Here is a 51,730-nt window from a genome sequence, read left to right on the forward strand (position 1 = left end):
ACGTCAATCGCTGACAAAGTAGGCGTCATTGCGGCCCGTGTGGCCGCATTTCTATTCAGGGAGCGGCAATTTCGATGGACTTGAAACGACAGCAAATCGACGCCTTCACCGTCGCCGGCCTGCGGGTTCGTACCACCAACGCCACAGAGCACCAACCCGAGACCGCAAAAATCGGCCCGATGTGGGGCCGGTTTTTCGGCGAGGAGTTGGCCGAAACCATCCCGGGCAAGTCAGCCAATTCGCCGATTTATGGCGTGTATTCGGCTTACGAGTCAGATGCCTCGGGTGAGTTCGATGTCACTGCCGGCGTCGCCGTGAATGCCCCGACCAAAGACTTCGAGTCGGTCCTGATCGAGGCGGGCGAGTATCTGGTATTCGAAGCGCAGGGGCCGTTGCCTGACGCGGTCATCTCGACCTGGGGAAAGATCTGGAAGTTCTTTGAGGAGAATCCGCAGATCCAGCGTCGTTACGCTACCGACTTCGAGGCCTATACCGGCCCCGAGTCCGTGTCGGTCTACATCGGCGTGCGCTAAGACTGGGTTTCGCGTTCCAGCAACTGGCGCTTGCGCTCTACGCCCCAGCGATACCCCGAGAGATTGCCATCGCTGCGCACCACGCGATGGCAGGGGATTGCTACGGCCAGACGGTTGGCGCCACACGCCTGCGCCACGGCGCGCATGGAGGTCGGCGCACCAATGCGTTGAGCGATCTCGGCGTAACTGGCGGTGCGGCCCGCCGGGATTTCCCGCAGTGCCTGCCACACCCGTTCCTGAAACGCCGTACCGCGTACGTCCAGTGGCAAGTCGAGGCCCAGTGCCGGGGCTTCGATGAAACCCACCACTTTGGCGATCAACTGTTCGAATCCGGCATCGGCGCCAATCAGGTTGGCCTGACGAAACTGATCCTGCAGGTCGCAGACCAGTTGATGCGGATCATCGCCCAAGAGAATCGCGCACACGCCGCGTTCGCTTTGCGCCACCAGAATCGCCCCGAGCGAGCATTGGCCGACGGCAAAATGAATGTCGTTGTTGCGCCCGGCAGCGCGATAGTCTCCGGGCTTCATGCCCAGGACCTTGTCGGCTGATTCGTAAAAGCGACTGTTGGAGTTGAAACCAGCGTCGTACAGCGCATCCGTCACTGAGCCGCCACCCGCGAGCCGTTCCCGCACCCTGCGCGAGCGATGCGCCGCTGCGTAACCCTTGGGCGTCAGGCCGGTAGCGGCCTTGAACACCCGGTGAAAATGGAAAGGACTGAGGCCGGCAGCTTCGGCGAGCTCGCTGAGCGCGGGCGCCGTTTCGCAAGACTCGATCTGGCGGCAAGCCATCGCCACAGTCGCGGCGTGTTGGCTGGCGACGTCAGTCTGATCCTTGCTCGTGCGCTTGCTCGGCCGGTAACCCGCCGCCTCGGCGGCTTCGGCGTTGTCGAAGAATTCGACATTCTGCGGCTTGGGCAACCGCGACAGGCTGCTCGGGCGGCAATAGATGCCGGTGGTCTTCACCGCGTAGACAAACTGCCCGTCAGCCCGAGGATCCCGCGCAACGACGGCAGCCCAGCGTGGATCGGTTTCAACGTTGATGATTGGCGACAGCTTTTTCATGGCGAGTAGTCCGTTGACCTGTTTGATTCAGGTTAACCAGCGGCGATGTTCGTAACACTCCGGGCCTTGCGGTCAAACTTTTCAGGATCATCCGGCAACACGGAAAGTCAGGTTGATCCGCCGTTCGCCCAGACGCGGATGCTGGCCGGGTTTGATCGGCAGCACCCCGTGAAAACGCAGGCGATCAACGCCGCCCCAGATCACCATGTCGCCGTGCAGCAGAGGAATGCGCTGGCTCTTGTCGCTGCGGGCAAAACCACCGAACAGGAACATGGCCGGCAAGCCCAGGGACAGTGAGACGATCGGCGCGGCGTAGGCATTTTCGTCTTTGTCCTGATGCAAAGACATCTTGGCCCCGGGGATATATTGGTTGATCAGGCAGGAATCTGCGCGGAAGTCGGCAAATCCTGCACGCTGCGCCGCTGTCTGTGCCAGCTCGGACAGCACCTCAGGCATTGCTGGCCAAGGGTTGCCGGTCAGTGGATCCCGTGCGCTATAGCGATAACCGCTGCGGTCGGTGATCCAGCCCAGTGCGCCGCAACTGCTGGTGCCCACCGACATGCTGAAACCACCCGGCGTCATCATGTGACGCAACGGCGCTGCGGCGAGAACGGCATCCAGCGCCGGCAGCAGTTGATCGAGCACCGGCAGGGCGAAGCCGCGCAACACCCACGATTGCTCGCCGATCTGTTCGGTACGGGGTTGCTGCTCGGGTTCGTGGTCGGCGAACAGGTCGAAAGTGGTCGGTTGCATGCTGCTCAGGACGCGTCGTGGAAGATGATGCCTAGGGTATGCCGATTTCCACTGTGCAGGCGACTGACGCCGTGACGCATGGTCACCCGGTAGTCGCCGCGTGTGCCTCTGACCGGGCGCTGGTTCACTGCGAAAAGCACTGCATCACCCTTGTGCATATCCACGACGTGCGGACGCGACTGCATGCGCGGGCGTTGCTCGGTCAGGACGAACTCGCCGCCGGTAAAGTCTTGCCCCGGCGCTGACAGAAGAATCGCCACCTGCAGAGGGAAAACCAGTTCTCCATACAGATCCTGATGCAGGCAGTTGTAGTCCTGCGGGCCGTATTGCAACAGCAGTGGCGTCGGTCGCAACTGGCCGGCGGCGTGGCACTGCTGCAAAAACTCGGCATGGGTTGCGGGAAATCGGACGGGCAAATTCATGCGTTCGTACCAGCGATTAGCCAACGGCATCAGGCGCGGGTATAGCGCGTTGCGCAGACGCTCGAGGGTGGTCGGAAGGGGATATCGAAAGTATTTGTACTCCCCGCGACCGAAACCGTGGCGGGCCATGATGACCTGCGAGCGAAACGGTTCGGTCTGTGAATACAGGGCGCTCAAGCGCTCACAGGCTGGCGCCGACAGCAGCGAACGGATGATGGCGTAGCCGTACTGGTCCAGTTGCTGCTCCAGGCTGGACCAATCGAGCGCATCCAGCCGTGACGGGGACATTGACATGCTGACTCCTGAACACTTGGTCTAGGCTGTCAGTCTGGGCAAGTCCCTGCGGCAGAACACCCCGCCGCTTGCGGTTGAATTCGACGGACTGCGTTACAGGGCTTTGCTGACGGCGATATCGCTGATCACGTCATCGGTCTGGCCGTGGATGGCATCCAGTGCAGCCTTGGCTTCTTCCACGGTGCCGTGCTCCAGTTGCGCGAACTCGAAGCGGCGATCACCGTTGAGCTTGTATTTGATGACGTATTTGGTCGTTTGGGCCACGGTCGTACTTACCTTGTGTTAGGGCGACTCAGCTGAGTTTGGTGCTGGAGCGGCGGATGATCTTGATCGAGTGGGTCAGGTTCGGTTTGCGCGTGACGCTGATGGCGCGACGGCTGACGGTGTCGATGGTGATATTCCAGAAACCGGTGCTCGGCGCGGTGATGCGCGCAGGAAACTTGTCGAAAGCGCCGCCGTGGTAGGTGTGGCGTCCGCCATTCTTGAACGCGCGGAAGTTGGCGTCGTTCATCAATCGGATGTTGCAGGTTTGCGAGCATTGGATGACGACAATGTCGTCTTCGTTGAGGTGCTCGCGCTGGTGAATGAATTTCATGGGCGCCTCCAGAAGGGCTTTTTCTACTAAATCAAAACGATAGCATGTGCGATTGGCGCAGTTTATCAGCCCGAACAGGTTATTATCCCGCCGTCGAGCGCTGCTTTGACAATTAAAAACAGTTATTCGCGATTCGATGCGGGTTTAATGGAGTAAGCCTCGGAGAAAAATGGCATTACTGCTGTCCGAGGGTCTTTATGGGAGGTATTTGTATGAAGTGGGGTGTGGTGTGTCTGCCGTTGATGTTGGTCATGGGTGGTTGCGCGAGTGTTTCCGAGATCAATGAAACCTTGCCGACCATGAGCGTGATTTCCGGCAAGAAACCCCATGAGTATGCTCAGTGCCTTGCGGACAAGCTGGCCAGCAGCCGTGGCGCGCTGCAGATGCAGCCGCACAAGGATGGCGTGCGAGTGATTGTCCCCGGGAAATTTTCCACTGGCGCGGCAGCGGTGTTTGACATCGACGACCGCTCCGGCGGCAGCAGCATCAAGCTGCATGAGCGCATGTCCAATGTGCCGATTCGCCCTCGTGACGTGCAAAACGCCGCCAATGCCTGTATTTCCGGCTGATAGAATAGCGGCCATCAGCACCGATGCCGTCACAGTCATGCTGTGACGGCATTTTCATTTCTGGAGTCGCGCATGAAGCGAGAGCAAGTACGGGAACGGCATGCAGAGGGCCTTATCTCTGCCACGCATGTCATTCAAAATCCGGCGAACCCGGGTGAGTGGATCGTTTTTTTCAAGAAGAGCGCCGGTCGCAGCTATTTCCTGGTGGACGATAACGACGAAGTCGAATCCTTTGCCCGGCTCGACGACTTGATCGAGATCGTGCGTGGGCTCGGGATCAAATTCGCCGAGATTCACATGTAGGGTCTATTTGCAGACCACCACCACGCTACGGTTTTTGTAGTTGCCGACATCGACCCCCAAAGTCTTGTCGCTTTCTTTGGGGGCCGGCGTGCCATCGGTCCCGACAATGCGATAACCGGTGCCGGCACAGGAGGCATCGGCTTTCTCATAGCAGGTGGCCCAGGAGTTGGCCTCGCCCGAGCAATCGATGGTCAGGCCCTGTTCGCCGTTGTTCAGGTAGGTGGTTTGCGAGGTGGCACAGCCACCCAGGGCCAATACCGCGATCAGCGGCAGCAATCTTTTCATGTTCATAAGTGTGTCGTCTTCAGCGAGGGAGGGGCTAAACGCTCTGACAGCGCCGGAGTGAAAAGGTTATAGCGATTGGCCACTTGTTTGCGCTGGTGTGCCCGGCAGTCACAAAAAGCCCTGCACAAGGGCAGGGCTCGGGATGTGTCGCTACAGATCAGTCCTGATCTTTGCCACGGCGTTTGGACGACGCCGGTGTGTCGGTGAACACTGACGCCACATCCGTCGCCAACTGCTCGCTGTCGAAAGGCCCGGCGATGTGTTCGCCATTGGTAGTGGTCAGCGTCCACTTGCCGTCTTTCTTGTCGATCACATACCCGTTGATGATTTTTACCGCGGCCATCTATTTGTCTCGTTCGCTGGTTCAAAGGCGCCATGATACCGACAAATCCTCACATTGGGGGACGATGAGCGTATGGTGATGCAGCGCATTTGCGTGTTTGAGCTACTCTGTTTTCGCGTGTCTAAGACGCCAACGGAACTATCGGAGAGAATATTTCTCTATGTTGGCATCGGTTAGCCAGTGCGGGGCATTGTAAGGTGCACGCCGCCTGATTAGACTGCGCCGAAACTCGTACACACAGCCCTTTCAAGGACTTATATGATCAAGAAATGCTTGTTCCCAGCAGCCGGTTACGGTACTCGCTTCCTGCCAGCGACTAAAGCCATGCCCAAAGAAATGCTGCCGGTGGTAAACAAGCCACTGATCCAGTACGGCGTTGAAGAAGCTCTGGATGCTGGCCTGACTGAAATCTCGATCGTGACCGGTCGTGGCAAGCGTGCTCTGGAAGACCACTTCGACATCAGCTATGAGCTGGAAAACCAGATCAAAGGTACCGACAAGGAAAAATACCTGGTCGGCATCCGCAAGCTGCTCGACGAGTGCTCGTTCTCCTACACCCGTCAGACCGAAATGAAAGGCCTGGGCCACGCGATTCTGACCGGTCGCCCACTGATCGGTGACGAGCCGTTCGCCGTGGTACTGGCGGACGACCTGTGCGTCAACCTCGAAGGCGACGGCGTACTGACCCAGATGGTCAAGCTGTACAAGCAGTTCCGCTGCTCGATCATCGCCATTCAGGAAGTCGATCCACAGGAAACCAGCAAATACGGCGTGATTGCTGGCGAGATGATCCGCGACGACATCTACCGCGTACACAGCATGGTCGAGAAGCCAAAGCCGGAAGACGCTCCGTCGAACCTGGCGATCATTGGTCGTTACATCCTGACCCCGGACATCTTCGATCTGATCGAGCAGACCGAGCCAGGCAAGGGTGGCGAAATCCAGATCACCGACGCCCTGATGAAGCAGGCCCAGAACGGCTGCGTAATGGCTTACAAGTTCAAGGGCAAGCGTTTTGACTGCGGTGGCGCCGAAGGCTACATCGAAGCCACCAACTTCTGCTTCGAGAACTTCTACAAGACCGGCAAGGCTTACTGATAGCGCCGGATCTGCGCCGCCAAGGGTGTGAAAGCACCCAGGCGAATGCACCCACAAACGCCCCGACCTGTTCGGGGCGTTTGTTTTTGTGCTGGAAAACCCCTTGAGTCCAGCAGTGCGGTTCACTGGTGCTCTCTGAGCGCGCTGGCTGCTTTTTCAAGGGGAGGGCACGTTCGAGCATGCTGGCTGTGCCGATTCGCTTCAAACGGCACAGGAGAGCCCTGCACAAGCGAGCAACCTGTCCGCCCGAAACGAAAAAAGCTCCGTATCTTGCGATACGGAGCTTTTTCTTTATACGTTGCGCCGATTGCGATCTCTCGAAACCGGCGCCTTCCAGGCAGTTACTGCTGCACGACATTCGCAGCGGCAGGCTCGACCTTTTTCGGCTTCATCAGGCTGAAGTCGATCAGCGCGCGCTGCTCACGCTCGTACGGGTTGCCGATCATCAGCGGACGCGGCTTGAAGCTGTCGCTGACCAGGCTCTTGGTGCGGTCCAGCTCATCGAAACTCAAACCGGCCATGTCTGCCCAAGTGTGGATCAGGTGCGAGCTGCTGTAAGGCCGCCCCAGGTCCGCGGCGAAGTTCCAGTCATGGTTCTCGCGCCATTTCGGCGAAGCCCAGGCCATGAACGGAATGGTGTACATCGGCGCGGTCGGTTTGTTCTCGTTACGGCCAAGGGTGTTGTGGCCGGCGGAGTCGAACACGTCTTCTCCGTGGTCGGAGAGGTACAGCAGGAAACCGTTCGGATCGGACTTGGCGTAGTCCTTGATCAGGCTCGACACCACGAAATCGTTGTACAGCACGGCGTTGTCATAGCTGTTGTAGGTCGGCACCTGGTCATCACGCACACCGGCCGGCACGCCGGTACGGTCCTGGAACTTGTCGAAGGTCGGCGGATAACGGTACTGGTAGCTCATGTGAGTGCCGAGCAGATGCACGACGATCAGCTTGCGTTGAGCCGGATCAGTCAGCGCCTTGTTGAACGGCTCGATCACGTCACCGTCGTACTGCGCGGCGTTCTGATTACGGTTGTTGTTCAGGTACACCTGCTCGTCGGCCTGTTCGGAGAAGGTCGTGAGCATGGTGTTGCGCTTGGTCATGGTTTGCTGGTTGGTGATCCAGAACGTCTTGTAGCCGGCCTGTTTCATCATGCTGACCAGCGAAGGCGTCGACAGGTACAGATCAGGATTCTCTTCGTCGGCGAAGGTCAGGACCTGTTGCAGCGCTTCAATGGTGTAAGGGCGCGGAGTGATGACGTTGTCGAACACCGCGAGCTGATCCTTGAGCTTGTCCAGCTCCGGCGTGGTCTTGCGCGGATAGCCGTACAGGCTCATGCGCTGACGGTTGGTCGATTCGCCGATCACCAGCACCAGGGTCGAAGGTTTATCGGCGTCTGCAACCTTGAGGTTATGCAGCGGCGGGACCTTGCTGGTGCTGTGCAGCATCTCTTCCATGCCGGCCAGCGTATCGAGGTAGCGGTGGTAAGCCACCGCCATCTGCCAAGGCACGGCTGGCTCGATGCGGTCTTCGAACTTCTCGAAACCGCCGGCGAAACTGCCGGTGCGCTGGGTTTGTTTGATCAGCGGGTAGCCAACCACGGCAATCAGGATCGCCAACGCGGCGACGAAAGCGCGGCCACGGGGCATGTAAACCGGGCGCAGGCGGGTCCACAGGAAGTAGGCGAAAGCGGTATGGGCGAGGAATGCCGGGATCATCCACCACGCGAAGTACTGGGTCATGTACTCGCCTGCCTCAGACACGTTCGACTCGAACATGATGAAGATGACGCTTTGCGAAAATTCCTGCTGATAGATAAAGAAGTAACCCAGGCTGGCCATCGAGCAGGCCCACAGGACCACGCCGATCAACGCGGCGAGCAGCTTGGTGCGCTTGGGGAACGCCAGCATCGGGGCGAGCCAGAGCGCACTCATCACGAAGGCTTGACGGAAACCGCTGAAACCGGAGGTGCCGGTCAGCTGGATCAGCAGTTGGGTGATGCCCGAGAAATACCAGAAGAACGCGAACAGCCAGAGAACCCCGGCCCAGTCGAAACCTGTCGCAGTCGTTTTGCTGCGTTTGAACAATGCCATTCAGCACTCCAGCTCATCGTCACTAACCACCGTCGGAGCGCTACATCAAAACCGACGAACGGAAGCCGCGCGCAAACGCACGGCCAGAATGGGCCGGAGTATCACCAAGGCAGTGTGAAAACTTTGTTAGTTGCTGATCAGGGGCGGGGGGGCATCATGTCGGGAACGACAGGTGCCGTTCCCGAAGCTGGCGAGACAGGTCAGGCGTGCGGATTACGCTGGACAACCGGCAGAGGTTTGGGCTGGGCGCCCTGAGTCAGCGAGCGCAGCTGCGCCAGCTCCTGCTTCAACTGGTCGCGCTCGTCTTTCAACTGGCGCAATTCATCACGTCGGATCGTGACGTACAGGGTTTGTGGCGGCATTGCTGTGTGTACTGTGCCCATTGCTCACCTCGCAAATGGCGTGTCTCAACTGCAAATCGTCCCCGCGTCGGGGCTACTGACTTGCTATCGGCGCCAATTTTGATTTCTTTTGCACGTGAATGGAACTTTTTTATTTTTCATGGTCGGTGTGTCTTCGGCACGTTTCCCGACGTTATCAGTCTGGATCGGGCACAATGCCCGGAAACTTCCCACCCGACGCTCTGGACTAACCTCCATGGATCACGTTGGGCTATAACCTTTGACACACATTTATTTGCAGTAAGGAGCATCAGCACATGCAACTCGGGATTATTGGACTGGGCCGCATGGGCGGCAATATTGCGCGGCGCCTGATGCTCAACGGTCACACCACCGTTGTTTACGACCGCAATACCGCTTTTGTCGACACCCTGGCCGCCGAGGGCGCTACGGGCGTTGCCGACCTGCCGGCCCTGGTGGCAGGCCTGGCCAAGCCACGCGCCGTGTGGGTCATGCTGCCGGCCGGCGCACCGACCGAAGACACCATCAACACCCTGAGCGACTTGCTGGAAGCCGGTGACACCATCATCGACGGCGGCAACACCAACTATAAGGATGACATCCGCCGGGCCAAGACTCTGTCCGAGAAAGGCCTGCACTACATCGACGTCGGCACCTCCGGCGGCGTCTGGGGCCTGGAGCGCGGCTATTGCATGATGATCGGCGGCGATGCCGAGACCGTGCAGCGCCTTGACCCGCTGTTCGCTGCGCTGGCACCGGGCATGGGCGAGATTCCGCGCACCAAGGACCGCAAGTCCGATGATCACCGTGCCGAGCACGGCTACATTCACGCCGGTCCTGCCGGTGCCGGTCACTTCGTGAAGATGATCCACAATGGCATCGAGTACGGCATGATGGCCGCGTTTGCCGAAGGCTTCGACATCCTCAAGACCAAATCCAGCGAGCGTCTGCCGGAAGACCAGCGCTTTGACCTGAATGTTGCCGACATCGCCGAAGTCTGGCGTCGTGGCAGCGTGGTTTCGTCCTGGCTGCTGGACCTCACCGCCGACGCGCTGGCCAGCGACCCGAAACTCGATGGGTTCTCCGGTTCGGTGGCTGACAGCGGCGAAGGTCAATGGACCATCGAAGCGGCCATGGAACAGGCAGTGCCGGTGCCGGTGCTGTCGAACTCGTTGTTCTCGCGCTACCGCTCCCGCGGTCAGGGCACCTTTGGCGACAAGATCCTTTCGGCCCAACGCTTCGGCTTCGGCGGCCATGTGGAGACACCGAAAAAATGACCCATACGATCCGCAGGAAATCCAAGGCAGAACCCGCTCCACCGACCACGCTGTTTCTGTTCGGTGCCCACGGTGACCTGGTCAAGCGCTTGCTGATGCCGGCGCTGTACAACCTGAGTCGCGACGGCCTGCTGAATGATGGCCTGCGGATCGTCGGCGTTGACCACAACGCCATTAGCGATGAAGCCTTCGCGCAAAAACTCGAAGACTTCATCCGTACCGAAGTGGCGGCGAAGGTCGGCAAGGGCGATCAGATGCTTGATCCGGCCTTGTGGGCCAAGCTCGCCAAAGGTATCAGCTACGTCCAGGGTGACTTCCTGGACGACAGCACCTATTCAGCGCTGGCGGCGAAAATCGCCGACAGCGGCACTGGCAATGCGGTGTTCTACCTGGCCACCGCGCCACGTTTCTTCAGTGAAGTGGTGCGCCGACTCGGCGCGGCCAAACTGCTGGAGGAAACCCCCGAGGCGTTCAGAAGGGTGGTCATCGAGAAGCCGTTCGGCTCCGATCTGCAAACCGCCGAAGCCTTGAACGCCTGCCTGCTCAAGGTCATGTCCGAGAAACAGATCTATCGGATCGACCATTATCTGGGCAAGGAAACCGTGCAGAACATTCTGGTCAGCCGGTTCTCCAACAGCCTGTTCGAGGCGTTCTGGAACAACCATTACATCGACCACGTGCAGATCACCGCCGCGGAAACTGTCGGTGTTGAAACCCGTGGCAGTTTTTACGAACACACCGGCGCGTTGCGGGACATGGTGCCCAATCACCTGTTCCAGTTGCTGGCGATGGTCGCCATGGAACCACCGGCCGCGTTCGGCGCTGACGCGGTGCGTGGCGAGAAGGCCAAAGTGGTCGGCGCGATCCGCCCATGGACGGTCGAGGAGGCGCGAGCCAATTCGGTACGCGGTCAATACAGCGCCGGTGAAGTCGATGGCAAAGCGTTGAACGGTTACCGTCAGGAGCCGAACGTTTCGCCCGACAGCAGCACCGAAACCTACGTCGCGCTGAAAGTCATGATCGACAATTGGCGCTGGGTCGGTGTGCCGTTCTATTTGCGCACCGGCAAGCGCATGAGCGTACGCGACACCGAGATCGTCATCTGCTTCAAACCGGCGCCGTACGCGCAGTTCCGTGACACCGAGGTCGACGAGCTGCAGCCAACCTATCTGCGTATCCAGATCCAGCCCAATGAGGGCATGTGGTTCGACCTGCTGGCCAAACGGCCGGGGCCGGCGTTGAACATGGCCAACATCGAGCTGGGGTTCGCGTACAAGGACTTTTTCGAGATGCAGCCGTCAACCGGTTACGAAACGCTGATCTATGACTGCCTGACCGGCGATCAGACGCTGTTCCAGCGTGCCGACAACATCGAGAACGGCTGGCGTGCGGTGCAACCGTTCCTCGACGCCTGGCAGCAGGATTCCAGCGTGCAGAGCTACGCTGCCGGTGAAGATGGTCCACAAGCCGCCAATGATCTGCTGACTCGCGATGGTCGCGTCTGGCATGGTCTGGGATGAGTAACGCAACGCAACACTCCATCCGTTTTCTGCTCAGTGACATGGACGGCACACTGTTGCTGCCCGATCACAGTCTGAGCCAGCGCACCCTCGACGCGGTTCGCTCGTTGCGCGAGGCGGGCGTGTTCTTCAGCCTGGCCACCGGGCGTCCGCCCAAAGCCATGTTGCAGCAGATCGAAGCCTTGGGTATCGACGTGCCGACAGCGGCGTTCAACGGCGGCACCATCGTCAAGCCTGATGGCACGCTGCTGGCTGCGCACTATCTGCCGGTAACGGTGGCGCTGACGGCTTTGGCGACGTTCATCGATCAGCCAGGTGTTGAAATCTGGGTGTTCAGTGGCGGTGACTGGCTGCTCAAAGACCCCAACGGGCCAATGGTGCCGCGTGAACAGCACGGTCTTGGCTATCCGCCGGTGGTGGTGGAGAGTTTCGAGCCATATTTGCAAAGGATCGACAAGATCGTCGCCACCAGTCAGAACACGGATCTGCTGATTGAACTGGAAGCCCGTTTGTTGACCAAGGTTGAGGGACAGGCGCAGGTTTCACGTTCGCAACCGGTGTATCTGGACGTCACGGCGCTGGAGGCTAACAAGGGTACCGCGCTGTCGACGATTGCCGAGTACCTGAACGTGCCGCTGGAGCACACCGCCGCGATTGGCGATGGCGGTAATGACCCGGCGATGTTCCATCGTGCCGGGTTCTCGATCGCCATGGGGCAGGCGGAAGAAGCGGTGCGACGGCAGGCCGATGCAGTGACCGCGCCAAACACCGACGATGGCGTGGCGCAGGCGATCGAGAAGTACATCCTCGGTCGCTGATTCACCCGGAAACAAACTGTGGGAGCGGGCTTGCTCGCGAATGCGGTGTGTCAGTCAACACATCAAGTGCCTGATACTCCGTCTTCGCGAGCAAGCCCGCTCCCACAGTTTTAATCGCGTGTTGTCAGAGCCAGTAACTCACCGCATACCACCCCAGCAACCCCATCACCACGGTGTACGGCAACGCCATCCACACCATCCGCCCGTACGACAGACGCACCAGCGGCGCGATCGCCGAGGTCAGCAGGAACAGGAACGCCGCCTGACCATTCGGTGTTGCCACGCTCGGCAGGTTGGTGCCGGTGTTGATCGCGATCGCCAGTGTCTCGAAATGCTCGCGGCTCATGTGCCCGGACAGGAACGCCTGTTTCACTTCGGTGATGTAGATGGTGGCGACGAACACGTTGTCGCTGATCGCCGAGAGCAGGCCGTTGGCAATGAACAGCATGCCCGGTTGTTGCTCCGCCGGCAGGGCCAGCACCCACTGGATCAACGGGGCAAACAGTTGTTGATCGTGAATCACCGCGACCACGGCAAAGAACACCACCAGCAATGCAGTGAACGGCATGGCGTCTTTGAAGGCGCTGCCCAGGCGATGCTCGTCGGTGATGCCAGTGAACGCGGTGATCAACACGATCACCATCAGACCGATCAGGCCGACCTCGGCGACATGAAACGCCAGGCAACCTATCAGGATCAACGCAGCAGTGCCTTGCACCAGCAGGGCGGCACGCTGGCGCGGTGTGCGTTCGGCGTTGTCTTCGGCGGCGTAATTGGCTAGCACGGCACGCACGTTGTCCGGCAGCAGGGTGCCGTAGCTAAACCAGCGCAATTTTTCCAGCAGCATGCAGGTCAGCAGGCCCGCCACCAGTACCGGCAGCGACACCGGCGCGACCTTCAAGAAGAACTCTGCGAAGTGCCAGCCCATCTCATGGCCGATCAGCAGATTCTGCGGCTCGCCCACCAACGTACAGACCCCGCCGAGTGCGGTGCCCACCGCGCCGTGCATCAGCAGGCTGCGCAGGAATGCGCGAAACTGTTCGAGATCGTCATGGTGCAGGGCTGGCAGGTGCCGGTCGTCGCTGAATTCGCTGTCCTGGCGCGGATCGTTGCCCGAGGCTACGCGGTGGTAAACCGAATAGAAACCGACCGCCGCGCTGATGATCACCGCCGTCACGGTCAGCGCATCAAGAAACGCCGACAGAAACGCCGAGAGAAAACAGAACATCAGCGCCAGCAGCGCCTTGGAACGCACGCCCAACAGCAGGCGCGAGAACAGAAATAGCAGCAGGTCTTTCATGAAGTAGATGCCTGCGACCATGAACATCAGCAGCAGGATCACCGGAAAGTTGTGCACCAACTCATCGTACAGCGCCTGCGGCGTGGTCATCTTCAGCAGCAGGGCTTCGATCAGCAACAACCCGCCGGGCATCAACGGATAGCACTTGAGGGCCATGGCCAGGGTGAAAATGAACTCGATCACCAGCAGCCAGCCGGCGGCGACCGGGCCGACAGTGAACAGCACCACGGCGTTGAGGATCAGGAACCCGACGATGCACGCCTTGTACCAGCGGGGCGAATGCCCGAGGAAATTGTGCGCGAACGCCTGGGCCAGTGAACCGGACATCGGTTGCTCCTTGTATTAAGAAGCGCGCAAGTTGCCGCAAGTGTCTGGCAAGTTCAAGTCCGCGGGAGTTATTGATTCAGATAGCGCGCGACCATGGCGCGGTAGTTGCCGTCCAGTGAATAGCCGCCAACCAGGATGCGCCCGTCTACCTGCACGGCGAGTGAATTGGCGGTGTCCAGGCTGTGCCCCAGACGCGTGCGTAGCCAGCCGCCGTTGCCGAACTGCGCGTCGAGTCGTCCGTCGAGCAGATAGCGTGCCACGATGAAATCCGCTTCGATCCCGCCAATCGTTGCACCCACCGCGATGATTCGGCCATCAGCCATGCATTGGGCTGCGCTCCACTGGCAACCGCTGGGACCGATTTCCAGCAGATGCGGGAGGCCTGAGTTGTTGCGCAATTCCGGACGACCATTGCGGTGAAGGCTCAGCGCCAGGCAGCGGATCGGATCACGACTGCTGCCAAAGCAGTGCAGATGCTCCTGCGACTCGATGACCTGACTGACCATCGCGCTTTGGCCGTGGGCCTTGAAGGCGAGGAAACCATCCACCGCGAAACGTTCATCAAGGCGCCCGTCAGGCAAATAGCGCGCGACCAGCCCCTCTTGGGGGAAGTCAATTGAGCCAGCGATGAGGATCCGCCCATCTTCCTGCAATACAAGGCTGCTGAGCCAGGTGTTGAGCAGCAGATGGCGGATCATCACGAAGCCGCGGCCATTGAAGCTTGTATCGAGCTCGCCGTCTGGCATCAGGCGGATCAGCATGCCGGCATGGTCGGCAAGTTCGAAGTGGTGATTGGCGATCAGCAGAATGTGCCCGTCGTCTTGCACGGCGATGTCGCAGGCTTCGGCGCCTGGCACACCGGGCGGTAGCCAGGTATCGCGGGAACCGATGGACAGGTCTCCGGGCAGGCGCACTACTTTGCAGCCATTTTCGCCAAAACCCGGGTCGGGAATTCCGTCGGCGCTGAACAGGGCAAGGGCGGGCAGGGTGCGATGGGTGTTTTGATAATGCAGCCCGGCCAGCAGGATTCGCCCGTCGGGCAGCACCTGGACCTTGCCACCCGTGGCTTCAAAACCGCGTTCAAATTCACCGATCACACTGCCTTGCTGTCCAAACGCGAGGTCGGCCGAACCGTCAGCGAGTATTCGCGCCAGACCAAAACGACTGCCTTGGGCAGTGCCGATCTTGGCGGCGACCAACACGCGTCCCTGTCGGTCCAGCGCAACATCCTGGGTCATGCTGGAAACACTGCCGGCGAAATAGACTTGGGCAACGCCAGTGTTGGCAAATTGTTTGTCCAGTTGTCCGCAGGTATTGAGTAGTGCCGGGCGCGCAAAGGCGTTCTCGGAGGACATGCATGCTTCTCCTTGCAAGTTGACCAGGCCCGAATCGGGCGGGTAACTGCATGAGCGGAACATTCAATCCCTGAATACACGCAAGTTCAACTGACAGAACTAACAGGTGGAGGGTCGCACTGTGCCATAACAGTGTCTTTTTGAACCAAATGAAAGCCTGCCAAGCAGTGGCGCCTGACGCTTGAAGGAAAGTTGTACAAAAGTACTGGAGATAAACAGCAGTTTGGAACTAACGAAACACAAGGCGGATGACCTGAATGTCATCCGCATGGCCCTCTGATCAGTACGGCATCGACCACGACTGCAGCCGGTAACCTTCTTTGCTCAATTCAGCACGGGCCTGTTGCAACAGCAATTCCAGCTGCGCCGGGTCGGAGTAGGCGCTGCTTGGGATCTGCTGACGACCGATGTGCGAGTTGGTGCGATCGATGACGGTCAGGTTCAGTTCGCCGTTGCCGTCTTGTGGGGCCCAGGCCACGCACTGGAAGGGTTTGAACGCGTGGTTGGCAATCAAAAGAGCTTCGTTGATACGGAGCGGGGCGGTCATGGGGTCTTCTCTCTGTCGTGCCCAATCAAATGATCTGCCGTCGGTTGGGCTTACCGTTCGGCTGGTTACTTGTACTGATGCACGCAACCCCGTGGCAGGTCACACACGACACAAAGAAATTTTAACTTTGTTGCTGAGGCCGGACATTTCGAGCGTTTTTGAAAGCTTGCTGAAAGATAGCAAGTCGGTAGCTAACTAATAAACTCGCTTCTTATAACTCGTTAGCTTGTATACCTATAAGCAATCGATACAAGGCCCTGTCAATTTCTTGCTAATGTTACAGTCGGGTCTGCCAAATGACTGTTTTTACAATAATTTCCTTAAATTTGGCGCCAAGGAACAGTCATGATCGAAGCGCCAGCGTTACGACGTTTATTGGTAGTCGACCCCTGTGACGACTGCCACCGCCTGTTACCCGGATTGCGCGCGGTGGGCTGGGATGTTGACAGTTGTACCCTGGAAAATGCCGCCGATCGGACATGTGATGTCGGGCTGCTGCGACTGCAACCTTTTCACCTCGAACGCCCCGAAGCGGTCAAGGAACTGATCAGCCGCAGTGGCACCGAGTGGATCGCAGTGTTGAATCAGGAAGTCCTGCGATTACAGAACGTCGGTGACTTCGTCTGCGAATGGTTTTTCGATTTTCATACCTTGCCGTTCGATGTCTCACGCGTACAGGTGACCCTGGGCCGCGCATTCGGCATGGCGCGTTTGCGCGGGCAAGGCACGATTCACGTCGACCAGCCTGAACACGAGTTACTCGGCGACAGCAAGCCGATCCGTGAGCTGCGCAAGTTACTGAGCAAACTGGCGCCGACCGAATCCCCGGTATTGATCCGAGGCGAAAGCGGCACCGGTAAAGAACTGGTCGCACGCACGCTGCACCGCCAGTCCCAACGCCACAGCAAGCCGTTTGTGGCGATCAATTGCGGGGCGATTCCCGAACATTTGATTCAGTCCGAACTGTTTGGCCACGAGAAAGGTGCCTTTACCGGTGCGCATCAGCGCAAGGTCGGGCGCATCGAGGCCGCCAATGGTGGCACGCTGTTTCTCGATGAAATCGGCGATCTGCCACTTGAATTGCAGGCTAACCTGTTGCGTTTTCTCCAGGAAAAACACATCGAGCGCGTCGGCGGCAGTCAGCCGATCCCGGTCGATGTTCGTGTGCTGGCGGCCACCCACGTCGACCTGGAAGCGGCCATCGAGAAAAAGCGTTTTCGCGAAGACCTCTATTACCGTCTCAATGTGCTGCAAGTGGTGACCGCGCCATTGCGCGAACGCCACGGTGATCTGTCGATGCTGGCCAACCATTTTTCCCACTTCTACAGCCACGAGACCGGGCGCCGTCCGCGCAGCTTCAGTGAGGATGCGTTGATCGCCATGGGCAAACACGATTGGCCAGGCAACGTGCGGGAACTGGCCAACCGCGTGCGACGTGGTCTGGTGCTGGCGGAAGGAAGGCAGATCGAAGCCCGGGATCTGGGATTACTCAGTCAGCACTCGATTTCGGCGCCGATGGGGACGCTGGAAGACTACAAGACTCGCGCCGAACGCCAGGCGCTGTGCGATGTGTTGAACCGGCACAGCGACAATCTCAGTGTGGCGGCGAAGGTGCTGGGCGTGTCGCGGCCGACGTTTTATCGCCTGCTGCACAAACATCAGATCCGCTAGAGACCAAAGCTCAAAAGATCGCAGCCTGCGACAGCTCTGGATTTGGAATCCGTGGAGCTGCCGCAGGCTGCGATCTTTTGCTTTAGAAGTAGTACGGGAATTTCAGGCTGAAGGTGAAGTCCGGCGCATCCGGAGTCATCCCCAGTGACAGGTTGGGCACAATCGTCAGGTTAGGCGTGGCGGCGATGGTCATGCCGATGTTGAAGTAACCGGCGTTGGCATCACTGGAAATCACCGACTGCCAGTCCTGGCCATCAGGCTTGAGGCTGCTGCGGCGCTGAACGAGGTCAGACATCGAAAACGACATACTCATTTTCTCGTTCAGGGCAAATGCTACGCCCATGCCGACCTGGAAACTGTCGCCGATCCTGACCTTGCCCGGGGTTTTCTGATTGACCGTCGAGCTGATATCGCTGAACGACTCCTCCAGGTTGTGGGTGTAGGAGAGGGTGCCGAACAGCACTGCCGGGTCGAAGGTCTTGACCAGCGAGATACCCGGCGTAACCGACCAGACGCCGTTACCGGTCGGCAGGCTTTCAGGTACATAGAGATTGGTGTTGCTTTGCGACTGGATCAGCTTGATGCCAAACGGATCCTTGCCGGTTGGGGCCTTGACGCGCAAGGTGAATACCGCGTCCGGCAGGTTGGCCGATTCGTCGAGGAACTTGTAGGCAATCCCGGCGTTGATGTCGCCAATCGTCGGATCCTGATCAACGTCGCCCTGGGTTGTGACGTTCGCACCGCCGTTGTTGCCACCACCGGACTGGTAAGTCGAGGCGCGATAGACCACGGGCACGTTCAGGTCGAACTGCCAGCGATTGTTGTAGTTGTAGCGGCCAGTGAGATCCAGCGTGTAGGTGTCAGCCTTGATCCGGTCCAGGTTGATGTTGCCCAGAAAGATCGAGTCCAGTGCCAGGAAGCCGTTGAGTGTCAGTTGGCGAGTGTCGTAGTGGGAATACGTCAGACCGGTCTCGAAACTGAACTTGCCGCCGCCGAAGAAGCCGCTGGCCTCGTCATACAGGTTGGTCACACTTTGCGCCGGTTGCGAATCGTCTGCCAGCGACTGTCCGTAGGACGCACCACTTCCTCCCGCCGCGCCCCCCGACGCTGCGGCTGCACCCGTACCGGTCGCAGCGACCGATTGATTGCTCTTTCTCAGCTCTGCAGGGGATTTGACCAGACGCTTGGGCTGCGGGGTCGCAGGCTGGTCTTCAACCTGCCGAACCCGCTGCTCAAGTACCGCCAATGCCTTTTGCTGCGTCTCGTATCGCTGTTTAAGCTCAAGGAGCTCCTGCTTGAGTGTTTCAACATCCGGATCCGTCGCGGCCTGTAACGCTGCGGCCGGAAAAAGTGTGCTCAAACATACGACTGCGCGCAGTGATGCCGATCGATACATGAAAAAGCCGTCCCTTTAAGCCCAATGATCGAAAATCAGCGTAGTTCAATATCCTGCATTGCGTAGTCCCTTGAGTTGATTAAGATTCTGCGCGGCGCTCGCGGCCGGATTCAGGTTGTTGTTGATCACGACATTGAGCAGGGTCTGGTTGTTGACCAGATTGCTGTTACCCAGCAGGGTGGTGTTTTGCAGCAGGCCGGCCTGAGCCACTTGTTGCAGTGCCGAACCCTGGTTGTTACTGGCCTGGATGGCCATCTGCACGCCGCCGCTGATGGCCGATACGGCGACGCTGCCGGCGGCGTTGCTGGCGCCGATGGTCTGGCCACTCATCAGAGCCTGACCGGAGGCCGGAGCCATGGTCGGTGCGGTAGTCGATTGCGTCACGTTGATCGCGACGTTGTTGTTGGCACTGTTGCTGTCGCCAGCGGCGCGTACGCTTTGCGTCACGCCTTGGGTGTTGCTCAGTCCTGCGCCGCCAATCACGTTGCCGGTGCCTTGGGTATTGTTCGTGGAACCGTTGCCGAGCTGGCTGATGGTGGAGACATAGAATTGGGGTTTTACGGTGGAGGCCTGAATCTGCATCGAGCTGGTTGCCCCTATCAGGTCGCCACTGGCGTTGCGCCAGGTACTGCTCATGACGACGCCGAAGCTGATGATGCGCCCCGGCATGACAAAACGACCGCGTAGCTGGCTGAGTTCCTGGTCGTTGACTTCTATCGGTTTGAATACTTCATTGGCAAAGCTTGACGTACTTGCCGCCAGGCAAGCGGCCGCCAGCCAGTATGAGGCTTTCATCTGCTGCTCCCGGAGCATCCTGCCCCTCTTATCATTATTGGACGCTAAAAGAAGTCGCTCTGAATGAAACCGAATTCCATCAGTTCGGCGTCTCTGACAGGGGCGAACTCATCGAGTTTGTTCTTTGCTGTCAGTGGTGCCGGAGGGTCGCGTAATACGTTGGCTTTGTCGTAACCGGGGCCTACGATGGCAAATACGATGCCGTTCCAGCCGTTGACGAAGTCAGCGTGGCTGTAGCGTTTGTGGCCCAGTACGGGATCGCCGATGTACACCCAGTCCTTGTCTGCCCGCTGCAATACGACGAAGTGTTTGTAGCCGCGGATGTCCATCAGGACTACGACCGGTATCGAAACTGCATCAAGCTTTTCAGGCGGAATCTTGTAGCCCCTGGCGCGCATGCCGATGCTTTCTATGTAGCGTTTCATGTCCAGCATGGAGAAACCCTGTGTACGCACAAGATCCTGGTCTGCGTTGACCAGCATGCCTTTTATGATGTGATCCTCATCGACGTCGAGCCAATAAGCCTGGCGCAACACGGTTGCCAGTGCGGCGGCGCCGCAACTGAAATCGGTTTTTTGCTCGACAATGTCGCTGAACTTTCGCTCACGAATACTTTGTACCTGCTTGTAGACCAGGATGCCGCCAGGAAGGGCGGCTACGGGCATCTGTGCAGCTTGCGTGGCGCCGCACAGGCACAGCAGGACGGTGAGGGCAGTCATACGCATGATCGATACGCCTTGTCGGAGTGTGGAAAAGCCCCGTTGCCGGGGCTTTTGCAGACGGTCGCGATTAATGGCCGGCCGACGAGATGGAAGTTGCGTTGACCTGCATGTTGCCAACGCCTGCCGCACTGTTGAAGCCGACGTTGCCGGACGAGCCGTTCGCTACGTTGGCAACATTGGAGGTGTTGTACACCGGTGCGGCCCAGCCGGTTGGAACCAGCACTTGTTGGGTGGTGGTGCCGGCCAGTGCCAGTTCGCCTACTGCTACGAAGCCAGAAGTGCTGCTGCCACCTTTGCCGCCTTTGTCGCCCCAGCCGCCGTGGCCACCATGATCGTCGCCTTCGGTTTTTGCCACGCCGGCTGCCACGAAGCCACCGGTTGCGCTGAAGGTGCCTTTGAGGGTGTCTTTGGAGTAGGTCTGCACGCCTTGGTTTTCAACAACCAGGTTGGTGGAGGACTGGCTAGCTGCAGAGGCAGCCTGGGCTACACGGCCACCCGACGAAGCGATTGCCAGGTCGTTTTTCTGTTGGTTGAAGTTGCCGGCAGCGGAGTTGGCGTTGATGTTACCCGAGCTGCTGTTGGCGACATTGTTGAGGGTCGACGAGTTGACGGTCGACTGGTTGTTCACATAGTTATTGTTGTTGTATTGGGTGGCACTGGCGGCGGCGGTCGAGGTGCCGAAGATGAAGCTTTCGTCAGACGAAGCGATCGCTGCCAGGTTGGCTTGCTGGTTGCCATCACCGGCCGCCGAGTTACCGTTGATGTTGCCGCTGGAACTGTTCATCGCATTGGACATCGACGAATTGTTCTGGGTGCCTTCGTTGTTCACAACGTTGGTGTCGCTGTTTTGGGTATCCACCGAAACGGCGCTGGCGCCTGCACCGATCTGCAGCAGTTGTTCCAGAGTCGGGCCTTTTGGTGGAGGAGGGTTGTGGCCGTGACCGCCTTCATTGCCGCCGCCTGCTTGTGCTGCCATTGCCATCACTGCTGCCAGAGCGAAAACCAGTGGTTTGAGGGCCATTGTAGATTTCATTTTGTTTCCCCTTGCTCATGTGTTGGTTAAGTGTTGGTACTTTCTTGCACTGCAATTGGGTCAGTTAGCGACCCGGATGCTCAGGGTGTTTGAAACCTGATTCCCCACCCCGGCACTCTGGTTCACCTGAATCACTCCCCGGCTGCCGGTGAAGGCCTGGTCGCTGGTAATGACCTGGCGGCTGCCTTTCGAAGTGTCAGTTGCTCCTGAGCTGATTGACGGCGTCACGTTCTGTTGGGAAAGCACGCTGTCGTCGATACTTTGCGGCCCGGTACTGGTGCTGATCCGCACCACGTTGGCCATCTGGTTGCCGGCGCCGGCCGACTGGTTCACGCCCAGTACGCCACTGCCGTTACTGAAAGAGTTGCCGCCAATGGTGGCTGTCGCGTTCATCCGCGGATCGCTGGCCGTGTTGATGTTCTGGTTGATGGTGGTCGTCGCCGAGGCGCTGGGGCCGTTGGCAATGGCCCGGACGTTGGCCTGTTGCGATTGGTCGCCAGCCGCCTGGTTGACGCCGAAGTTGCCGTTGTATTGGGCACCGGAATCCTGGATGTTGGCGCTGTTCTGCACCGGCACACTGGAGTCGGCCATGGCGCTGGTACTGGCCAGCAGGGCAAGGAAGATCAGGGAGCGGTTCATTTCATGGCTCCGCCGAGAGCGCCCAGTGGGGCCAGGCCATTACTGACGGCGCGGTTCACGGTGTTGGAAATGGATGAGCCCATGCCTCCACCGTTGCCGCTGCCACCGCCCGCACCCGGCATACCGTTGTTGATGCCATTGAGTGTGTTGACGGCGGAGCCGCCGAACGCGTTGTTCACCGAGTTGGCAATTGAAGAACCGCTGGCGATGCCGGCGAATTCGTTATCGCTCAGTTCGGCATGCGCAGTGGCTGCATTGACGGTCACTGACGGGTTGGCGTTGACTGTGGTCGGGTAGGGGTCTTTGCCGCCATTGCGGCCAATCGGTATGGGTTGAACTTCCCGATTGAGAACGATCACGCCGTTGCCATCGGCGTGGGCGGTGAAACTGATCAGAGAGCTGGCTGCAGATCCGATCAGCAAGAGGCAGGTCAAGCCTTTATTGATATTCCCCACGGCGGCAATTCCTTCTTCAGTGGGCTGGCTCTTGTCAGCGTTGGGAAGGAGAGAGCGAAAGCTGTGCCGCTTTTGAGTTGTCCTTGACTTTCAATGGGTTAGTGCCGAGCCGTGCAGCGCTGTTACATAATCTGTCTCAGCGCTGAAACAGTCGTGCAGGCGCGTGCGGGGTCAGGGGCGGTGCAAAGCTCTGGAACAAGGGTTTGCGCTGAGGTGTTTCACGGCAGTAACAGATGTCCTGACAGAACGATGAAGGCCATTGAAATGGCTGCTTTGCGCGGGGATGGGTGTTTCAGGAATGGACACTTGAGCCCCGAAAGGAGCCCTTTGACGGTCAAGCAGCCAACAAACGCCTCACTGCATCGAAGGCCTGAGACCGCCGTTCATCCCAGTTGCCCTGAATGATCTGCAGCGGTTGCCCGTGCTGTTCCAGCCAGTCGCGGGTGGCCTGAAAGAACGCCATGCGTTCACTGAGTTGCGGCTGGCAGCGTTGGCCGTCGTCGGTCCAGTCGATCTGCTCCGGCGACAACAGCAGGTGCAGGTCGTAATGCCGCGCCAGCAGCTCGGACTCGAGCCAGTGCGGGCAGTCGCCGAACAGCGTCTGGCTCCAGAGGATGTTGCTCAGCAGGTGGGTGTCGAGAATCAGCAGTTCCGGTTGCTGCGCCCGTGCCTGATCTTCCCATTGCAACTGCCCTCGGGCGATGTCGGGGATGTCATTCAGGCAGGTGTCGCGCGGATTCTGCTCGATGAACCAGCGCACGTATTCATCCACCCGCAGGCCACCAAAGTGTTCCTGCAGGCCTGCCGCCAGCCAACTCTTGCCCGTGGATTCCGGGCCGGTCAGTACAACCACTTTCATCGCTGCAACGCCGGATCGGCGCGCCACTCACGCCAACCTTGCACGGCAATCAAGGTGAACAGGGCGTAGAGCGCCGCAGTGAGGTAAAGACCCTTGTAAACAAACAGACCGACGAAAATCACGTCCAGCACGAACCACAGCGCCCAGCATTGCAAGCGTTTCTGCGCCATCCAGAGTTGTGCGACCAGGCTGAAGGCCGTCAGCGCGGCGTCGAGCCACGGCTGCGCCGCGTCGGTCCAGTGTGCCATGGCTGCGCCGAGCAGCAGACTGCCGAGCGCTCCGACACTCAGACCGAGCAGGATCGAGCGCCGGTCCAGACGGGTGACATCGCGCCCGTCATGCATCGTCCCGGCGCGTGTCCATTGCCACCAGCCGTAGACTTGCAGCGCGGCGTAGATCACTTGCAGCAACATGTCCGAGTACAGCTTCACGTCATAGAAGATCCAGCTGTACAGCAGCACCATGACCAGGCCGATCGGCCAGCACCACGGATTCTGTTTGACCGTCAGCCAGACGGCGATCACACCGAGGGCGGCGGCAAACAGTTCAAGCCCGGACATGGGGGTTCCTTGGGGGAATTGAGGAGGGAGCGGATTGTACCCAAAAATCTGTAGGAGTGAGCCTGCTCGCGATGGCGGTGGGTCAGCCACTCTTGGTTGACTGATACGACGCTATCGCGAGCAGGCTCACTCCTACAGGGGGGCGCTGTTAGACGCGGAATTGCCGCAGAAGCTGGTTCAGCTGCTCGCTCAATTGCCCAAGCTTCACGCTTGCCGCGCTCGACTGTTCCGCCGCCAGCGCTGTGCTGTGGGACAGCCCGGCTGCCTGCGTGACATTCTGATTGATGTCCTCGACCACATGCGCCTGTTGCAGTGTGGCGCTGGCAATCGAGGCGTTCAGGCCATTGAGATTACGCAACGCCTGGCCGATGGCGTTGAGGCTGGCGCCGGCGAGGCCGGCCTGTTCGATGGTCAGTTGCGAGGCCTTGCTGCTGTCGCCAATGACCTTCACCGCCGCTTCGGAGTGATTCTGCAGGCGTTCGATCATGGTCTGGATTTCCGCCGTCGATTTTTGCGTGCGCTGCGCCAACAACCGAACTTCATCGGCCACTACCGCGAAGCCACGGCCCTGTTCACCGGCGCGGGCCGCTTCGATGGCTGCGTTGAGTGCCAGCAGGTTGGTCTGCTCGGCAATCGATCGGATCACCTCCAGCACACTGCCAATCTGTGTGCTTTCCGCCGCCAGGGTGCGAATCACCTCGACCGCCTGATCAATGGTCCCCGACAGTTTATCGATCTGTTGCAGACTGCCGTCGATGTTGATCTGGCCCTGTTGTGCCTGGGCTTCGGCATCGCGCATTTCAGCGGCAGCATGTTCGGCATTCTTCGCTACGTCCTGCACGCCGTAGGTGACTTCGTTGATCGCGGTCGCCACCAGTTCCATCTGCTGCGATTGCTGCTGGCTGCGTTGCTGGGCCTGGGTGGCATCGTTGCCCAGTTCACTTGAGGACTGGCCCAGAGCACTGGCCGAGATCTGCAAATCGCCAATCACCCGGCGCAACTTGGCGGTAAAAGCGTTGAAGTGATGAGCCAGTTGCGTGACTTCGTCCTGGCCGTGGGTGTCGAGACTGCGAGTCAGGTCGCTTTCACCGCTGGCGATGTTGGCCATGGCGTTCACGGTTTCCTGCAGCGGACGCACGATGCTGCGGGCAATCAAAATCACCAGCAGGGCCATGATCACGGCGATCACCAGGCCTATCACCGAAGCCTTGATCACCTGACCCTGGAACTCGCCCTGCACATCGTCGATGTAAACGCCGGAGCCGAGCACCCAGCCCCATGGCTCGAACAGTTTGACGTAAGAGGTTTTCGCCACCGGCTCGCTGGCGCCGGGCTTGGGCCAACGGTAATCGACCATGCCGGCGCCCTTGCTTTTGGCGATTGCGACCATTTCGTTGAACACCGCGAAACCGTCCGGATCACGGATCGCCGAGAGGTTCTGGCCTTCGAGCTTGGGGTTGGTCGGGTGCATGACCATCACAGGCGTGAGGTCGTTGATCCAAAAGTAGTCGCTCTGGTCGTAGCGCAGACCACGAATGGCGGTCAGCGCCTGTTTCTGTGCGGCGTCGCGGGTGAGGGTACCGGCAGTTTCGAGGTCGTGGTAGTAGGTCAGCAGGCCGCTGGCGGTCTGCACCACATGCTGGGTTTTCTGCGCCTTGGCGTGATACAGGTCGTCGTGGATCTGCTTGAGCATCAACACGCCCAAGGTCAACAACATGACCACTGCCACAATCAAAATGAGCCACAAGCGTCGGCTGATCGACACACTGCGCAAGCTGTTCATAACGCTGTCACTCCGATTTCTTTTTCTTGTAATAAATCAACGCCAGCATCCAACCACGTTTGGGTGATCGGGCATACGCGACCCAAGTCGAATAACGCCGCAGCACTATTAAGGCTTGTCTGTTAGGATTTCGGCCCCGCGCGTAAAAACCTGAATCCAAGTTGATATTTCACGGAATTTTGACCGTCTCGTGTGGATCCTGTGTGCGCGGAATCGGTACAGCAACCAACAGCTACGCTGAACGCAGTGAACGTAAAAAAATATTATCGGGGCATGCCGCCGTGCATCGCTCTTTGGGGGACTGATGGATCTTTGGACCGCCTTGCAGGCGCTGATTCTTGGAGTTGTAGAGGGGCTGACGGAGTTTTTGCCCATTTCCAGTACCGGACACCAGATCATTGTTGCCGACTTGCTCGACTTCGGCGGCGAACGGGCCATGGCGTTCAACATCATTATTCAGCTCGGCGCGATCCTCGCGGTGGTCTGGGAGTTTCGCCGCAAGATTCTCGACGTGGTGATCGGCTTGCCGACCCAGCCGAGTGCGCGGCGTTTCACCGCCAACCTGCTGATCGCGTTTCTGCCGGCGGTGGTGTTGGGGGTGATTTTTGCCGATTTGATTCACCAATACCTGTTCAACCCGATCACTGTTGCGACTGCGCTGGTGGTGGGTGGCGTGATCATGTTGTGGGCCGAACGCAGGCAGCATGAAGTGCACGCCGAAACCGTGGACGAGATCACCTGGAAGGACGCGCTGAAAGTCGGTTTCGCGCAATGTCTGGCGATGATTCCCGGCACTTCGCGTTCCGGCTCGACGATCATCGGTGGCCTGCTGTTTGGCCTGTCGCGCAAGACCGCGACTGAGTTCTCGTTCTTCCTGGCCATGCCGACCATGGTCGGTGCGGCGGTGTACTCCGGTTACAAGTATCGCCACCTGTTTGTGCCGGCGGATTTCCCGGTGTTTGCCATCGGCTTCATCACTGCGTTCATCTTCGCCATGATTGCCGTACGCGGTCTGCTCAAGTTCATCGCCAGCCACAGTTACGCAGCGTTTGCCTGGTACCGGATCGTTTTCGGTCTGGTGATTCTGGCGACCTGGCAGTTCGGCTGGGTCGACTGGTCGGCGGCCAAGGCATGAGTGATTCTCGCGCCCGTCGCCCCGAAGGACGTCCATCCGGTGGTGGGATTCAGAACCTCAAGTTGAAACTGATCGTTCTCCTGATCGTTTGCGCACTACCGCTGTTCGGTTCGGTGTCGATGTGGCTGCGCGGAATCTCGCTGGTGCCGCTGGCCGCCTATGGGATCGTCAGCGTGCTGGCGTTCTTTCTGTATTGGGCTGATAAACGCAAAGCTCGTGCCGACGCCTGGCGAACGCCGGAGAACGTACTGCACGCGGTGGAGCTGGCGGGTGGCTGGCCGGGTGCTCTGATTGCTCAGCAGGTGTTTCGGCACAAGACGCGCAAGGTTTCGTATCAGATTCTGTTCTGGGTGATTGTGGTGTTGCATCAGGTGTTCTGGATCGACCAGTTGTTTCTGGGTTCGAACCTGCTTTCATTGTTCTGAATCACCACAAATCCCCTGTAGGAGTGAGCCTGCTCGCGATGGCGTCGCATCAGTCAAAGAGATGTCGACTGATACACCGCTATCGCGAGCAGGCTCACTCCTACAAGGATCGGGTTTAGAGCAGTAATCCGATTTGTGTTTTCTTCGGCAACTTGCTCACCACCAACTGATGTGAACGCTGCAGCAAGCCCTGCAGTTCCTCGGCACCCAGCGGGTAGGGCGGGTGCATGATGATCCACTGCGCCCGCGCCAGATAAGGCGCCGGATGAATGCCCGGGCGGTCGCAATGGCCGAGAAACAGATCCTTGTCGACCTTGAACGCCAATGAGTCCCCACGCAGCCCTTGCAGGGCGAACATCTTGTTGCCGGCGATCGCAAACACCCGCACGCCGCCCCATTTGTAGTCTTCCCGCGCGCCCGGCAAGGCCAGGCAGAAGGCGGCGACGTCCGCTTCGTTCATCTTTCCCTGTTTCATAACAAACGCTCCCCGCACGCATTGAACGAATCGACCAGGTGATCGATCCACGCCCGCACCGCCGGCATCACGCCACGCCGATGCGGATACACCGCCTGCAACCAGCCGCCGGGCAACGACCACTCGGGCAACAGTTGCACCAGCGCGCCGCTCTCGAGGTCAGCTTCGCAATACATCATTGGCAGCAGGGTGAAGCCCTGGCCGGCGAGCACACAGGCCTTGCGCACGATGAAGTCATCAATGCCCAGTCGCGCCTCCATGTTCAGCTCGACGCTGTTGCCTTGCTGGTCCAGCAGGCGCACATGCACCATGCGATCGGCTTCCAGTGCGCCAAGCACCGGCAGATGCTTCAGATCCAGCGGGTGGGCGATGGTTTTGCCCTCGACGAATGCCGGGCTGGCCACCACGACCATTTGCGCCTGACGCAGACGCCGGGTCACCAGCAACGGATCTTCATCACCGAGTTCGCGCACACGCAACGCAACGTCGAAACCTTCGGCGACCAGATCCACCCGACGATTGAGCAGTACCACTTCCAGTTGCACTTGAGGGAATTTGCCGAGAAATTCGCTGATCACCCACGGCAACATTTCCCGCGCCAGACCGGTAGGGCAGGACACGCGCAAGCGGCCGCGCGGCTCGCTGGACATGCTGGCGACCGCTTCGTCGGCCATTTCCGCTTCCAGCAGCATTGCCTGACAGTGGCGCAAGTAGCGCTCTCCGACAGCGGTAAGGTTCAACTGGCGGGTGGTGCGTTGCAGCAGCCGGGCGCCAAGGCGCTCTTCGAGTTCGGCGATACGCCGCGACAACCGCGACTTGGGAATGCCCAGCAGGCGCCCGGCCGCCGCGAAGCCGCCAGCCTCGACCACCTTGGCGAAATAGTAGAGATCATTGAGATCCTGCATGATAAGTCCACCGTTCTATCAGTGGGACGAACTATCGCATTGTCAGCGGCTAATCAGCTATTGGTTTCTTCCGTAGGATTGTCTCCATTCCGTCGCCGTCGGCGATTCTTTCCAGGAGATCCCACATGAAACTGCTGCACATCGATTCGAGCATTCTGGGCGACAACTCGGCTTCCCGTCAGTTGAGCAGCCAAGTCGTCAAAGCCTGGCAAGCCGCCGAGCCAACCGCCGTGGTGACCTACCGCGACCTGGCCGCAGACGCCATCAGTCACTTCTCGTCGACCACTTTGGTAGCCGCTGGCACTACCGCTGAACTGCGCAACGCCGCGCAACAGCACGAAGCCGAACTGAGCGCTTCGACCCTGGCCGAATTCATCGCCGCCGACGCCATCGTCATCGCCGCGCCGATGTACAACTTCACCGTGCCGACCCAACTCAAGGCCTGGATCGACCGCGTTGCCGTTGCCGGCCAGACTTTCCGTTACACCGAAGCCGGCCCGGAAGGCCTGTGCGGTGGCAAGAAAGTAATCATCGTCTCCACCTCCGGCGGCATCCATGCCGGTCAGGCCAGCGGTATCGCTCACGAAGAGTATCTGAAACTGGTCCTGGGCTTCCTCGGCATCACCGACATCGAAATCGTCCGCGCCGAAGGCCTGGCTTACGGTGATGAAGTGCGCAACAACGCGATGAGCGCCGCTCAGGCGAAGATCAGCGAGCAACTGTTCGCCGCTGCGTAAGCATTACGTAAAGACCAGCTGCCGTTCAGGTAGCCCCTCAAAAAACTCTGTATTCTGGTTCTGCAAGGGCCAGATGCGGAGTTTTTTGTTTCTGACTGTTGCATAATCTGGCCCGGGTTATGCAGTCAAACGATCAACGTCTGAGTGCACCGCCGCGCCGGATTACCGAACCACAGGGTTGCGGGCGTGTCGGAACACAAAGGATCTTTCGATTGAGTAACACAGGGTGGGCCATCCCATGATGCGTCTTTGTGCAGCGTTACTGATTTGCCTGCTCGGCAGCCTCGGTTCAGTGCATGCCGCGCCCGGGCGACACCCTGTCTGGAGCGTCGGTTATCACGAGATGACGTTCCTCGATCCGCTGGATCTGCAACCGATGCGTGCCATCGCCTTCTATCCCTCCAGCGACCGCGAACACACCAGCCTGCTTGAGGGCTACACCGTCGAGGCCGGCGCCGACACCAAGGTTGCCATCGGCCGCTTTCCGATGCTGATGCTGTCCCACGGCAACACCGGCACGCCCATTGCGCTGCATGACCTCGCCACCTCGCTGGCGCGCAAGGGGTTTGTGGTGGTCGCGGTGATTCATCCCGGCGACAACTCCAAAGACCACAGCCGCCTCGGCACCCTGAGCAATCTGTACGGGCGGCCGATCCAGATTTCCGAAGCGATCACCGCGACGCTCGGCGACCCGATGCTCTCGCCGTTCGTCAACGCCGATCAGGTCGGGGTGATTGGCTACTCGGCCGGTGGCGAGACTGCGTTGATCCTTTCTGGTGCGCAGCCGGATCTGGACCGCTTGCGCCGTTACTGCCAGGAGCGCCCGGACGACCGTGATGCCTGCAACACTCAGGGCGAACTGATCGTCGACCGTGACGATTTGCAGCCAGTGGCCGACCCCCGGGTGCATGCCTTGCTCCTGATGGCGCCGCTGAGCCTGAAGTTCGGCCGTCACACCCTCGCGGATGTGCATGTGCCAGTGCTGCTTTATAGCGGCGATGGCGACAAATTGGTGGCCTTCGACAAAAACGCTGCCGCTCTGGCGCGCAAACTGCCAACCGCACCGGACTTCAAATTACTGGCCGGGGCAGGGCACTTCGTGTTCATGGCGCCGTGCAATGAAGAGCAGATTCGTGCGATGCCGGCGCTGTGCACCGATGCTGACGGCGTGGATCGCGAAGACATCCACCGCAACCTGATCTCCGAAGCCGGGCAGTTCTTCTCGCGGACGCTGGGCAAGCCGAGCCGGGCGGGGATGCAGACCGCGGATCAATAAAAGACGCAACTCCCCTGTGGGAGCGGGCTTGCTCGCGAATGCGGTGGGTCAGTCAATCTAGATAGCGACTGACCCACCGCATTCGCGAGCAAGCCCGCTCCCACAGTGATTTGTACGAAGGTTCAGTTCATCGCCCGGCGTTTGAGCAGCAAGGTCAATCCCAGCCCGATCACTGACAACAGCGCCGCACTGAAAAATATCCACGCATAGCCCAGATTCAACGCCACCGCGCCCATCAACGGCCCGGCAATCGCCAGCGCCAGATCGAAGAACACCGCGTAAGCCCCCAACCCCGAGCCACGGCTGGAACTGGGCACCTGCTTGATCGCCTCGACCCCCAGCGCCGGATACACCAGCGATAAACCGAACCCGGCGAGTCCCGCGCCGATCAAGGCAAACGCGGTAGACGGCGCCAGCCACAGCAGCACCAGCCCAACGGTTTCGATGCTCATGCAGGCAATGGCCGAATTGAAGCCGCCAAAACGGCTGATCGCCGAAATGAACAGCAGCCGCGACACGATGAAACACACGCCGAAGACCGTCAGGCAATACGCGGCGCCGCTCCAGCCACGGTTGAGGTAATAAAGAGTAATGAAGGTGGTCAGTGTGCCGTAACCGATGGACGCCAGGCTCAAGCTGGCCCCATACGGTGCAATCCGCCCGAAGACTGCCCAAAAAGGCAGCCGTTCGCCGCGCACCACTGGCACCGAAGGTTTATTGCGGATCAATACCAAAGCGCCCGCAGCCAATACCGAAAGGGCGATGCCCAGGCTGGCAAATCCGTAGTCGGCGACCATGACCACGCCCAGTGGCGCGCCAATCGCAATCGCGCCGTAGGAGGCAATGCCGTTCCAGCCGATTGATCTTGCCGTGTGTTCGACCCCGACCTGGCCCATGCACCAACTGATGGTGCCGACCCCGATCAAGCCCTGTGCCACGCCGAGCAGCAGGCGCCCGACGATCAGAATCATCAGGCTCGGCAACGGAAAATCCTGCAACAGCGTCGAAATCAGCGTCAGCAGCCCGCTGAGGACAATCCCGCACAAGCCACAGACAATCGCCCGTTTGGTGCCCAGCGTATCCGACATGCGCCCGGCCATCGGCCGACTGAGCAGGGTGGCCAGATACTGCGAGCCGATCACCAGACCGGCAACGATCGCGCTGAACCCCAATTGTTCATGCACATAACCGGGCAACACCGCGATTGGCAGGCCGATGCACAGGAAGGCGACAAAGGTGTAGAAAACGATGGAGACGATCTGCAGGGTGATCGTCAGGGAGCTTTGCGGAGGCTGTTGCTGCGCAGACATGTGAACTCGTTCGCGGGCGGCGGTGGGAGAGTCGGCATCATGGCTTGGCGTTGAAATAAAAGGAAGCAGGCTAACTATTTTTCCTGGTCCGGGAGTGATGCGTTGCTGATGGCCTCATCGCGAGCGGGCTCACTCCTACAGTTGAAATGCGTCCCTCCTGTAGGAGTGAGCCTGCTCGCGATGGTGTCGTTACCCTTATAAATACTGGCGCTGGAATGCAAAAAGCCCCGTCACATGGACAGGGCCTTAGCTTGAAGCTAGCAACTCAACACTCGAAGCCGCTCTTAGAACACCACACCCTGACTACGCAGGTAGTCATCATAGGTGCCGCTGAAGTCGGTCACGCCATTCGGACTCAACTCGATGATGCGCGTGGCCAGGGACGATACGAACTCACGGTCGTGGCTGACGAAAATCAGCGTGCCCGGATAGTTTTCCAGCGCCAGGTTCAGCGCCTCGATCGATTCCATGTCCAGGTGGTTGGTCGGTTCGTCCATGATCAGCACGTTCGGCTTTTGCAGGATCAGCTTGCCGAACAGCATGCGACCTTGCTCACCACCGGAAATCACTTTGACCGACTTGAGGATCTCATCGTTGGAGAACAGCATGCGGCCCAAGGTACCGCGAATCATCTGCTCGCCCTGCGTCCACTGACCCATCCAGTCGAACAGCGTGACGTCGTCTTCAAAGTCGTGCGCGTGGTCCTGAGCGTAGTAGCCCAGTTCCGCGGCGTCGGTCCACTTGACGCTACCGGCATCCGGGGTCAGTTCGTTGACCAGGGTGCGCAGCAGGGTGGTCTTGCCGATGCCGTTCGGGCCGATGATCGCTACGCGCTCGCCCGCTTCAACCTGGAAGCTGAAGTCTTTGAACAGTGGCTTGCCGTCGAAACCTTTGGCCATCTTTTCGACCATGACGGCCTGACGGTGCAGCTTTTTGTTTTGCTCGAAACGGATGAACGGGCTCACGCGGCTGGAAGGCTTGACCTCGGCCAGCTGGATCTTGTCGATCGCCTTGGCGCGGGAAGTGGCCTGTTTGGCTTTCGAGGCGTTGGCCGAGAAGCGGCTGACGAACGATTGCAGCTCGGAAATCTGCGCTTTCTTCTTGGCGTTGTCCGACAGCAGTTGCTCGCGGGACTGGGTCGCCACGGTCATGTACTCGTCGTAGTTGCCCGGGAACAGGCGCAATTCGCCGTAATCCAGGTCAGCCATGTGGGTGCACACGCTGTTCAGGAAGTGACGGTCGTGAGAGATGATGATCATCAGGCTGTTACGCTGAGTCAGAACGTTTTCCAGCCAGCGAATGGTGTTGATGTCCAGGTGGTTGGTCGGTTCGTCGAGCAACAGCACTTCCGGATCGGAGAACAGCGCCTGAGCCAGCAATACGCGCAGTTTCCAGCCTGGCGAGACTTCGCTCATCGGGCCGAAATGCTGCTCCAGCGGAATACCCAGACCCAGCAACAGTTCACCCGCGCGGGATTCGGCGGTGTAGCCGTCCATCTCGGCGAACTCGGTTTCCAGCTCGGCCACGGCCATGCCGTCTTCTTCCGACATTTCTGCCAGCGAGTAGATGCGGTCGCGCTCGGCCTTGACCTTCCAGAGCTCTTCGTGACCCATGATCACGGTGTCGATCACGGTGAATTCTTCGTAGGCGAACTGGTCCTGGCGCAATTTACCCAAGCGCACGTTCGGCTCGAGCATGACCTGACCGCCGGACGGATCGAGGTCGCCACCGAGGATTTTCATGAAGGTCGACTTGCCGCAACCGTTGGCGCCGATCAGGCCGTAGCGGTTACCCGCGCCGAATTTGACCGAAACGTTTTCGAAGAGCGGCTTCGCGCCGAACTGCATCGTGATATTTGCTGTGGAGATCAATTACTTTACCTATCAATGGGTTGCGAGCCGCACATTTGGCGCTTGGGCCATTCCTGGGGCATTTTGGAGCTTTTCCATCTCGCCCCAGTCACCGCTGGAATTCAGCCAGCGGGCATAGGTCGAGAGCAGCATTTGGACGCTGTGTCCAAGCTGTTGGGCAATAAAGGCGGGATTCATGCCAGACATTATGCATATTGTCGCATAAGTATGACGGCAGTTGTACGGCGGCCGATAACGAACCTTCAGCCTTTCCAGTGCTGGCCCCCATTGTTTATGCAGGTCCGAGGTCTGTCTGACGTGCTGGCTCATCTTGGAAGGGGGGAACACGTAGGGGAAATCCTTGATCGCCCCGGTGCCGGCCTTCCTGCGCTCCGCGTACTGCTCAGCAAACGCCAGAGCGTGCAGTGCGCGATCATTGAGCAGCACATACCGATTTTTCTTCGTCTTGGTGCGCTCCTTGATCACGCCCTGGGCGATCGCGCGACAGACGTAAGCCTGGCGCTTCACCCTGTCCACGGCATCCCAGCGGAGGGCGATGATTTCCTGCGGCCGCATGCCGGTGAAGAAAGCGAACTCGAAGAAGGCCGCGTAAATCGAACTCGGCCAATGCTCAGTGCTGTATAGCTCCGCGATTATCTTGTTGGCCTCTTCGAGCGTGAACGGATCAGGCTCACCCTTCTTGCGCTTCGGCGCGTCCAATAGCTCGGCCGGGTTCTTCCCGATGAGCTCTTCTCGCACAGCATCATCCAGAATGGTGCTCAGTCGGACGATGGCGTTACGTTTCACGCCTGGCGATGACCACTCAATCTCCCCTACGATTTTTCGCAGCAGCATCGTGCTGATCGCCGTCAAGCGAGTGAGTGCCAGGTATGGCATCCAGTACAGGTTCAGCGCGCTTTTGTAGTTGAGGTGCGTCCCTTCCTCAATTTCCCTTCCGCTCAACCATGCCTGCGCATACTCCCCGAACAAAACCTCCTTGCCCCCGGACAATGCCGACCCGGGGAACAGTTCTGCGTATTTCGCTTCGTCGAGCAGGCCATGCTTGATCAGGCCGACTACTTGATCTCTAAGACTGGTGGCAGCCTTGATGCCCGCTTTCGTGGTGGGAAGCGTGAGTGTTTCGGATCGACGCTTACCGTCCCAACTAAAACGGATCCGGATGGTGTCGCCCCTGATTTCCAACCCGGCGGGCAAACCCAAAGGCTTTCGAGCCATTCGTCGTATCTCCTGATGCTGTACATGATGTTGTGCCCGAACTTGTTCCATACCCCTTCGGGGATCTGGTTTCTGCTGCGTCGGGTCTGCAGGGCCTTCATGGTTGTGCCGAGGCGTTCGGCCATTTGCTTTTCGGTGATTTTGTCGGGGTCTGGTGCTTGTAGAACTTGCAGCTCTCCAGGCATAGCGGTGTCCTCTGCCCGGGGCGGGCGTTGTTGCTCCATGCCGCGCGTGGCGGCAGAAGGTGGTGATGGGTTATGCGCCGGCCTTGGCCAGGATTGCGTCGGCGACCGCCATTGCAGCTTGGGCGTCGTCCACGTAGGCGGGATCGAATCCGCCAGCGAGATGGATGGTTGCTTGGCAGGCGCGCAGGTTCTCGCGGGTGAGCTTCAGCGCGGCGACGAGGTCTTCGTGCAGTCCGCGCTCCTCGCGGCCGATATCCCAGAAGCGCTGGCCCCAGTGACTGGCCGGTGGCGGGTTGCTGTTCTGTGCGCCGAACGCCAGTGCACCGACTACAGAGTCCAGTAGGTCGCGCTTGTAGGCGTTATCGCCGTCGATGCTCAGGCCGCGCCGGCGCAGGGTGGAAACCACTTCATTCAAATCGAGCCCTTTGTCCTGCAGCACGATGTCGAGTTCTGGTTTCTCTGGGGTGTAGATGGTCAGGCAGAGTTTTGCGCCTTCAGGAAGGCTGGCGCTGATCTTCTCCAGCGCATCGCTCGCAGTTTCGTGGAAGCGGTTCAGTGCGGACATACGAATACCTCGCCCGCCTTACACCGGCAGGCTGTTGAGTAGGGGAGGGGTTACTGCTGGATCAGTTCGGCGGGGACTTTCACCGTGCCGCCGCGCTTGGCGAAGACCACGGCGCGGAACACTGCGATGGTTCGGGTTTCGCCGGGCTGACGGTTGAACGGATCGTTGCTCATGTCGGCCACCCACGGGGCGATGTGGCCGGCTTCGCACCAGACGCCGTACTTCGAGATCAGTTGCTCGGCGTCGAGCTGGGTGAAGAGATCCAGTTGGCCCGCGACTGGCTGCTGATCACCCTCGATCGCGTTGATTACCCAGTCCAGCGCCGGGCCGGTCAGCTCCTCTGTGCGGACGCAGACCATGCGGCTCATGGATAATCGTCGTAGTTGTCGAAACAAGAGCCGCACATGGGTCTCCATCCTTGGCTAATTGCTTGGGGATGATCCTTCCGAACCCATCGCCATTTCTGGACGAACGCACCACAGTCGCGGCACCGAATATAGTGGTCGACGGCTTTTCGTTGAGCGATTTCGATCTTCTCGCGCTCCAGCTCCAGACGGTGCGCTTCTTGTTGCTCGGCGAACCACTCCTTTTCCTGCTCCACCGTCATTTCCGGAAAGATGTCGCTCATCTGTGTCATCGCCACGGCCCCCTGTAGATCAGGTAGGCCATGTAGAGCGGGGCGAAGATCATGGCGTCACCTGCGAACCAGGCAGTTTCGGCACCGGCTCTGCCCGGCGACCCCAAACGCACACCGGGCCATCTTCATGATCGTGGATCGACAGGATGAACCAGCCGGGCTCGGCCGGATGCTGGATTTCCCACGCAGAACAATCGCACTGGCCGTCATTCATGTAGGCATCGAAAACTTCGAAAGAAACGTCGCTTTCCATGTAGGAGATTTTCGTTTCAACCTGGTGGCGCAGGCACCATTCCTGAAACTGCGCCTCAGTCAGCTCATCGTCGTATTCCGAGAGATAGTCCGGGTGCGACCACCAGCCGTCCTCATCGCGATCGACGGGTAATGGCTGGATGATCGAAAACTTTTCTTCAGGCATGACTTCGTCCTTGCCGCTATAGCGGCTGACTTTTAAGGGGAGGGAGTAGAGGTTTTGGCAGCTGCGGCTACTATCGATATGAATCGGTTATAGCGGTGGCCCAGATGCTCAACGAGTCAGATAAAGTCGGACACACGTTTAAGCGGGCGTTTTTCCGGGTAGATGGCGTGACGATGTATTTTTTTTGGGCTGTTTGGCTCGGGCTCACTGTCTGGGCGCTATTTGACCCCGCGCCTTTAAGATTCCCCGCTTGGCTTCTTTTCATGACCGGCACAGTATTTAACCCCATTTTTTACGTACTACTGGGTGTCATGCGATCACCTGGGCTGTTGACGGCGCTTATCATCATTTTCTTCAACGTTAAATTCCTCCTCATTTTCGTCTGACTTAGAAGGGGAAGGGTTATTTGTATTTGTTACTGATGCGTTCGGCGATGTCTTCGAGCTCTTCTGCCATGCCGTACATCCTGTTGTTGTCGCGCCGGGAGACGACTGGAGAGCGGTGGACGTTCCGGCCTTCGAGGATCTTCGCGGCCAGCAAGATCAGCCAGGCTTCGAACTTGCGGCGGATTAAGCGCTTCATGGCTTCACCGTTTCGTCGGGGTCGAACCCAAACCGTCGGCAAAGCGCGTGCGCGACCCCAGACCCGACGCAGAAGGCGTCTTTCATTGCGACCCAGCGCAGAGTGCCGCGCCGACTGGTCCCCGTTACGGCTCGTACAGCCTTGCCGACCAGCTCGTCCTCGGTAAATTCGCAGCCAGACAGGGTGATCGTGCGGCTTTGGTCCTGCTTTGCGGTCAGCTCATCAATCCGCTGATCCGCTGCATTCAGGCGCTGCCGCAGTGCGTCACGCTCGGCGGTCACTCTGTCGAAGTCCATAGCCACAACCCATTCGCCGTCCGGTGCTTCGTACATCGGCGACGTTTCGGCATGCGTCAGGGCAGCCGAGTACCGTTTTACTTCGCTCATCCTGCAATCTCCATCGATACCAGATCATGGGCATTCACAACCCGCATGCCCGTTTTGTTTCCATGATTTGGGTGATATCCGTTACGCCGCTCGAATGACTTTCGCGCAGCGGCTGCATCGAGCAGGGACTGGTATCGCCCGAGAAATGTGTTTTTACCGTTCAGAGTGGCGTATACCCGCCACTCGCCCCGCTCATCCCAAGACACCCCGTGGACACCGCTTTTGTTCACGCAATGCAGGCGCTGATTCCGGGCATTTTCAAGGGGCGAGACCTCTCTTAGGTTGCACCACCGGTTATCCGTTCTGACCCCACTGATATGGTCAACGAACTCGTCTGGAAACTTGCCGTTCATGTAAAGAAAGGCCAGCCGAGCGAGGTAGTGGGTCTTCTTGTTGATCATCACCTTCAGATAGCCTTTGCGATCTTTGGTCGCCACTACAGATCCCGCTCTTGTCCGGCTTCGGCCAACCCTCCACTTGAACACTCCAGTTTCCGGGTCGTAGTGCAGAAGCTCTTTCAGTTGAGCCTGAGATATCGGCATGACGAATACCTATGCCGGGGCATGCCCGGGTGGTGGAGGGTGGGGCCAGTTGTGGCTATGTGCTATATACTGCCGAAAACTATTTTGCATGCTTGGAGCGCTACAAAGTGGCAGGATCAAAAAGCTTTAAAAATCTATATAAAAAAATGGATGCGACATCTAAAACGAGATTTCACGCGTCACGTAGGTTGAAGTTGCATGCTGCTCTTTCTACTTATACGGTGGTGTTCTTGTCGCTGGTGCTAATTTTCATTTCTCTCATGCAAACCTACGGTTTAGGGGTGAATATACAAAGTAAGGGTGTTGGACTTTTGCAGGTTTTTTCTTCAGTGGCAGTGTTAGTTTATTCCCTGTTGATGGATAAGAATGACTATTCCAGTCAGTCAGAAAAAATGTATTCTTGCGCCTCAAAACTTGGAGAGCTTAAACAAAAGTCCCACCCGTATGTGCAGGCTGAGGAATTCGTGCAGGATGACTATGATAGGTGTCAGAGAGAGTATCATGATGTTTTGAAGCTATATGAAACTCATGCTAATAATGACTTTAGGGGTGACTACTTTCGGGCTAAGTTGGATATGCCTGAAGATTATGACATGACTAAAATTAAACGGTTTTTAGAAAGTGCTAAGTGGCGAGTTCTTTATTTTTTTAATTTTATAAATTATCCTATTATTATTTGCTTTTTAATGTTTGCTTTGTATTGGGTTTCTTTCGGTTTTGTGTTGCCTCTCGAAGCGTTAAGCACATTAAGTTAACCTCGCAGATGAGCTCGATCATCTCGCCGTAATCGCCGAGTATTTCCAATTGCGCGGTCACTGCGGAATGTGGATGATCCGGCGAATTGAAATTTTGCAGAGATATCCATAATGTACACGGGTATTTAGGAAATCCATTATTGGAGGTTGAATGGAGTTTTACTGGGTGAATGTTGGCGGCACTCATAAGGAAGTCTTGGAAAGAAATTTTCTTTGGGCCCCGGTCAGCTCTTTAAAAAGCAATGGCAAAGAGATGACCTTGACTCATTGGGACAATGTCGGAGCTGTAAAATTTGGTGACATCATCTTTTGCTGTAAAGAGAAACAGATATTCGCAATCGCCATAGCAACCGCGGATGCGTTCGACGCCGAGAGACCGGCTAGTCGGTCTTTCAATGCGTGGAGCAACCGGGGACGCCGAGTCGATATTGATCTTACTCAACTGGAACGGCCAATTCTGCGCGATGAGATAGCCGCAGCGTTCATGGATCAGTTTGACAGCCAGGCCAGTCCGTCACTGTTCACGAAGGGTGGCACCTTAAATCAAATCTACATGGCGCACCTACCTGTCCGTGCTGGTGTCTTCTTGTTAGAAGTAAGCGGTCAACTGGCAGATTTTGACAATCTGCTGATTACTCGGGGGGCGTCTGGTAAAAAGGTAGACAAGACCACGCGAGAATCGATCGTCCAGGCGAGGGTCGGCCAGGGGCAATTTAGAGCGTCGCTACTAAGCATCTGGCAAGGGCGCTGCGCTCTCACGGGGATTGAAAATCCGGACTTACTTGTTGCGTCACATATCGAAGCGTGGTGCATGGCGGACAATGTAGCAAGACTTGACCCTGATAATGGCCTCCTTCTTGCTGCCCATATCGATCGACTATTTGATCGCGGTCTCATCTCGTTCGCCGGCGACGGGGCCCTTTTAGTGAGCGGTAGGCTGAGTCAACACGATCGAGCAGTATTCGGTCTTGATCAGTTTGCCGGGATTGTTGGGTTATCCGCTGGTAACCATAAATATTTAGTGAGACATCGCTCTGAGTTTAGATTTTAGAGCCCTCGATTCGCTGATTGGCAGGATTTAGCAGCTACTCACATAGACCGTAGGCCGATGAACATTTCTGGCTGGTATCGGCGCGCGCGATAAGGTCTACCAAATCGAACTGGCGGCCACCGCGCGCGGTGTTGCTCCAATCGACCATCCGGTCAATCCCGTGTGTGACGGAGCTGACCTTGTCATCTGATCTGACGGTGGGGTCGGTCACGGTGGCAAAGAACGTGGCGGCGCCTCTCTTGCTGGCGATGCTCACCAACCGCTCCCACTCGCGCACACGATCAACTTCTTCCGGCCACCTGGCCGCGATCTGCCTGAGCTCGTCCTTCGCACACATGATGCAGGGCATGCAGCCAACACGGTTGCAGCCTTGCAAGTAGAGCGGGTTCGGTTTGATGCCGGCCGCGCGGTGAGCCTCGAAGACTGAATCAACCGTCCATTTCAGGATGGGTCGGTAGTTGAACAGGCCGCCTCCAACCTCATCGCACTCTGGCAGGTACTTGCGTGCCGGCGATTCATCAGCCCGAACACCCTGCCAAGACAGAAGCATGTTCTCGCCGTCCATGAGCGGCAGGTACACCTGCTCGATGATTGGGTTTCGCTTCAGTTCATCAGTGCAGAACCGGGCTTTGGTGCTGGGAAATCGGCCTTTCCACAGGCACAAGTCCAAGAACGGGTTGCCGGTTGGGTGCAGGACTTCAAGAGCGCCCAGCACCAGGGATTCCGCCACACCTTTTTCGCGCCATTTCGTTTCGATGAATTTGCGCTTACCGGCGATCTGCCTGGAGAAGTCAGCTTTCACCCAACGGATGGGAACGCCAGTGGCCTCGGCCAGGTAGTGGATGTAGTCGTACGTTTCGGGATGCTCATGCCCGGTGTCAGCCACCACTGCGCTGAGGTTCGGCACCTCCAGCTCTCGGGCGACCAGCAGCGTAGCTGTGCTGTCCTTACCGCCGCTCATGCTGACGATGTTGTGAATAGGCATAGGGGATCCTCGCCGGCTGGCGTGAAGTAAGTTTGTGGGCTATTGCTTGAAGATTCGGCATACCGCCGAACCAAGGAGGGCGCAGATGAGCAACAAGCTAACGCTTAAGGAGATCGCTGAAGGCACCGGACTTACGATTGACCAAGTCGGTGCGTACTACGCTGATTGCGAGCAAAGGCCGGATGGGACATGGGCCATTTACTTTGACCCTAAAATCCCAAAGGACCTACTTGAGGGGCTGAAGGGATTCTACACCTTCGACCTGCCTGCCAAGCCATCAGCACAATAGGCAGGTTCAGGCGGTGATGCGCTCGCCGATCACGGTAGTGGTGAACTGAACGGTGTATTCGGTGACCAGCGCGAACTCGCCGCCGCAGGTATCACAGGACATGTTTTTGTCGCCGTAATCTTCCGTCTCGATGTGGATGACGGTTGCGCAATGCGGACACTTGCATTCGTCTTGGCAGCGATAATCCCACTCGTCGTAGTCGCTCTCGGCTACCTTGGCCAGCGCCTCGGCTTTCGCAACGGCGTCTTCTGCGTCTTGGCAAGGTTTGCAGGTGAAGCCGTCAGGGTGCCCCCATGGCGTTTCGGTAAGCTTCGAGCGGTGCGTGCCGCATAGCCTGCACACATTGTGCTTATCGCAGACGCTGTAGCTCCACTTTTCGCCAGTGCCGTTGCATTTGGCGCAACCGGACACCCAATACCAGGCGCCATCGATACGATCGGCATAAAGCCCTGTTTCGGGAGGGGCAAGCCTGACCTCCGGCAAGCCATTGGTGTGTGGCTTGCCATGCCTGGCTTCGTTCCAGATATTCGTTTTCCCTGACCGCAGGCGTTCAGTCCACTCGCCGGGGATCTCCGGGATCAGGATCTTCGTGTTCTTGTCCATGGATTATCTCCAGTCAGGCGCCGCCCTCCGTGACCGGTGGTGGCAATTTGGTTTGGGTTGGGGTATTACGGGTGACCGGCATGGGGCCGGATCAAGGAGCGACATGAAACTCACAGTAAACCAGATTGAAAACGCTAACCTGGCTTGGATTTTTGATGTGTTCGTCCAAAAGGGCGAGATTAATGATCCAGGCCGTACCGAGTTTCACAAGTTGATTGTGGCAGAACGCCCATCGTCGGTTAAGCCTTCCCGTCTTGATGAAACGAACCTTCACATCGTTCTGGACGAGGTAGATGATGCGGTTCTGGCCGATATCAAAGAAAGACTTCTCAGTAACGTTTCGCTTGCAGAGGCGCACGACACAATTCGTCAAGGGAAGTGGTATCTGGCGACGATGGATATCTCTCCTGCTTAGCAGTCATAGCAACCCGTTCCAATGAACGGGCCGCGGCTATTAATTCCTTAATCAGACCCCACTTTGTACCTATTTGGCTGAGGGTGGGGTATTACGGGTGACCGGCATGGAGCCGGAATCAAAAGGAGTATGTATGGCACGTAGTACTGATACTGCTTTGACTATTGTTAAAGCCGGTGGAAACGTAATCCTGAGCAGTACCATTGGCTCTGACAATGTTTCCAAGATCGTTCAAGCCGCGAAGGGGACTGGAGCTCACGTTACAGTTCAAGCTGGTAGCCGTGACTCATTAGTCATGGCCAAGATCGCTAAATTGGCACCGGGCAATGTAACTTTCGATCTAACTTAGTCATTGTCCCTAAAAGTAAGCATTTTGCTTTCCTTGAAATGCTGGAGTTTCCGCGTCACAGATGGTGATACCGTGATTTCGTGTCGCGGAGGCTTAAAGAACTGCGCCGAACCCTCTCGGCCAAGTGCGTGTAAATGATGAAGCGCTAAGGTCATCGCCTCTCCCTGTTCTTCGATTTGGTGCCAAGCCATCAAGTCAGCGAGTACCTGCCGAGTTCCTGCCAGCGCATGCATCCGCAATTCCTCTTCGCCGCGCTCCTTCCTCTTCGCCGCGGCTTTCTCTGACCGTTCCGCATTGCTCTTGGCCATGGCCTACCTCTTCAATTCCGCTAGCCGGCAAATCCAGCCAGGTCTGTCGTTTGGATTGTTGGGGGGGGGGGGGGTACGTCTTACGCTGCTGCTTACACCAACATCCGTTTATCACCCTCTTTGATCGATGGTGGCGTGATTCTGATTTGTGGGCTATTGATAGAATTGAGAAGGTTGGTGGTGGAAAATATTTATATAGGATTTCTTTGTTAGATAAGGAGAGCGTTGATGGTTTTTCACAGGAGTTATGATATTGGATTTTTGGATAAGGTTGCATACGGGGTACTGGCAATATCTTACTCAGGTGTGTACGTCGATGATCCTGGTGTGCAGCGATATATAGGGCAGCCATGTGTTGCGGCGGCATTCTATCAAGGTTATCTAATGATTGCCGCAAACAACGTCTGGCGTACTAATGGGCCGGGTATAAATTACGCAGAAAGCGAGAATGATGATAATGTAGGTAATGACAATATTTTTCAACTGATAGTGCAGTATTTGCGCTCAGATGGTATTAATGAGCCAATTTGTATTTTGGGTAATCCGCTAGGTGAATCAGATACTACATATCATGCTGAGCTCCAATTGTTTGATTATTCTGGCGGGCACTTCCAGGGGAATGTAATTGGTGTTTCTAAGCCATGCTGCCAGACCTGTGCTAATGAGCTGCATAATGCAGGGATAGGAATAACAGACTTTCATGGCGGGCCCACAACAGCAGCCCATCCATATGGGCAACTTCCTTACGTCGCTTATATTGCGTAGCGGGAATTATCTTGGCTTGGCGTCGCCATCCAACATCGTGTACATAATTGCTGCTCACGCTGCTACCTTCACCAGCCTCACGCCGGCCATGCTGAACTTGTCGCCTTGGGCCGCGACCATTGCGTCGAGCTTCTCCCAGTCCACGGTCAGAACCGAGATAGGGGCTTGGCCGTAGGCGACAGCTTTGATCAGCGATTCCAGATCGAACACTTCAGCCTGCAGGTTCACTGGCGCCGCGGTTGTGGTCGCTGGCTTCGGCGCAGATTGAGCCGGCGCGGTGGCTTTAACCGGTGCCGGGCTGGCAATTGGAGCCTGTTCGACCGGCGCCTTGGCTTTCGCTTCATCCTCGATGCGCTTCAACTCCTGCTGACGGATCTGCTCGCGCTGCGCTTCGACTTTTTGCTCTTCGGCTTTCTGGTGTTCCGAGATCCGCACCTTGATCAGCGCGACCAGGTCGTCGTTCGCTTTCATCACCAGCTGCTGAACGTCGTTGAACAGGAACATGTAGTCGGCTGGGAGCTCGTCCAGGCTGGCCAAGTTGCTCCGGATGCTGTCGCCGATCTGGCCTGCGGCAATCTTTGCCCGGGCCAGCTCGGAATCGGCAGAGTCGCGCAGGCTGCTGATCGTCTTTTTGCCTTTGATGGCTCCGGCGAAATCTGCAGGAACCGCCGGCATACGCGCTTTACCGCCCAGTGAAGCGTTGATCTGGTCGATGTGGACCTGAAGTGCCTTGGCTGCATCCATGACGATGTCTTCACGGATGCTGAGCTTGCGGGCTTTCACCAACTTGTCGAGCATCAGGCGTTTGGCGCGCGCCTCGGCGCTGATTTCGTCAATGGTGCGGAACAGCGCGTCAATGCTTTCGGTTTGGCTCAGCGCGTGCTGCTTGGCGGCTTCCAGTCGCTCCTCGACATCGCCACACCATTTGACCGCTTTCTCAGCGTCGGCGAAATCCTGATCGGTTTCCAGCTCGGTGTTGATTGAGCTGAAGACAGCCAACGAGTGGGCTTTGAACTGCTCCAGGTTGCTGGCGGTGACCATGCCGGTCACTTCGATGCGCAGAGCGGGCAAGGATTCTGGCGTTTTACCAACGGCCTCCGGCACCACCTCGGTGGGAGTGAAGTCCTGCAGGTCGGCTTGGAATTGTTTCCAACCCGCGACGAGCGTTGCGGCGCGGCCGGGCACCGGCGCGTATTCCATCGACACGAAGTTTTCCTCGGTGCCGTCGGAGCAGACGAAAATTACTTTCTCGGCGCCGCTGACCAGCAGCTGCTGTTCGAGCTGCCAGTAATAGTGCGGATCCAGCGTGCCGGCGCGAACGTCGGCAGCAAGTTGCTCGTTCCACATTTTGTGTTCGAACAGCACGTCGCATAGGATTGTGCAGCCGTCGAGGGATGCGAGCAGATCACCTTCGGTGCCGACGACGGGAAACAGATCTTCTCCAATTCGTCCTTCGAGAATCGGCCGAGCAAGCGCCTCCGCTTCGTGCCCTTTGTCGAACAGGTTTTTCTGCACCCACCACGATACGTCGCGGTCGAGACCGGTCTTCTTCGCGTGCAGTAGTTCGGTGCGCTTCATCTGTTTCGATGCGCCCATCATTGCCGGCGCTTCGGAGGCGGTGAAGTAGTTAGCGCGGAGCGCGTGCCAGGCTTCGGAGCCCTGAGCGACATTGTGGATTTTCATTCGTGGTCTCCTTCAATCGGCGCGAGCGCTTTGATCTTGGCGATCTGCTCTTCGCTCAGTATGAATTTGCTGCTGACAGTTGCGATCAGGTGATCAGGGGCGGAGCGGCCGGCGTCGACAGCGACTTGCCATTTAGGCAAGTTCTCTGCGAGCTTCTCGTCGGGGTAGGGCGGAAGTTCAGCTGGTGCCGCGCCACGCGCCGGTGATACGTCGCGAATGGTTGGTGCGGTTTCTTCCAGCTCATCCGGGCTGTACACGCCGAGGATCACGTCCGGGCAGTAGAGGCGCGACCAGCGCTTGGTGGCGAGGTACGCCAGTTGCTGGCGAGGGTCATCAGCCCAAAGTGTGCTGTTGCGGGTGCGAGCCTGGGCCAGCAGCAACTCAAGGACTCGCGGCTCGTCTTCGCCCCGGAAGGTCGCCCAGACCTTTACGCCCAGACCTTCCTCGTCCTCAAGCTTCCAGCCCGGGACGCGGTACTCGCCTTTGTCGCCGTTCTTGATGGTGAATTTGCCGATCACCTTTTCCCAGGCGCCGTACCACTCGTAGTGCAGGCGATCCACCACCGGTGCGCAGGTAGTGATTACCGCGTTTACCAGCTGTGCCTCGTAGCCCAGCACGCCGTTCACCAAATGTGTTTTCTGCGCCACGGCGAACGGGTTCATCTTCCACTGCATCGACTGCATGACGACCGCCAGACAATCCGCTGGGTTGCCGTTGAAGTGCTTCGGCAGCGTGGCGCGGCCGGTGGCCATGACTTCGGCCAGGCGCATCATCTTGTCCAGGCTGTCGCCGTCCAGCACCAAAGCGCTGGTGCTGGTTGCTGCGTGCGGAAGGACGTGGAGGTTTCGGTCGTGCGCCACCGGCGCAACGCTTTGAGCGGACATGACTGTTCCTTGCCGCGCGCTGCGCAGCGATTGAATGCTTGGTTTATTGAGTGATGCGATCGGCGAGGGCGCTGAGCAGCATCAGGAAGGTGAAAACGCCGAGGGAGGAAAACGCGCCGCGCCAGATGATCAGACGGCGCGCCCATTGGCGACTGGTCACTGGAACACCTTGTAGGTGGTCGATTTTGGAACTTGGCAGGTGCCAGGCTCGCTATTGACGACCTTGAGGGCGCCTGCGCCTACCACCAGAACCACGACGAGAATCCAGTAGATAAGATTCATGCTTTGACCTCGTAGGCGACCGTCCATTCACCACACATGCAGGCCCTACCACTCCATGCATGCACGTTAGGGATGCCTGCGTCGTGCGCCAACGAAAGCGCACCCAGCCACTTGGAGTGGGTGAAGGCCAAGATCATGCGGTCGGCGGGGAGCTCTTCGATTTCTTCGTCAATCAGCGATTTCACAAGGGGAGTAGTCATGCCGAGACTCCTTTCAGGTAACCGTTGCGCTCGACGAACTTGGCGTCCAGCGCATCCCGATAACGATTGGCGGTAGGCGTGTCGATGATCTGGGCGAACTCCGCCATTTCGATCATGCCCATTACGAAGGTGCGATCCGGTACCGGAGTGCAGGATTTGCGCATCTTCGCGATTTCAAGGCCCAGCCGGGCCAGTGCTACTTGGTTACTCATAACCCGTCGTCCTCGGCAGCTTCGCGCTCAGCAGCAACAGCATCGGCGGCGTGAGGGCGGAGGAAGTTGGCGGCGATCGCCTCAAGCTGCGTGACCGGGCTGTTACTGCCCAGCAGGTGCTTGGCGTGCGTCAGCGCCTCGGCCGAACTGCCAACCACGACGGCCAGCACCAGGTTGGCGAACGAGTCTCGATCATCCAGCCCGTCGATCTGCCGCTGATTCAGGTGGTGCTGCAGGTGTTCGGCGTACTCCGCCGAGGTTACCCTCCGCACCGGGCCAAACCGGCGCTTCCATTCCACATCCGAGCCACACACCAGTTGCTCGGCGGCGCTTTCCAGCCATTCCCGCTGATCGTCTGGCTCGCTCACCGCCGGAGGCAACTGAGCGTCGAAGTTGGCCTGACAGAGTTTCAGTGCTGCGTTCATGCGACCTCCGGCCAATGGCGCTCAATGCTCTGTTTTGCGTAAATGGACAGCCGCTGGTAACTGTTCACGCCGCCGCAGCCAGGCATGGTTCCTTCCAGCTCGACGCAGGCGCGGATATCGCAGCTGCGCGAGCAGACCCAGCCGCCGTAATGACAGCGATGGACTTCACCTTTCGGCTCTGGGTGATAGGCGAGGCCGCCTTTCCACGATGGCGAGCCGCGCAGCTTCAGCCCGCAACCTCGGCAAACTGCTTGTGTGTCGGTGCAGTTGTGCATGACGACCTCCAGTGTTTTGGGTTAGGCGATGACGATTGATGCCAGATGTGCGCGGCAGTCACGGACGCGGTCGGCCGCCGTCTGCAGCTCGGCGCCGAGCGCCTTGAGTGCGCCGAGGTGAATCATTTCGCGACCACGGATCAGGGTGCCCTGGTAGTTGTTGCGGCTGTCGCAGGTCGAAACTGCGACGGACACGCCGTTAACGGTGACCGAGTAACCGGACTGGCCTGCATGGCCACGAACTGTGGCGAGTCGCTCGGCGGCGAGCTGATGGGACTTCTCGGCCAACTCCAGAGCCTTTACCGCCTCTGTGATCGCCTCCGTGTACTTGCTCATCGCTTTCTCCATTCGTTGATTGATCCAACAAAACTCGGATGCACTCATCCGCTCCGCTGGTTGCCGTTGGGCGCGAAGGAGAGTGCATTCGGGATTGGTCGGGGAAGGATGCCGGTTACGTCTCCGGCGCGGGCTTTACCGCCGTGGTGCTTGGTGCTGGCTTGATTACGCGCAAGCTACCCCGCGTTGATGCAGAAGGCCGGAGCTGATCCCGGCATATGGGTAGATTATTCCGCTACCCCATCAAGCGGTGTCGGCGCATCAGCCCGCGCATTCATCCGCATCGGGGTGTGATCTGTCCGGGGCTCAACCGGCATTGAGCAGATGGGGCAGCCCTGAAGACTACCTGTTGGCACATCCGCCGCCCGAGGCTTGGCCTCAGATCACACCCCGATGCGCTCTCATAGAGAGGATCGGGCAGTTGTAAACTCAGGATTTACAACTCAGCCGGCTCCCACTTTTTGGCGAGGATTTCATCCAGAAGAATTTCGAGCTGGGTGATTGCGCTGTTGTAGCCAAGCTCCCAATCCTTCGGAGAGGTTCTACGCTTCTCCTTGATGCGCTTTATGCCTTCACGCAGAGCCTGCTCCGATATCTCCCGACGCTCCTTGCGGCGGCGTGCCTTCGTGTAGCGCTTCTGCACCGGTGCATCCTTGCCGAGGATCTGAATGATCCGGGAAGGCTCTTTGGCTGCCGCTGCGCTTTCCTTCAGGGCCTCTTCCAGGCTTGGCCCTTTTCCGACTCTTGCCAGGATCCTGTCGGCTGCGCTCAATTCGCTGTTGCCTTCCATCTACTCACCTCGAACAGTCAAGTCTGACTTGTCGGTTGTTTTCCCAATGCACCCGTCACCAGGTGCATCAGGAAAAGGCCCGTCATGCTGCAAACAGGTCTTGCTGGCCCGCTTTAGGGTTGAACGGCTTGCGGCTGGCGAAAGACTCTTCCAGCCAATACCGCTTGGGAGTGCCAAAGCTGCTCAGATAACCAGGCTGCGACCTGCCGACGGTCGCGTGGGTGTTCAGGTTTTTCCATTCCGAGAACTCAGGCCAGGGATTGGGGTGGATGTTTTCCGGCCCGCCTACTGCCTGGAAGAAATGGTCTCTACTCACCTCGATCATGCTCATCGCTGTATCTCCGTTGATTTCCAATGCCGCCTCATCGAAGCGGCATCAGTAAATCTGTGGTCTTGCTATCCGCCCCATGCGCGGCGCCGCGGTTTCCCCACCTGGCCGGCGTCACACATTTCGTGTTCGGTGCTCTTCGCCGGCTGGCTTGCATGGTTTGGCGTCCTCCCATATGGGGAGTCCGGCAGGTTCCAGAGCCTGCATGGGGATCGAAGTTTGTGTTTCGCGCTATGCCCGTTTCCGGGGATCGATCCGCGAAGATTCCTGACTGTTAAAGAGCGGCGGGTCTCTTAAGGCCCTTCGCAGCGGGTGTGTGTCGTTGCGATGGAGTGAACATTAGGCATTCCTTCTTTTATCGTCAATAGGTATGCCTAATTTATTTTTTGTGAGCGTAAAAAAACCCGCTCGAAGGCGGGCTATTTTTTTTCGTGTTGACTGACAGTTAGGCTGCTTTCTCGAGGCCGATTATGTATCTGGCCCCCTGTTCAGGTGTAGGGACAGTCGAAAAGGTAAATTTGTGTTTTTCAGTCAAGTCTTGGGCCATAACCAACTTTTCCGGGAGGAAGCGAATATTGCTTTTGTCCGCAGATCTGTCGATAGCTTCCTCATCAGGAACGGCTAAGAGAATGTGTGGCTTCTGGTTGTGCTCAATTAGAGCATCATTGCCTCTGAGTTGGTCCAGGCGACAGACGCGAGAGAAGAATGCTTCGAACTGCTGCTGCAGGTTACGTCCTGGTCCCATGCTGCACATATTTATGGCCAGATTTGAAGAAAAGTAATCACAGTATACAGACGCCTGGGTGCTTCTAATTGTGACTGGCACCGGCACGTGAAATCGATCTGACAGCTCAGGTGCAAGCACAGCCATCGCCTTTCTCATGCTGGTGACAAGTCGATTTTGTTCGGACTTTTTGGCATGCGTTCGGAAGGCTTCAGTCATCGCACTGAGGCTTGCACATGCCCTCAACGCTTGCTTTGCAATTTCATCGAAGCTGTCGCCTTGACCCTCTTCCACGGGCCCAAGAGTTACCCCAGTTACTGGAGGAAGCCACGAGGCAAAGTCTCCAGTCTTCTGCAGGTGATCCAAAAGGCTGGCCGAAGCAGTTCGAGCTATGCCCATTAGGCTCATGCCATGCACGCCAAAAACGGCAGCCATTACATCATCGGAAAGAGCTGAGATGATGCGGGGCTTTGTGCCTGGCTCGCCGATAATTGCGACCGCGACAGTAAGCAGCTCCCCAGACATGGCAATAGGCTCAACTCGAATAGGTGCCCAAAATGCTGTCAATTCGGGGAACTCTGGGAATTGCTCGATGATATCGTTGCGTAGCCCATATCGGGCAAGCCAATCTTCTGACATATCTGCTCAACCGCGTGGGAGATTCTGGACTCGATCCAAGTGAATAGGTCGCGCAGCGCCTCTTCACTGATCATACGTTGTAGCCCAGCCTCGATGAAAAGGCCTTCAACTTTACCAACCAACGGCGCAAAGCTTTTATTCGCTTTCTTGCGTAGGGCATACCTGGCGATGTCATCAACCCCAAGGGTCGCGCCGTAATCTGAACGCTCAAGTAGCCAATTGATAATGTCGATCTCGGGTGAAGGTAGGCCAAAATCAGCCCACGTAGAACCACCAAAGCTTTGAGCGTGATCAATCGCCCAATGTTCATTTCCATCATAAATCATCTGGCCAAGATGACGATCGCCATTCGCGATGAGCTGATCGAAGGCAGCAACCAGGTCAATATTCTTCAGAGCGGTGTGTAGCTGGGTAAAGTTTCCTAATCGCGCGAAGGAGTGGCCGGCAACAGCAGCTGTGCCAAAGCCAAGCATTCGAGATTCAATTGTGATTGGCGGCTTTGCTCGAGGATCAATGAGAACCAGGTAGGGGTCTGGGATCTTCACGCCCAAGGCCTTCCCGATGACCGAGGAAACCAGCTCGGCCTGAAGCTGTGCTCGGTTATGGCAAATCTTCACGAAGGCCCTAAGGCTTGCAACAGCCTTATCTGGACGAATGTCCCCAACGAGCAAAGCGAGGTTATCCCTCCCTTCGTCTAGATACAGCTTGCTCCCCCTTTGAAGGGTCGCATATTGGATTCCTTTCACTTCCTAGAAAGCTCCGTGAGCAAATCATTAATAACGGTCCAAGCGCGATCATCGATCTCTCCGCGCTCTGCCAAACCGACCATTCGACTTATGACGGCTTGCGATTTTGGGGAGGCTTTATTCTTTGAAGACTTGAGCTGATCAAGCAGTCCGGACAGGTCGCCCTCATCGACAGTCAGCAGCTCACTGTCGTCAAAACCAACTTTTGCTTCTGCCTTTCGCATCGGCCCCTTTCCAGTGGCCAACCACATTGG

At 58.0% G+C, this 51,730-nt stretch carries 68 protein-coding genes (2 of these 68 cut by a window edge); 19 read left to right on the plus strand and 49 right to left on the minus strand.

Annotated features, from left to right (window positions below; genetic code table 11):
- Together acuI and AC27VU_RS03760 are read left to right on the plus strand one after the other, a co-directional pair.
- Nucleotides 1-14, plus strand: partial view of an acrylyl-CoA reductase (NADPH) gene (acuI, locus tag AC27VU_RS03755; RefSeq protein ID WP_488723442.1) — the 3' portion only. It extends 970 nt beyond the left edge of the window; only the last 14 of its 984 coding nucleotides appear in the window; its start codon lies beyond the left edge, outside the window; the stop codon is at nt 12-14.
- A 60-nt stretch (nt 15-74) separates the two neighbouring features.
- Entirely contained in the window at nt 75-533 is a 459-nt protein-coding gene (locus AC27VU_RS03760) for a GyrI-like domain-containing protein (protein WP_488723443.1), read from the plus strand.
- Here AC27VU_RS03760 and ada read toward each other — a convergent pair.
- The 5 genes from ada to AC27VU_RS03785 form a co-directional block, all read right to left on the minus strand.
- Complete coding sequence (gene ada / locus AC27VU_RS03765; protein ID WP_488723444.1) at nt 530-1,597, minus strand: bifunctional DNA-binding transcriptional regulator/O6-methylguanine-DNA methyltransferase Ada; 1,068 nt, start codon at nt 1,595-1,597, stop codon at nt 530-532. The genes AC27VU_RS03760 and ada overlap by 4 nt on opposite strands.
- Nucleotides 1,598-1,684: 87 nt before the next feature.
- On the minus strand, nt 1,685-2,350 hold the full coding sequence (gene alkB / locus AC27VU_RS03770; protein ID WP_488723445.1) for a DNA oxidative demethylase AlkB: 666 nt from the start codon (nt 2,348-2,350) through the stop codon (nt 1,685-1,687).
- 5 nt (nt 2,351-2,355) lie between these two features.
- The gene (locus AC27VU_RS03775; RefSeq protein ID WP_488723446.1) at nt 2,356-3,066 is read right to left on the minus strand and encodes a 2OG-Fe(II) oxygenase; all 711 of its coding nucleotides are present in this window, start codon (nt 3,064-3,066) and stop codon (nt 2,356-2,358) included.
- A 93-nt stretch (nt 3,067-3,159) separates the two neighbouring features.
- The gene (locus tag AC27VU_RS03780) at nt 3,160-3,330 is read right to left on the minus strand and encodes a hypothetical protein (protein WP_003225397.1); all 171 of its coding nucleotides are present in this window, start codon (nt 3,328-3,330) and stop codon (nt 3,160-3,162) included.
- 28 nt (nt 3,331-3,358) lie between these two features.
- Nucleotides 3,359-3,661: a DUF1883 domain-containing protein gene (locus tag AC27VU_RS03785; protein WP_003225394.1), complete on the minus strand. Its 303-nt coding sequence runs from the start codon at nt 3,659-3,661 to the stop codon at nt 3,359-3,361.
- Nucleotides 3,662-3,873: 212 nt separating this feature from the next.
- On the opposite strand from AC27VU_RS03785, the gene AC27VU_RS03790 reads away from it, so the two are divergent.
- Entirely contained in the window at nt 3,874-4,230 is a 357-nt protein-coding gene (locus tag AC27VU_RS03790) for a hypothetical protein (RefSeq protein WP_262141107.1), read from the plus strand.
- 72 nt (nt 4,231-4,302) lie between these two features.
- On the plus strand, nt 4,303-4,533 hold the full coding sequence (locus AC27VU_RS03795; protein ID WP_003225391.1) for a hypothetical protein: 231 nt from the start codon (nt 4,303-4,305) through the stop codon (nt 4,531-4,533).
- Between the two features lie 3 nt (nt 4,534-4,536).
- Here the strand turns inward: AC27VU_RS03795 and AC27VU_RS03800 are convergent, their stop codons facing one another.
- Both AC27VU_RS03800 and AC27VU_RS03805 read right to left on the minus strand, forming a co-directional pair.
- Nucleotides 4,537-4,818 (minus strand): hypothetical protein, encoded by a 282-nt coding sequence (locus tag AC27VU_RS03800; RefSeq protein ID WP_226499456.1) that lies wholly within the window; start codon nt 4,816-4,818, stop codon nt 4,537-4,539.
- A 157-nt stretch (nt 4,819-4,975) separates the two neighbouring features.
- Complete coding sequence (locus tag AC27VU_RS03805; protein ID WP_003225388.1) at nt 4,976-5,161, minus strand: hypothetical protein; 186 nt, start codon at nt 5,159-5,161, stop codon at nt 4,976-4,978.
- A gap of 258 nt (nt 5,162-5,419) precedes the next feature.
- Here AC27VU_RS03805 and galU point away from each other — a divergent pair, with 258 nt between their 5' ends.
- Nucleotides 5,420-6,259, plus strand: a complete 840-nt coding sequence (gene galU / locus AC27VU_RS03810) for a UTP--glucose-1-phosphate uridylyltransferase GalU (RefSeq protein ID WP_007912230.1) — start codon at nt 5,420-5,422, stop codon at nt 6,257-6,259.
- 341 nt (nt 6,260-6,600) lie between these two features.
- Here galU and AC27VU_RS03815 read toward each other — a convergent pair whose 3' ends face one another.
- Together AC27VU_RS03815 and AC27VU_RS03820 are read right to left on the minus strand one after the other, a co-directional pair.
- Nucleotides 6,601-8,349 carry a phosphoethanolamine transferase CptA gene (locus tag AC27VU_RS03815; protein WP_488723447.1) on the minus strand — a complete coding sequence of 583 codons (1,749 nt, stop codon included), beginning with the start codon at nt 8,347-8,349 and terminating at the stop codon, nt 6,601-6,603.
- Between the two features lie 200 nt (nt 8,350-8,549).
- Entirely contained in the window at nt 8,550-8,732 is a 183-nt protein-coding gene (locus AC27VU_RS03820; RefSeq protein WP_003225385.1) for a DUF6026 family protein, read from the minus strand.
- A gap of 251 nt (nt 8,733-8,983) precedes the next feature.
- Between AC27VU_RS03820 and gnd the strand changes: the two genes are divergently transcribed.
- Genes gnd through AC27VU_RS03835 form a run of 3 tightly spaced genes read left to right on the plus strand, consistent with a single transcriptional unit; the run spans nt 8,984 to nt 12,326 of the window.
- Complete coding sequence (gnd, locus tag AC27VU_RS03825) at nt 8,984-9,988, plus strand: phosphogluconate dehydrogenase (NAD(+)-dependent, decarboxylating) (RefSeq protein WP_332307559.1); 1,005 nt, start codon at nt 8,984-8,986, stop codon at nt 9,986-9,988.
- Nucleotides 9,985-11,508 (plus strand): glucose-6-phosphate dehydrogenase, encoded by a 1,524-nt coding sequence (zwf, locus tag AC27VU_RS03830; protein WP_003225382.1) that lies wholly within the window; start codon nt 9,985-9,987, stop codon nt 11,506-11,508. Before gnd ends, zwf begins: the two co-directional genes overlap by 4 nt.
- On the plus strand, nt 11,505-12,326 hold the full coding sequence (locus AC27VU_RS03835; RefSeq protein ID WP_488723448.1) for an HAD family hydrolase: 822 nt from the start codon (nt 11,505-11,507) through the stop codon (nt 12,324-12,326). Before zwf ends, AC27VU_RS03835 begins: the two co-directional genes overlap by 4 nt.
- Nucleotides 12,327-12,450: 124 nt before the next feature.
- Here the strand turns inward: AC27VU_RS03835 and nhaB are convergent, their stop codons facing one another.
- The 3 genes from nhaB to AC27VU_RS03850 form a co-directional block, all read right to left on the minus strand.
- Nucleotides 12,451-13,953, minus strand: coding sequence for a sodium/proton antiporter NhaB (nhaB, locus tag AC27VU_RS03840; RefSeq protein ID WP_488723449.1), 1,503 nt, complete (start codon nt 13,951-13,953; stop codon nt 12,451-12,453).
- Nucleotides 13,954-14,021: 68 nt separating this feature from the next.
- A complete protein-coding gene (locus tag AC27VU_RS03845; RefSeq protein WP_488723450.1) occupies nt 14,022-15,308 on the minus strand; it encodes an NHL repeat-containing protein in 1,287 nt (428 codons plus the stop codon).
- A 280-nt stretch (nt 15,309-15,588) separates the two neighbouring features.
- Nucleotides 15,589-15,855: a hypothetical protein gene (locus AC27VU_RS03850; protein ID WP_488723451.1), complete on the minus strand. Its 267-nt coding sequence runs from the start codon at nt 15,853-15,855 to the stop codon at nt 15,589-15,591.
- A gap of 345 nt (nt 15,856-16,200) precedes the next feature.
- On the opposite strand from AC27VU_RS03850, the gene AC27VU_RS03855 reads away from it, so the two are divergent.
- A complete protein-coding gene (locus AC27VU_RS03855; RefSeq protein WP_003225372.1) occupies nt 16,201-17,526 on the plus strand; it encodes a sigma-54 dependent transcriptional regulator in 1,326 nt (441 codons plus the stop codon).
- 82 nt (nt 17,527-17,608) lie between these two features.
- Here the strand turns inward: AC27VU_RS03855 and fapF are convergent, their stop codons facing one another.
- The 9 genes from fapF to AC27VU_RS03900 form a co-directional block, all read right to left on the minus strand.
- Nucleotides 17,609-18,922 carry a fibril amyloid transporter FapF gene (gene fapF / locus AC27VU_RS03860; RefSeq protein WP_262141103.1) on the minus strand — a complete coding sequence of 438 codons (1,314 nt, stop codon included), beginning with the start codon at nt 18,920-18,922 and terminating at the stop codon, nt 17,609-17,611.
- Between the two features lie 45 nt (nt 18,923-18,967).
- Entirely contained in the window at nt 18,968-19,717 is a 750-nt protein-coding gene (fapE, locus tag AC27VU_RS03865) for a fibril amyloid subunit FapE (protein WP_473019779.1), read from the minus strand.
- A gap of 44 nt (nt 19,718-19,761) precedes the next feature.
- Nucleotides 19,762-20,442: a C39 family peptidase gene (locus AC27VU_RS03870; RefSeq protein ID WP_003225366.1), complete on the minus strand. Its 681-nt coding sequence runs from the start codon at nt 20,440-20,442 to the stop codon at nt 19,762-19,764.
- Nucleotides 20,443-20,506: 64 nt separating this feature from the next.
- A complete protein-coding gene (locus AC27VU_RS03875; protein WP_003225365.1) occupies nt 20,507-21,472 on the minus strand; it encodes a hypothetical protein in 966 nt (321 codons plus the stop codon).
- A 60-nt stretch (nt 21,473-21,532) separates the two neighbouring features.
- Entirely contained in the window at nt 21,533-22,111 is a 579-nt protein-coding gene (gene fapB, locus AC27VU_RS03880) for a fibril amyloid subunit FapB (RefSeq protein WP_003225363.1), read from the minus strand.
- Nucleotides 22,108-22,566: a hypothetical protein gene (gene fapA / locus AC27VU_RS03885; RefSeq protein WP_003225361.1), complete on the minus strand. Its 459-nt coding sequence runs from the start codon at nt 22,564-22,566 to the stop codon at nt 22,108-22,110. The genes fapB and fapA overlap by 4 nt, the downstream gene beginning before the upstream one ends.
- 334 nt (nt 22,567-22,900) lie before the next feature.
- On the minus strand, nt 22,901-23,425 hold the full coding sequence (locus AC27VU_RS03890) for an AAA family ATPase (RefSeq protein ID WP_488723452.1): 525 nt from the start codon (nt 23,423-23,425) through the stop codon (nt 22,901-22,903).
- Nucleotides 23,422-23,985 (minus strand): nicotinamide riboside transporter PnuC, encoded by a 564-nt coding sequence (pnuC, locus tag AC27VU_RS03895; RefSeq protein ID WP_488723453.1) that lies wholly within the window; start codon nt 23,983-23,985, stop codon nt 23,422-23,424. The genes AC27VU_RS03890 and pnuC overlap by 4 nt, the downstream gene beginning before the upstream one ends.
- A gap of 148 nt (nt 23,986-24,133) precedes the next feature.
- Nucleotides 24,134-25,768: a methyl-accepting chemotaxis protein gene (locus tag AC27VU_RS03900; RefSeq protein ID WP_473019775.1), complete on the minus strand. Its 1,635-nt coding sequence runs from the start codon at nt 25,766-25,768 to the stop codon at nt 24,134-24,136.
- A gap of 304 nt (nt 25,769-26,072) precedes the next feature.
- Here AC27VU_RS03900 and AC27VU_RS03905 point away from each other — a divergent pair, with 304 nt between their 5' ends.
- Nucleotides 26,073-26,903, plus strand: a complete 831-nt coding sequence (locus tag AC27VU_RS03905; RefSeq protein ID WP_103485119.1) for an undecaprenyl-diphosphate phosphatase — start codon at nt 26,073-26,075, stop codon at nt 26,901-26,903.
- The gene (locus AC27VU_RS03910; RefSeq protein ID WP_103485118.1) at nt 26,900-27,328 is read left to right on the plus strand and encodes a DUF1294 domain-containing protein; all 429 of its coding nucleotides are present in this window, start codon (nt 26,900-26,902) and stop codon (nt 27,326-27,328) included. Before AC27VU_RS03905 ends, AC27VU_RS03910 begins: the two co-directional genes overlap by 4 nt.
- A 115-nt stretch (nt 27,329-27,443) precedes the next feature.
- Here AC27VU_RS03910 and AC27VU_RS03915 read toward each other — a convergent pair whose 3' ends face one another.
- Nucleotides 27,444-27,803 (minus strand): MmcQ/YjbR family DNA-binding protein, encoded by a 360-nt coding sequence (locus tag AC27VU_RS03915; protein WP_488723454.1) that lies wholly within the window; start codon nt 27,801-27,803, stop codon nt 27,444-27,446.
- On the minus strand, nt 27,800-28,708 hold the full coding sequence (locus AC27VU_RS03920) for a LysR substrate-binding domain-containing protein (RefSeq protein WP_103485116.1): 909 nt from the start codon (nt 28,706-28,708) through the stop codon (nt 27,800-27,802). Before AC27VU_RS03920 ends, AC27VU_RS03915 begins: the two co-directional genes overlap by 4 nt.
- A 125-nt stretch (nt 28,709-28,833) precedes the next feature.
- Here AC27VU_RS03920 and AC27VU_RS03925 point away from each other — a divergent pair, with 125 nt between their 5' ends.
- Both AC27VU_RS03925 and AC27VU_RS03930 read left to right on the plus strand, forming a co-directional pair.
- Nucleotides 28,834-29,445 (plus strand): FMN-dependent NADH-azoreductase, encoded by a 612-nt coding sequence (locus tag AC27VU_RS03925; RefSeq protein WP_103521117.1) that lies wholly within the window; start codon nt 28,834-28,836, stop codon nt 29,443-29,445.
- 238 nt (nt 29,446-29,683) lie between these two features.
- Nucleotides 29,684-30,721, plus strand: coding sequence for an alpha/beta hydrolase family protein (locus tag AC27VU_RS03930; RefSeq protein ID WP_003225347.1), 1,038 nt, complete (start codon nt 29,684-29,686; stop codon nt 30,719-30,721).
- A gap of 122 nt (nt 30,722-30,843) precedes the next feature.
- Here AC27VU_RS03930 and AC27VU_RS03935 read toward each other — a convergent pair whose 3' ends face one another.
- From AC27VU_RS03935 to AC27VU_RS03980, 10 genes are all read right to left on the minus strand, one after another.
- On the minus strand, nt 30,844-32,031 hold the full coding sequence (locus AC27VU_RS03935) for an MFS transporter (RefSeq protein ID WP_488723455.1): 1,188 nt from the start codon (nt 32,029-32,031) through the stop codon (nt 30,844-30,846).
- A gap of 284 nt (nt 32,032-32,315) precedes the next feature.
- Complete coding sequence (locus tag AC27VU_RS03940; RefSeq protein ID WP_080593251.1) at nt 32,316-33,902, minus strand: ABC-F family ATPase; 1,587 nt, start codon at nt 33,900-33,902, stop codon at nt 32,316-32,318.
- Nucleotides 33,903-33,914: 12 nt separating this feature from the next.
- Complete coding sequence (locus AC27VU_RS03945; protein ID WP_488723456.1) at nt 33,915-35,117, minus strand: tyrosine-type recombinase/integrase; 1,203 nt, start codon at nt 35,115-35,117, stop codon at nt 33,915-33,917.
- A gap of 255 nt (nt 35,118-35,372) precedes the next feature.
- Nucleotides 35,373-35,867: a hypothetical protein gene (locus tag AC27VU_RS03950; protein WP_488723457.1), complete on the minus strand. Its 495-nt coding sequence runs from the start codon at nt 35,865-35,867 to the stop codon at nt 35,373-35,375.
- A 50-nt stretch (nt 35,868-35,917) separates the two neighbouring features.
- Nucleotides 35,918-36,235, minus strand: coding sequence for a hypothetical protein (locus AC27VU_RS03955; RefSeq protein ID WP_488723458.1), 318 nt, complete (start codon nt 36,233-36,235; stop codon nt 35,918-35,920).
- Nucleotides 36,232-36,495, minus strand: coding sequence for a hypothetical protein (locus tag AC27VU_RS03960; RefSeq protein WP_488723459.1), 264 nt, complete (start codon nt 36,493-36,495; stop codon nt 36,232-36,234). Before AC27VU_RS03960 ends, AC27VU_RS03955 begins: the two co-directional genes overlap by 4 nt.
- A gap of 58 nt (nt 36,496-36,553) precedes the next feature.
- Nucleotides 36,554-36,922, minus strand: a complete 369-nt coding sequence (locus tag AC27VU_RS03965; protein ID WP_488723460.1) for a hypothetical protein — start codon at nt 36,920-36,922, stop codon at nt 36,554-36,556.
- 402 nt (nt 36,923-37,324) lie between these two features.
- The gene (locus AC27VU_RS03970) at nt 37,325-37,504 is read right to left on the minus strand and encodes a hypothetical protein (protein ID WP_488723461.1); all 180 of its coding nucleotides are present in this window, start codon (nt 37,502-37,504) and stop codon (nt 37,325-37,327) included.
- Nucleotides 37,501-37,890: a hypothetical protein gene (locus AC27VU_RS03975; RefSeq protein ID WP_488723462.1), complete on the minus strand. Its 390-nt coding sequence runs from the start codon at nt 37,888-37,890 to the stop codon at nt 37,501-37,503. Before AC27VU_RS03975 ends, AC27VU_RS03970 begins: the two co-directional genes overlap by 4 nt.
- Nucleotides 37,887-38,327 (minus strand): HNH endonuclease, encoded by a 441-nt coding sequence (locus tag AC27VU_RS03980; protein WP_488723463.1) that lies wholly within the window; start codon nt 38,325-38,327, stop codon nt 37,887-37,889. Before AC27VU_RS03980 ends, AC27VU_RS03975 begins: the two co-directional genes overlap by 4 nt.
- A 116-nt stretch (nt 38,328-38,443) precedes the next feature.
- Between AC27VU_RS03980 and AC27VU_RS03985 the strand changes: the two genes are divergently transcribed.
- Together AC27VU_RS03985 and AC27VU_RS03990 are read left to right on the plus strand one after the other, a co-directional pair.
- A complete protein-coding gene (locus AC27VU_RS03985) occupies nt 38,444-39,187 on the plus strand; it encodes an SLATT domain-containing protein (RefSeq protein WP_488723464.1) in 744 nt (247 codons plus the stop codon).
- A gap of 151 nt (nt 39,188-39,338) precedes the next feature.
- Entirely contained in the window at nt 39,339-40,238 is a 900-nt protein-coding gene (locus AC27VU_RS03990; protein WP_488723465.1) for an HNH endonuclease, read from the plus strand.
- 34 nt (nt 40,239-40,272) lie between these two features.
- Here AC27VU_RS03990 and AC27VU_RS03995 read toward each other — a convergent pair whose 3' ends face one another.
- Nucleotides 40,273-41,223 carry a phosphoadenosine phosphosulfate reductase domain-containing protein gene (locus tag AC27VU_RS03995; RefSeq protein ID WP_488723466.1) on the minus strand — a complete coding sequence of 317 codons (951 nt, stop codon included), beginning with the start codon at nt 41,221-41,223 and terminating at the stop codon, nt 40,273-40,275.
- 85 nt (nt 41,224-41,308) lie between these two features.
- Between AC27VU_RS03995 and AC27VU_RS04000 the strand changes: the two genes are divergently transcribed.
- Nucleotides 41,309-41,512 (plus strand): hypothetical protein, encoded by a 204-nt coding sequence (locus AC27VU_RS04000; RefSeq protein ID WP_488723467.1) that lies wholly within the window; start codon nt 41,309-41,311, stop codon nt 41,510-41,512.
- A gap of 6 nt (nt 41,513-41,518) precedes the next feature.
- Here the strand turns inward: AC27VU_RS04000 and AC27VU_RS04005 are convergent, their stop codons facing one another.
- Entirely contained in the window at nt 41,519-42,115 is a 597-nt protein-coding gene (locus AC27VU_RS04005) for a hypothetical protein (RefSeq protein WP_488723468.1), read from the minus strand.
- Nucleotides 42,116-42,218: 103 nt separating this feature from the next.
- Here AC27VU_RS04005 and AC27VU_RS04010 point away from each other — a divergent pair, with 103 nt between their 5' ends.
- Together AC27VU_RS04010 and AC27VU_RS04015 are read left to right on the plus strand one after the other, a co-directional pair.
- A complete protein-coding gene (locus AC27VU_RS04010) occupies nt 42,219-42,530 on the plus strand; it encodes a hypothetical protein (RefSeq protein WP_488723469.1) in 312 nt (103 codons plus the stop codon).
- 133 nt (nt 42,531-42,663) lie between these two features.
- Nucleotides 42,664-42,879, plus strand: coding sequence for a hypothetical protein (locus AC27VU_RS04015; RefSeq protein ID WP_488723470.1), 216 nt, complete (start codon nt 42,664-42,666; stop codon nt 42,877-42,879).
- Here AC27VU_RS04015 and AC27VU_RS04020 read toward each other — a convergent pair.
- The gene (locus AC27VU_RS04020; protein WP_488723471.1) at nt 42,876-43,187 is read right to left on the minus strand and encodes a hypothetical protein; all 312 of its coding nucleotides are present in this window, start codon (nt 43,185-43,187) and stop codon (nt 42,876-42,878) included. The genes AC27VU_RS04015 and AC27VU_RS04020 overlap by 4 nt on opposite strands.
- Before the next feature lie 228 nt (nt 43,188-43,415).
- Between AC27VU_RS04020 and AC27VU_RS04025 the strand changes: the two genes are divergently transcribed.
- Entirely contained in the window at nt 43,416-43,952 is a 537-nt protein-coding gene (locus tag AC27VU_RS04025; protein WP_488723472.1) for a hypothetical protein, read from the plus strand.
- Between the two features lie 54 nt (nt 43,953-44,006).
- On the opposite strand, the gene AC27VU_RS04030 is transcribed toward AC27VU_RS04025, so the two are convergent.
- From AC27VU_RS04030 to AC27VU_RS04090, 13 genes are all read right to left on the minus strand, one after another.
- Complete coding sequence (locus tag AC27VU_RS04030; protein ID WP_488723473.1) at nt 44,007-45,635, minus strand: YqaJ viral recombinase family protein; 1,629 nt, start codon at nt 45,633-45,635, stop codon at nt 44,007-44,009.
- Nucleotides 45,632-46,519: a recombinase RecT gene (gene recT / locus AC27VU_RS04035; RefSeq protein ID WP_488723474.1), complete on the minus strand. Its 888-nt coding sequence runs from the start codon at nt 46,517-46,519 to the stop codon at nt 45,632-45,634. The genes AC27VU_RS04030 and recT overlap by 4 nt, the downstream gene beginning before the upstream one ends.
- A gap of 156 nt (nt 46,520-46,675) precedes the next feature.
- The gene (locus AC27VU_RS04040; RefSeq protein ID WP_488723475.1) at nt 46,676-46,801 is read right to left on the minus strand and encodes a hypothetical protein; all 126 of its coding nucleotides are present in this window, start codon (nt 46,799-46,801) and stop codon (nt 46,676-46,678) included.
- On the minus strand, nt 46,798-47,001 hold the full coding sequence (locus tag AC27VU_RS04045) for a hypothetical protein (protein WP_488723476.1): 204 nt from the start codon (nt 46,999-47,001) through the stop codon (nt 46,798-46,800). The genes AC27VU_RS04040 and AC27VU_RS04045 overlap by 4 nt, the downstream gene beginning before the upstream one ends.
- Nucleotides 46,998-47,213, minus strand: a complete 216-nt coding sequence (locus AC27VU_RS04050) for a hypothetical protein (RefSeq protein WP_123587643.1) — start codon at nt 47,211-47,213, stop codon at nt 46,998-47,000. The genes AC27VU_RS04045 and AC27VU_RS04050 overlap by 4 nt, the downstream gene beginning before the upstream one ends.
- Nucleotides 47,210-47,638 carry a hypothetical protein gene (locus AC27VU_RS04055; RefSeq protein ID WP_488723477.1) on the minus strand — a complete coding sequence of 143 codons (429 nt, stop codon included), beginning with the start codon at nt 47,636-47,638 and terminating at the stop codon, nt 47,210-47,212. The genes AC27VU_RS04050 and AC27VU_RS04055 overlap by 4 nt, the downstream gene beginning before the upstream one ends.
- Nucleotides 47,635-47,913 (minus strand): hypothetical protein, encoded by a 279-nt coding sequence (locus AC27VU_RS04060; protein ID WP_488723478.1) that lies wholly within the window; start codon nt 47,911-47,913, stop codon nt 47,635-47,637. The genes AC27VU_RS04055 and AC27VU_RS04060 overlap by 4 nt, the downstream gene beginning before the upstream one ends.
- A gap of 21 nt (nt 47,914-47,934) precedes the next feature.
- Nucleotides 47,935-48,249, minus strand: coding sequence for a hypothetical protein (locus AC27VU_RS04065; protein ID WP_446927793.1), 315 nt, complete (start codon nt 48,247-48,249; stop codon nt 47,935-47,937).
- 436 nt (nt 48,250-48,685) lie between these two features.
- Entirely contained in the window at nt 48,686-49,039 is a 354-nt protein-coding gene (locus tag AC27VU_RS04070; RefSeq protein ID WP_488723479.1) for a hypothetical protein, read from the minus strand.
- 82 nt (nt 49,040-49,121) lie between these two features.
- Nucleotides 49,122-49,370: a hypothetical protein gene (locus tag AC27VU_RS04075; protein ID WP_488723480.1), complete on the minus strand. Its 249-nt coding sequence runs from the start codon at nt 49,368-49,370 to the stop codon at nt 49,122-49,124.
- 442 nt (nt 49,371-49,812) lie between these two features.
- Complete coding sequence (locus AC27VU_RS04080; protein ID WP_488723481.1) at nt 49,813-50,730, minus strand: hypothetical protein; 918 nt, start codon at nt 50,728-50,730, stop codon at nt 49,813-49,815.
- On the minus strand, nt 50,655-51,476 hold the full coding sequence (locus tag AC27VU_RS04085) for a HipA family kinase (protein WP_003225292.1): 822 nt from the start codon (nt 51,474-51,476) through the stop codon (nt 50,655-50,657). Before AC27VU_RS04085 ends, AC27VU_RS04080 begins: the two co-directional genes overlap by 76 nt.
- On the minus strand, nt 51,473-51,730 hold the 3' portion of the coding sequence (locus AC27VU_RS04090) for a hypothetical protein (RefSeq protein WP_488723482.1). Its footprint extends 180 nt past the window's final position; only the last 258 of its 438 coding nucleotides appear in the window; its start codon lies beyond the right edge, outside the window; it ends in the stop codon at nt 51,473-51,475. The genes AC27VU_RS04085 and AC27VU_RS04090 overlap by 4 nt, the downstream gene beginning before the upstream one ends.

This window comes from Pseudomonas sp. 14P5.3.2 (assembly GCF_057799175.1).

Coding starts and splice junctions, on each gene's coding strand:
- AC27VU_RS03760 (WP_488723443.1), top strand. CDS start 75: ATGGACTTGAAACGACAGCAAATCGACGCCTTCACCGTCGCCGGCCTG.
- ada (WP_488723444.1), bottom strand. CDS start 1,597: ATGAAAAAGCTGTCGCCAATCATCAACGTTGAAACCGATCCACGCTGG.
- alkB (WP_488723445.1), bottom strand. CDS start 2,350: ATGCAACCGACCACTTTCGACCTGTTCGCCGACCACGAACCCGAGCAG.
- AC27VU_RS03775 (WP_488723446.1), bottom strand. CDS start 3,066: ATGTCAATGTCCCCGTCACGGCTGGATGCGCTCGATTGGTCCAGCCTG.
- AC27VU_RS03785 (WP_003225394.1), bottom strand. CDS start 3,661: ATGAAATTCATTCACCAGCGCGAGCACCTCAACGAAGACGACATTGTC.
- AC27VU_RS03790 (WP_262141107.1), top strand. CDS start 3,874: ATGAAGTGGGGTGTGGTGTGTCTGCCGTTGATGTTGGTCATGGGTGGT.
- AC27VU_RS03795 (WP_003225391.1), top strand. CDS start 4,303: ATGAAGCGAGAGCAAGTACGGGAACGGCATGCAGAGGGCCTTATCTCT.
- AC27VU_RS03800 (WP_226499456.1), bottom strand. CDS start 4,818: ATGAAAAGATTGCTGCCGCTGATCGCGGTATTGGCCCTGGGTGGCTGT.
- AC27VU_RS03805 (WP_003225388.1), bottom strand. CDS start 5,161: ATGGCCGCGGTAAAAATCATCAACGGGTATGTGATCGACAAGAAAGAC.
- galU (WP_007912230.1), top strand. CDS start 5,420: ATGATCAAGAAATGCTTGTTCCCAGCAGCCGGTTACGGTACTCGCTTC.
- AC27VU_RS03815 (WP_488723447.1), bottom strand. CDS start 8,349: ATGGCATTGTTCAAACGCAGCAAAACGACTGCGACAGGTTTCGACTGG.
- AC27VU_RS03820 (WP_003225385.1), bottom strand. CDS start 8,732: ATGGGCACAGTACACACAGCAATGCCGCCACAAACCCTGTACGTCACG.
- zwf (WP_003225382.1), top strand. CDS start 9,985: ATGACCCATACGATCCGCAGGAAATCCAAGGCAGAACCCGCTCCACCG.
- AC27VU_RS03835 (WP_488723448.1), top strand. CDS start 11,505: ATGAGTAACGCAACGCAACACTCCATCCGTTTTCTGCTCAGTGACATG.
- nhaB (WP_488723449.1), bottom strand. CDS start 13,953: ATGTCCGGTTCACTGGCCCAGGCGTTCGCGCACAATTTCCTCGGGCAT.
- AC27VU_RS03845 (WP_488723450.1), bottom strand. CDS start 15,308: ATGTCCTCCGAGAACGCCTTTGCGCGCCCGGCACTACTCAATACCTGC.
- AC27VU_RS03850 (WP_488723451.1), bottom strand. CDS start 15,855: ATGACCGCCCCGCTCCGTATCAACGAAGCTCTTTTGATTGCCAACCAC.
- AC27VU_RS03855 (WP_003225372.1), top strand. CDS start 16,201: ATGATCGAAGCGCCAGCGTTACGACGTTTATTGGTAGTCGACCCCTGT.
- fapF (WP_262141103.1), bottom strand. CDS start 18,922: ATGTATCGATCGGCATCACTGCGCGCAGTCGTATGTTTGAGCACACTT.
- fapE (WP_473019779.1), bottom strand. CDS start 19,717: ATGAAAGCCTCATACTGGCTGGCGGCCGCTTGCCTGGCGGCAAGTACG.
- AC27VU_RS03870 (WP_003225366.1), bottom strand. CDS start 20,442: ATGCGTATGACTGCCCTCACCGTCCTGCTGTGCCTGTGCGGCGCCACG.
- AC27VU_RS03875 (WP_003225365.1), bottom strand. CDS start 21,472: ATGAAATCTACAATGGCCCTCAAACCACTGGTTTTCGCTCTGGCAGCA.
- fapB (WP_003225363.1), bottom strand. CDS start 22,111: ATGAACCGCTCCCTGATCTTCCTTGCCCTGCTGGCCAGTACCAGCGCC.
- AC27VU_RS03890 (WP_488723452.1), bottom strand. CDS start 23,425: ATGAAAGTGGTTGTACTGACCGGCCCGGAATCCACGGGCAAGAGTTGG.
- pnuC (WP_488723453.1), bottom strand. CDS start 23,985: ATGTCCGGGCTTGAACTGTTTGCCGCCGCCCTCGGTGTGATCGCCGTC.
- AC27VU_RS03900 (WP_473019775.1), bottom strand. CDS start 25,768: ATGAACAGCTTGCGCAGTGTGTCGATCAGCCGACGCTTGTGGCTCATT.
- AC27VU_RS03905 (WP_103485119.1), top strand. CDS start 26,073: ATGGATCTTTGGACCGCCTTGCAGGCGCTGATTCTTGGAGTTGTAGAG.
- AC27VU_RS03910 (WP_103485118.1), top strand. CDS start 26,900: ATGAGTGATTCTCGCGCCCGTCGCCCCGAAGGACGTCCATCCGGTGGT.
- AC27VU_RS03915 (WP_488723454.1), bottom strand. CDS start 27,803: ATGAAACAGGGAAAGATGAACGAAGCGGACGTCGCCGCCTTCTGCCTG.
- AC27VU_RS03920 (WP_103485116.1), bottom strand. CDS start 28,708: ATGCAGGATCTCAATGATCTCTACTATTTCGCCAAGGTGGTCGAGGCT.
- AC27VU_RS03925 (WP_103521117.1), top strand. CDS start 28,834: ATGAAACTGCTGCACATCGATTCGAGCATTCTGGGCGACAACTCGGCT.
- AC27VU_RS03930 (WP_003225347.1), top strand. CDS start 29,684: ATGATGCGTCTTTGTGCAGCGTTACTGATTTGCCTGCTCGGCAGCCTC.
- AC27VU_RS03935 (WP_488723455.1), bottom strand. CDS start 32,031: ATGTCTGCGCAGCAACAGCCTCCGCAAAGCTCCCTGACGATCACCCTG.
- AC27VU_RS03945 (WP_488723456.1), bottom strand. CDS start 35,117: ATGGCTCGAAAGCCTTTGGGTTTGCCCGCCGGGTTGGAAATCAGGGGC.
- AC27VU_RS03950 (WP_488723457.1), bottom strand. CDS start 35,867: ATGTCCGCACTGAACCGCTTCCACGAAACTGCGAGCGATGCGCTGGAG.
- AC27VU_RS03955 (WP_488723458.1), bottom strand. CDS start 36,235: ATGAGCCGCATGGTCTGCGTCCGCACAGAGGAGCTGACCGGCCCGGCG.
- AC27VU_RS03960 (WP_488723459.1), bottom strand. CDS start 36,495: ATGAGCGACATCTTTCCGGAAATGACGGTGGAGCAGGAAAAGGAGTGG.
- AC27VU_RS03965 (WP_488723460.1), bottom strand. CDS start 36,922: ATGCCTGAAGAAAAGTTTTCGATCATCCAGCCATTACCCGTCGATCGC.
- AC27VU_RS03970 (WP_488723461.1), bottom strand. CDS start 37,504: ATGAAGCGCTTAATCCGCCGCAAGTTCGAAGCCTGGCTGATCTTGCTG.
- AC27VU_RS03975 (WP_488723462.1), bottom strand. CDS start 37,890: ATGAGCGAAGTAAAACGGTACTCGGCTGCCCTGACGCATGCCGAAACG.
- AC27VU_RS03985 (WP_488723464.1), top strand. CDS start 38,444: ATGCCGGGGCATGCCCGGGTGGTGGAGGGTGGGGCCAGTTGTGGCTAT.
- AC27VU_RS03990 (WP_488723465.1), top strand. CDS start 39,339: ATGGAGTTTTACTGGGTGAATGTTGGCGGCACTCATAAGGAAGTCTTG.
- AC27VU_RS03995 (WP_488723466.1), bottom strand. CDS start 41,223: ATGCCTATTCACAACATCGTCAGCATGAGCGGCGGTAAGGACAGCACA.
- AC27VU_RS04000 (WP_488723467.1), top strand. CDS start 41,309: ATGAGCAACAAGCTAACGCTTAAGGAGATCGCTGAAGGCACCGGACTT.
- AC27VU_RS04005 (WP_488723468.1), bottom strand. CDS start 42,115: ATGGACAAGAACACGAAGATCCTGATCCCGGAGATCCCCGGCGAGTGG.
- AC27VU_RS04010 (WP_488723469.1), top strand. CDS start 42,219: ATGAAACTCACAGTAAACCAGATTGAAAACGCTAACCTGGCTTGGATT.
- AC27VU_RS04015 (WP_488723470.1), top strand. CDS start 42,664: ATGGCACGTAGTACTGATACTGCTTTGACTATTGTTAAAGCCGGTGGA.
- AC27VU_RS04020 (WP_488723471.1), bottom strand. CDS start 43,187: ATGGCCAAGAGCAATGCGGAACGGTCAGAGAAAGCCGCGGCGAAGAGG.
- AC27VU_RS04025 (WP_488723472.1), top strand. CDS start 43,416: ATGGTTTTTCACAGGAGTTATGATATTGGATTTTTGGATAAGGTTGCA.
- AC27VU_RS04030 (WP_488723473.1), bottom strand. CDS start 45,635: ATGAAAATCCACAATGTCGCTCAGGGCTCCGAAGCCTGGCACGCGCTC.
- recT (WP_488723474.1), bottom strand. CDS start 46,519: ATGTCCGCTCAAAGCGTTGCGCCGGTGGCGCACGACCGAAACCTCCAC.
- AC27VU_RS04040 (WP_488723475.1), bottom strand. CDS start 46,801: ATGAATCTTATCTACTGGATTCTCGTCGTGGTTCTGGTGGTAGGCGCA.
- AC27VU_RS04045 (WP_488723476.1), bottom strand. CDS start 47,001: ATGACTACTCCCCTTGTGAAATCGCTGATTGACGAAGAAATCGAAGAG.
- AC27VU_RS04050 (WP_123587643.1), bottom strand. CDS start 47,213: ATGAGTAACCAAGTAGCACTGGCCCGGCTGGGCCTTGAAATCGCGAAG.
- AC27VU_RS04055 (WP_488723477.1), bottom strand. CDS start 47,638: ATGAACGCAGCACTGAAACTCTGTCAGGCCAACTTCGACGCTCAGTTG.
- AC27VU_RS04060 (WP_488723478.1), bottom strand. CDS start 47,913: ATGCACAACTGCACCGACACACAAGCAGTTTGCCGAGGTTGCGGGCTG.
- AC27VU_RS04065 (WP_446927793.1), bottom strand. CDS start 48,249: ATGAGCAAGTACACGGAGGCGATCACAGAGGCGGTAAAGGCTCTGGAG.
- AC27VU_RS04070 (WP_488723479.1), bottom strand. CDS start 49,039: ATGGAAGGCAACAGCGAATTGAGCGCAGCCGACAGGATCCTGGCAAGA.
- AC27VU_RS04075 (WP_488723480.1), bottom strand. CDS start 49,370: ATGAGCATGATCGAGGTGAGTAGAGACCATTTCTTCCAGGCAGTAGGC.
- AC27VU_RS04080 (WP_488723481.1), bottom strand. CDS start 50,730: ATGTCAGAAGATTGGCTTGCCCGATATGGGCTACGCAACGATATCATC.